Consider the following 57,479-nt stretch of genomic DNA (forward strand, 5'->3'; position numbering starts at 1 on the left):
GATGTTTCTAAATTATCCTAACAACCCAACTGGCGCGACAGCCGACGCGCGCTTTTTTGCCGATACGGTCGCTGTTGCCCGTTCGCACTGTATTCCGGTCATTCATGACTTTGCTTACGGTGCAATCGGGTTTAATGGCACGCCATGCAGCTTTTTGCAGCAAGAGGGGGCAAAGGATGTAGGCGTAGAGCTTTTTACTATGTCGAAATTGTACAATATGGCAGGCTGGCGTGTCGGTTTCGTGCTTGGCAATAAGGAAATCGTTGCGATGCTAGAAGAGTTGCAAGATCATTACCATTGTAGTCTCTTCGGCGGCCTTCAAGCAGCTTCTGCTTGCGCGTTGCAATCCGATCAATCCAGTGTACACGAGCTGGTTGGTCTGTACAAAGAACGGAGCGAAGCCCTTTGGGAGGCAGCCCAGGAAATTGGCTGGCAAGTTGAACAACCATCAGGTTCGTTTTTTGCCTGGCTCCCTGTACCAAAAGGCTATACGTCCGAGGAATTTAGTGAACTGCTTCTTGACAAAGCCCATCTCGTCGTCGCTCCAGGAAACGGGTTTGGCCAGTATGGAGAAGGATATGTGCGTATCGGGCTCCTCGCTGACAAAACGACATTGCGTGAGGCGATCGCACGAGTGGGCAACTTAAATCTGTTTTAATAAGACAATGAAACCGTGTCGTCCGTGTAATGACACAGAGGGGGATGGAATGGAGGAAATTGCGAGCATTTATTGCATTGGCCGTAACTATGCCAACCATGCAAAAGAATTAGGAAACGAAGTGCCGACAGAACCGTTGTTATTTGGCAAACCTAAAAGCGCAGCTGTGTTGGCTGACGGAAGGACGCTTCTTTATCCAAGTGACAAAGGGGCCATCCATTATGAAGCCGAGATTGTATTGAAAATTGCCAAAGACATGGAGGATGGAGATACACTTGATGATGTCGTCACGGAGATGGCCATAGGTGTTGATTTAACGTTGCGAGATTTGCAAAGCAAGCTAAAGCAAAAAGGGCATCCTTGGCTCCGCGCCAAAGGGTTTCGCAACTCTGCCATCCTAACGCCATTTTTCCCGTTTCCAGGTGAACAAGAAAGCAAAAGCCTCAACTTTTCTCTCGAACGAAATGGCGAGGTCGTCCAGCTAGGCAATACGGAGAATATGTTGTTTTCGTTTAATGAAATTGTCCAAGAATGCCATCTTGCTTTTGGTTTAAAAAAGGGCGATTTGCTTTTTACAGGCACGCCAGAAGGTGTCGGGGCAATCGCTGATGGTGATCAATTTAACCTTGCATGTCAAGGAGAAACAAAGGGGACTTTTTTTGTAAGAATGGAAAGTAAAGAATAAACACCTCCCTTTGTTTTTAAAACAAACCTTTGAAGAACGTAAACGGAAAGGAGGTGCATGGATGAAAACGTTGATTTATGCCCACCGTGGTGCGTCTGGATCTTATCCGGAAAACACGCTGAAGGCTTTTGAGCAAGCGGCAAAAGCAGGGGCAGACGGCATCGAATTCGATGTTCAATTAACGAAAGATGATGTGCCGGTTGTGATTCACGACCGCACGGTCAACCGAACAACCAATGGGCAAGGCCCTGTTTGCCAATATATGGCCAATGAGTTGAAACAATTGAATGCAGCTGCCAAGCAAACGTACCAAAAACAAGAAAGCATCCCTTTCCTGTCTGAACTGCTCGACTGGGCAGCGAGTTATCCGTCGCTCCATTTAAACCTAGAAATAAAAGGATATGGCCAGCCGCATGAGCGCGTCATTGATGCGATTTTGCCGCTCATTCACGATAACCGGTTTAAAGAGCGTCTTGTTGTTTCTTCATTTGACCATATGTTGCTAGCAAAGTTGCAAGCCCATTTACCTTTCATTGAAACGGCCGCACTTGTAAAAGGGCCTTTATTTAAAGCAACCAGCTATCTGAAGCAGTTAGGGGCAAAAGGCTACCATTTAGACAGTATGTACGTATCAAAAGAATTGATCGAAGAAATGAAACAGGCAAATATTGCGGTTCGGGCTTTTACTGTCAATGACACCACAACTTTGAAAAAGTTATTTTCTTGGGGCTGTCCAGCCGTCTTTACAGATTTTCCGACACGAGCGCTCCATCTTCGTGAAGAGTTTATGTAAGAGGGCAACAAACAAACGGGCAGTTGCTTAAAACTGATTCGTGCTTCTTTACGAAAAGAATGCTTTTTCAATTACCCTATTGCTCATTCAATAGCTATGCATTTTTATCTATTTTTTTTAATATGCCCCGTTTCCGGCTTGTGAATGGCTCCTGGTGATAGTTTATCGCTTTTTACCAACTGGAAATGGGGATCACACCATGTGAACGCTCCGACTACTAAATCCCCCAACCCGTTAGCCGGCAACCAATTTGTATGCAAATGTGTGGCCAGACCTTTGCCAAAGCCTTGGCTCCATTCGTTCCAGTTAAGTGTAATTACAGCAATAATTAAAGTTAAGACTGATGATTCGATAGTCTATTTTTAATAGGGATATTGTTTATGTAGCACCTCTATATATTCCGTTTATTGGTTATACTTACAATTTATAATTATTTTATGCCAAAAGATAGCGAATCAATCCCAATATGGCGAAACAAAATAGAACGGTGCCAGATCCAATGCCAGTGATTGCACTGCTGGCAACTCCCCATCTTTTGGACAGCCGTGGTGATATAACGGCAATAATTATCATAAGCACCGCTAAAATATACAAACCAGAATCGTCAAAGACGTTTACTAGCCAGAAAAAATGAACACCTACTAGAAAAGCAATCCACGGAGCAACGTAATCCTTTTTTTTCTTTCGAGTCAATAAGAAAGCTCCAAGACCTCCGATGATTAATTGGGCATAGAAAACAATGATATAAGTAGTTAAAGCATTCATTTCTGACAAAGCAGTAGCTTCCTCCCAGTTCGTCACACTCAAGTACACGCCAATCAAGCATACTAGCAACGCAATTCCAGAAGCAATTCCCATATACTTACGCCAGTTTTTTCTGGGATTCTCCTGTGCCCACCCGAACCAAATAAAACTAAACATGCCGAAAATTGCTGTGTACATCACATAATCTCTTATATACTCCAGCTCCATCATCCATCCTCTCCCCGTTCAAAAATTTTCCTGATTGATGAGTATGACTTCTCTTCATCTACCCTGCTTGTTAGCTAAAGAAGGAACATTGTCTATTTTGTGATTTAGGCAAACTAAGTGTAACATAGTGTTTCGTATGTTGTATTAGATCTCCTGTACTAATCTAGTCAATCCTTACTTCATTTCTCTGATTTTGGATACTGTTAAACTTAAAACCACGTTAGATAAATCTTCCAACATTGGGTTTACAATCACATTAATCGTTGTATCCATCTTTGTAAGCCTTCTGTGGCAATGAAGGGGCATTTGTCCAATTTAATAATGGCGAAGCACTGAAAGAGGAATTAAAAAAGTATAACGAGAGAAATACCAAAAATGACTTAGCATTCATCATTTCAATTGGTCGTTGGAAACGAAATGCTAAACCTTTCAAAAAGGTGAATTTGTTGCTATCGTGATCTTGGAAAAACCAATTTATTCATTTACCGAAGCACTCGCTATTACCGTGTAATTGCCTTGTTTACTTGAACGGGGAAAAACACTATTCAAACAGCTGAAAAAGAGGTAAACTACGGAATGATTGACATGTTCAAATGAGAAAGGTGTGAACAGCATGAAAGAAATTGATGTGTCTAGGTTTGAAAAAAAAATCATTCTTCGCCATATCGAAGAAAAGGATTTTAACGATATTATAAATTTGTCAAAACTATGCTTTCCAAATATGGAGCCGTGGCGCCGTGAAGAATTAAAGAGCCATATTTCCATATTTCCAGAGGGCCAATTTTGCGTCGAATACGATGGGCAAATCATTGGCTCATGTTCTAGTTTGATTATCAATTTTGATGAATACGACGACCAGCACACTTGGGATGAAATTACCGACCAAGGCTATATTACCAACCATGATCCTGATGGCTACAATTTATACGGCATTGAAGTCATGGTGCACCCTGATTTTCGCCGCATGAAAATTGGCCGCCGTTTATATGAAGCGCGGAAAGATTTGTGCCGGGAAAAAAATTTAAAAAGCATTATTATTGGTGGGCGCATCCCAAACTACTACAAGTATGCGGACAAAATTTCCCCACGGGAATATGTAGACCAAGTAACCATGCATAATATTTATGACCCGGTTTTGACGTTCCAAGTGATTAATGGCTTTTCCCTTAAACGAGTTAATGCCAATTACTTGACTGACGACAAAGCGAGTATGAAGTATGCGACATTGATGGAATGGAATAACATTGACTACCAGCCATCTACGCCGAAAAGGCGTTTCAAAACGTCTTTCCCTGTGCGGATTACGACGATCCAATACGAGATGAAAAAAATTGCTTCATTTGATGATTTTGCTGTCCAATGTGAGTACTATGCAGATGTAGCAGCTAGTTACCAATCCGATTTCGCTGTTTTTCCTGAAATTTTTACGCTTCAGCTATTATCTTTTCTTCCCGAGAAAAGTCCAAGCCAGGCGATTCGTCGTTTAACGGAATTTACAGAGGAATATATTGCGCTGTTTACGACGCTTGCTGTTCGCTACAACGTTAATATAATAGGTGGGTCCCATTATGTAGAAGAAGAAGGGAAGATTTATAATATCAGCTATTTATTCCGCCGTGATGGAACGATTGAAAAACAATATAAACTCCATATTACCCCAAACGAACGACTTTTTTGGGGGATTAGCGGCGGCGATGAAGTAAAAGTATTTGACACAGACTGCGGCAAAATTGCCATTCAAATTTGTTATGACATTGAGTTTCCAGAATTGGCCCGTATTGCAACCGACAAAGGGGCGAACATCATCTTTTCGCCATTTTGTACAGATGACCGCCAAGGCTATTTGCGTGTCCGCTACTGTTCCCAGGCACGAGCGATTGAAAACCAAATTTACACCGTCATTTCTGGCACAGTCGGCAATCTTTCTGATGTGGCCAATATGGATATTCAGTATGCCCAGTCTGGCATTTTCACGCCGTCTGATTTCACGTTCCCACGGGACGGCATCGTAGGGGAGTGCAGCCCTAATATTGAAACAGTCGTAGTAGGAGACGTGGATTTGGAAATTTTGCGGCGCCACCGCCGTTCTGGCAGCGTCAATCAATTACGTGACCGCCGTGATGACATTTATCATGTTGTTTATAAACAATAAGTGAAAGCAGACTGAGCAGACAGATCGAATGTGTCTTAAATAGAAAGGAAGAATCACCATGCGCTTGCCGCCATTAACGAAAATGCAGTTCGTTCATCGCCCCAATCGTTTTGTTGTCGAGTTAAAGCGGACTGATACAGAGGAGAACGTCCTGGCCCATTTGCCTGATCCAGGACGTTTGCGTGAATTGTTAGTAGAAGGCGCCATCATTTGGGCGGAGCCTGCTGTTGACCCGTTGCGAAAAACGGCGTGGACAGCTGTTCTATGTGAGACGCCTGGCGGTGACCTTGTTTCATTAAAAACGACTTTTGCCAACCAACTAGTAGAAGAAGCGCTAGCCTCCCAATCGCTTGAAGCATTTAGTGGCTGGCAGTTAGAAAAACGAGAAGCAACAATAGGCCAATCGCGCTTTGATTTTTTGCTCTCGAAAAACGGACGCACGCTGGTGCTTGAAGTAAAGAGTGTAACGCTTGCTCGGGGCAGCAAAGGGTTTTTTCCAGATGCGGTCACAAAAAGGGGCGCAAAACATGTCCGGGAATTGACTGCTTTGAATTTGTTGCCCGAGTATGAGAGTGCGGTTCTGTTTGTCTCTCAACATAGCAACATTAGCACAGTGGAAATGGAAAGCAGCATAGACGCTGATTTTGCCAAAGCGATTAAGGAGGCAAACGATAAAGGTGTGTTCATTAGCGCTGTAAGCACTGAACTATCCAAACAGAACATTTGTTTAAAAAATCGGATTCCGGTTGTCGTCTGACTTCTCTGTTATTGTGAAAAAATGCTATGATAAGGAAAGTGAGCAAACAGATTGGGGAGTTGTAGATGGTTCATTCTTTTTCAAGTGAATTGCGGGGTGAGTATATACAGCAGCTGGAAGGGGATGTCTTCGATCTACTAGTAATCGGTGGCGGGGTTGCAGGAGCGGGCATCGCCCTTGATGCAGTAGTCAGGGGAATGAAGACTGTTTTAATTGAACGAGCCGATTTTGCTTCAGGTTCTTCAGGTGCCTGGTCAACCCTTTTTCATAATGAGAGTAGGCAGGCCCACCAGCTTGACATGAAATGGCACGGAGAATATGTCAAAGAGCGCTTGATTTTGCATGAAAATGCTCCGCATTTAATGAAACAGCTTCCTTTGCTGCTTCCTGCTTTTAAAGTCGGCATGTTTGGCAGGCATTCTTTTGGTTCAAAGGTAGTTGAACGTATATCAGACTTAGCAAGAAAGGAAAAGCGCAAACATTTATCAAAAAAAGAACTGAATCGCCTTGCGCCTTTGCTTTCTGACAAATCGATCAAAGGCGCTGTTCTCTACCAAGAATTTTGGCGGGACGATGCACGGCTCGTATTTGACTTATTAAAAGAAGCAACTAGAAGGGGAGCAATGGCACTCAATTATATGAAAGCAGAGACATTTCTCTATGAAAATGGGAAAGCTGTCGGTGTGGTTGCGATCGATCAGTTGACTGGCGAAGCTTATAAAGTGTTCGCTAAAAAGATTATTAATGCGACAGGGATTGAGGCAGATACTCTACGGGAGCAAGACCGGTCTATGTCGGCCAAGACGATTGGCTATATGACTGATGTTTATATGGTCATTCCAAAAGAGCTGCTTGCGATTGACCAAGTTGTTTATTTGGAATTGGACGACAAAAAGCTGATTAGTCTGGCGCCAAGGGGCAAGAAAGTCGTATTGTCTTTGACGGACAGCGATGAAAAGGACAAAAACGAACGAGAGGTCATGTTGGCGAAAATCAATCAGACGTTTCAGGAAGTACAGATTACACCTGATGATATTGAAGCCTCATGGCATGTTAAACGGCCAATTGTGATTGAAACAAATAAAAAAAAGCATGAAGCGATCAGGAAAAATGACTGGTTTGAATCCGCTTCTGGCCTTGTAACAGTCGTATGTGGACACACCACTGGTTATCGTTTATTGGCCCAGCAAATTCTTGACCGTATCGCCAAAAAAGCAGGCCCTTTTTCTCCGTGCGAAACGGATACAGTCACCCTTTCTGGCGGCTATGCAGGCAGCGTTGACCAATTTGACAATTATAAAGAAAAGCGCCTCGCTGAAGGGGTGCAGTATGGAATCAGCCAAGAAAAGGCACAAGAATTAGTCGATATGTATGGTTCGAATGTAGGGGCCATTTATGCACGCTTTTGGTCTTATAAAAAACAAGCACGTCTATTTGGGTTGCCGCCGGTTATTTTTGCACAGCTGCTGTTTTCGATTGAAGAAGAAATGGCGGTTACGCCCGCAGACTTTTTAGTCAGGCGCACGGCGATGTTCTACTTTAATAAAACAGAAGCGTTACATGTCCAGGAAGCGGTTTTTCGCTACATGCGTGATCGCTTTAATTGGAGCGAAGAGCAGGAAGCGCAATACCGAGTGGAATTGGATGCCTTGATCAAGCCTGCAAGCAGGTAAGCCGTTTTTTGCTGGCAAACCAGTGGAATGCTGTGTAAAATGATAGCGTAGAGCAGTTTTTATGGGAGGGACTCTTTTGAATATTGTGGAGAAAGTGGAACGCTGGAACCAATTTGCACAATTAGAACCAGATGTGCGTCAACAATTGGACGCCATTTTGGATAATGATAAGGCGCTTGAAGATTGTTTTTACCGGGAACTTGCCTTTGGGACAGGAGGCATGCGAGGGGAAATTGGGCCAGGACCAAACCGGATGAATACATATACTGTTCGAAAAGCAGCCGAAGGACTGGCCCGCTTTATTGAAAAACGAGGCGAGACGGCGAAAAGCAAAGGAGTGGCGATCGCTTTTGATTCCCGCCATAAGTCGGCAAAGTTTGCCCATGAAGCAGCAATCACGTTAGGCGCTCATGGCATTAAAGCGTACGTTTTCGAAAGTTTGCGGCCAACGCCAGAATTGTCGTTTGCCGTCCGTTATCTCGGGGCTGAAGCGGGCATTGTCATTACCGCTTCTCATAACCCGCCTGAATATAATGGATTTAAAGTATACGGCTCAGATGGCTGCCAATTCCCGCCTGCCCCTGCAGAAGAGCTTGTTGCTTGTGTGCAATCAATCGAAGATGAATTGGCTATTGAAGTTGGCGATGAAGAGGAATTGAAAGCAGCACAGTTATACGAGCTCATCTCCACTGAAATTGACGATGCTTATAACGAACAATTGAAGACGATTTTGCTTCAGCCTGAAATGGACAAGCAGTATGGCGATGAGTTGGCCATTGTGTTTACACCGCTCCATGGCACAGCGAATGTTGCGGTTAGGCGCGCCTTAAAAGAAAGCGGGTTTACAAACGTTACAGTGGTGGCTGAACAAGAGCAACCTGATCCTGATTTTTCAACTGTTTCTTCACCCAACCCAGAGGAACATGCAGCTTTTACATTGGCGATGGACTATGGGGAGCGCCAAGAGGCAGATCTTTTGCTTGCTACAGACCCGGATGCAGACCGAGTAGGGCTTGCAGTGAAAGATGACGAGGGAAACTACGTTGTCTTGACTGGAAACCAAACTGGCGCGCTCTTGCTTGACTATCTTCTCGAAACACGCCAGCAAAAGGGGACGCTTCCGCAAAATGGCATAGTGCTCAAGACGATTGTCACGTCTGAACTAGGCCGAGCAGTTGCTGATGCTTACGGGCTGACAACCATCGATACATTAACAGGCTTCAAGTTTATCGGCGAAAAGATGGGCGAATATGAACGTTCTGGTGAACATACATTTTTGTTCGGCTATGAAGAAAGCTATGGCTATTTAATAGGTGATTTCGTCCGCGATAAAGATGCTATACAAGCTTGCCTGTTTGCTGCTGAGTTGGCACTCCATTATAAGCGTAAAGGCATGACGGTTTATGAAGCAATGCAGCAAGTTTATCGCAAGTACGGCTATTACCGTGAAGGGTTGCAATCATTAACGTTAAAAGGAAAAGAAGGGGCAGAAAAAATTGCTTCTATTCTTGCCTCTCTCCGTCAAGAAGCGCCTACACATATGGCTAGCAAGCTCATTACAACAGTCGAAGATTTTGAATCGAGACAAGCGCTTGCCACAGCAACCGGAGAACGGACAGCGATTGAGTTGCCAGCATCGAATGTACTGAAGTACACACTTGAGGACGGTTCGTGGTTCTGTGTGCGTCCTTCTGGAACAGAACCTAAAGTGAAGTTTTATTTTGGTGTTGTCGGCTCTAGCAATGAAGAGAGCGAACAAAAACTGACTCAGTTGCAACAAGCGGTCATGTCTTATATGGAAGCTTTTATTTCTTAACATTGCCCTTGCGTACAGGCTTGCTGTACGCCAAGGGTTTTTTCTTCGTTCATGTTCCCCCGCTGCTGTTCATAGAATAGGAAGACAACGAAGGAGGGAGCGCGTTGTCTGACAATCGGAAAGAACTGCAGTATGCGATTGAAGAAATTACTGAAATTGCTAAAGGATTTGGCCTTGATTTTTATGAAATGCGCTATGAAATTTGCCCAGCGGATATCATTTACACATTTGGTGCTTATGGGATGCCAACACGGTATAACCATTGGTCGTTTGGCAAGCAATACCACAAAATGAAACTTCAGTATGATTTAGGGTTAAGCAAAATTTATGAGCTCGTGATTAATTCTGATCCATGCTATGCCTTTTTGTTAGACAGCAATAGTTTGATCCAAAACAAGCTTATTGTGGCCCATGTGTTGGCCCATTGTGACTTTTTTAAAAACAACATTCGCTTTTCCAATACACGGCGCGATATGGTAGAGAGCATGAGCGCAACCGCCGAACGGGTTGCCCACTATGAACATATTCATGGCAAAGAGCAAGTTGAAAATTTTCTTGATGCTGTTTTGGCGATTCAAGAGCATATTGATCCTGGGCTTGTCAAGCCAGTGGAGAGCAGCGAATTGACATTTGAAAAGCCACGAGCTTCTGAATACGAGGATTTGTGGAATTTAGAAGAGCAACCGAAAAAGGAAGCGGCTCCAAAAAAGAAACGTTTTCCTGAAAGCCCTGAAAAAGATGTGCTTCGTTTTATCGAACACCATAGCAGGGAATTGGAACCTTGGCAACGTGATATTTTGACAATGATGCGCGAAGAGATGCTTTATTTTTGGCCACAATTGGAAACGAAAATCATGAATGAAGGCTGGGCCTCTTTTTGGCATGCACGGATCATTAGAGAAATGGATTTAACGAGCGAAGAGGCCGTTGAATTTGCGAAGTTGAACGCTGCTGTTGTCCAGCCATCGAAAACGTCCATTAATCCTTATTACTTAGGGTTGAAAATTTTTGAGGATATTGAACAACGCTACAACGAGCCAACAGAGGAAATGCAGCGCAAACAAGGGATTAAGCCAGGGAGCGGGCGAGAGAAAATCTTTGAAGTCCGTGAAATTGAATCGGATACGTCCTTTATCCGCAACTATTTAACAAAAGAGCTCGTCCACCGGGAAGACATGTACTTATTCCAAAAACAAGGTTCCGACTATAAGGTTGTCGACAAAGCTTGGGAAGGTGTACGTGACCACATTACTAAATCGCGGGTCAATGGCGGCTTTCCGTACCTGGTAGTAACGGATGGCGATTACTTAAAAAATGGGGAGCTGTATATTACCCATCGTTTTGAAGGAATTGAACTTGATGTTGGCCATTTAGAGAGAGTCCTTCCTTATCTTTATCAACTATGGGGCCGCACCGTTCATTTGGAAACAGAAATTAATGAAAAACAGATTGTTTTTATTTACGACGGCGGCAAAATGCACCGCAAGTATTTATAGGGGCAGCAGATAGCCCTTTTTTTGTGCAACGTGAGCGAATGTCTTTACGTTACATAGGCATACAAAAAAATTTCAAAATGATCGATATATTAATTGACGGTCGTTTCGTTTCAGAGTAAGATAGATTTTACGACTCTACGGTATTTCGTAATTCTAAGCATTGACTTTAAGAGGTGGTGTAACGGTGGAGACTTTTAGGCGTCTGGCAACGTTTTATCTTCCAGATAAAAGGTTTTTTGTGTTTTCTTTGATCGCATTGTTTTTTGTGACAGCAATTACGGTTGTTTATCCGGTTGTTTTGCAAATCGCCATTGATGTTGGTATTAGCGGCGGAGAATACGGCATTATCCCTTACTTGGCGATCGGTTTAATTTTAATCATGGCAGTAAAAGGAATTGCCACGTACATCAACCAATATTTTGGTGATTTATTTGGCGTACGGGCTGTTTATCGTCTTCGGAAAGCGCTTTATAAAAAACTGCAATTCCTTCCATTTACTTATTACGACAATGCTAAAACCGGCGATTTGATGTCAAGGCTAACAGCGGACGTGGAAGCATTCCGCTTTTTTCTTTCGTTTGGCTGCGCTCAGCTTGTCAACTTTGTCCTGCTTGTCGGCTTTTCGCTGATCGTTATGTTTTACTATTCGGTGCCTTTAACAATTGTGACAATGGTGACATTGCCGTTTTTAAGTGTCGTTGTTTACAAGTTTGATAAACGGGTACATCCGGGATTTCGGCGTGTCCGTAAATCACTAGCTTCGCTCAACACAAAAGTGCAAGAGAATGTAAGCGGCATGCATACGGTCAAAGCCCTTGCCCAGGAAGACACAGAAAAAAACCGTTTCCATAAACAAAATGACGATTATCGTGCAAAAAACGTAGAAGTCGCTAATGTATGGGGAACGTATTTTCCGTTAATGGAATTCATCGGCAACACGTCTGCTGTGCTTCTTCTTGGTTTTGGCGGTTATTTAGCGGTACAAGGCCAATTGACGGCCGGCGAATTAACGGCTTTCTTTAGCCTTGTATGGTTCATAATTGGTCCCATTATGAACCTTGGATTTATTATCAACACGTTTTCACAGTCAAAAGCGTCAGGTGAACGTTTGCTTGAAATATTGGATGAAGAGGAGCGGAAAAACGGAGTAGAGCAAACAAGCTCATATACGAAGCTTGAGGGCGATGTGGTTTTTAAAAACGTCGAGTTACGCTATAACAACAAAGCCAAAAATGCGCTCACCGATATCTCTTTCCATGCACCTAAAGGGTCGACAATCGGGCTTGTCGGTGCAACAGGCTCAGGAAAATCAAGCATTATCCAGCTTATCATGCGCTTTTATGAAAAAACAGCGGGTGACATTTTCATTGATGGCAAACCGGTAGAAGAATATGATGTGAAGGAACTGAGGAGCAATATCGGCCTCGTGCTTCAACAAACGTTTTTGTTCTCTTCTTCTATCCGTGACAACCTTGCCTATGGAAACCCTGATGTTCCGATGGAAGAAATCGTAGCGGCGGCTAAGCGTGCCGATGCACATGACTTTATCAGCTCGCTTCCAGACGGATACGACACGATTCTCGGCGAACGGGGCCTCGGTCTTTCTGGAGGGCAAAAGCAGCGAATTGCCATTGCCAGGGCGATGATTTTAAACCCGAGCATTCTTATTCTAGACGATGCGACAAGCGCTGTTGATATGCAAACAGAAATGAAAATCCAGCAAGCGCTAAAAGAAATAATGGAGGGGCGAACAACGTTTGTCATTGCCCATCGGATATCATCTGTAAAGCATTGTGACAAGATTCTCGTTCTTGAAGACGGGAGCATTGTTCAAGACGGAGACCACGAAAGCCTTCTACAGGAAGAAGGGCTATACAGACGGATTTACGATATCCAAAACCAAGATCAACAATATGTGCTGCAACAAGCGTAAGGATGTGACCAGGCATGGAACAGGCAAGAAGGAAAACTCGTTTTCACTATTCAACTGAGGAAATTATTGAAAAGCCCTTTAACTGGAAACAAATGACGCGTCTATTTTCGTTTTTGGCGCCTTACGCAAAAAGCCTGTTGCCAAAAACGATTTTTGTTATGCTCCTGGCGACGGCAGTGCGGCTGATTATCCCAATATTTATCGGTGTATTCGCTGTCGACAGGCTGGAAAAAGGGTTAGCGACCACCGCCGATATGGTGCTTTATGCAGGCATTGTTTTAGGCTTGTATCTATTCGCCTATGTGGCCAATTTATTCCGCATCCGCTGGACGAACCAGCTTGGCCAGCACGTTATTTTTGACATTCGCAAAAAGCTGTTTGACCATATCCAGCATTTGTCCCATCGATTTTATGACCAGCGTTCAGCTGGCTCGATTCTTGTAAGAGTAATCAATGATGTGAATTCTCTCCAAGATTTGTTTACAAACGGCGTTATTAATTTATTGATGGATGCGGTCATGCTTGTTGGGATTGTGGTGATTTTATTCTCGCTCAGCCCAGAACTTGCGGTTGTCATTCTCATCGTTTTGCCGATTATGTTTTTTATTTCAACGAAACTGCGCCGGCAAATTCGCCGTGCTTGGCAAACCGTGCGTTTGCGCCAATCTAGGCTGAATTCCCATTTGAATGAGAGCATTCAAGGTATTCGCGTGACACAAGCCTATGCCCAAGAACATGAAAACATGGATTTCTTTGACGAAGTGAACAGCCAAAACTACGAGAGCTGGCGCCAGGCTACACGGATGAACGCATTGTTCCGACCATTTGTTGAAATGGCAAGTGCACTTGGAGGAGCGATATTAATTTGGTATGGCGCGTTTTTAATCCAAAGTGATGCGAGTACATTAGAATTAGGCGTGTTTGTATCTTTTGCTTTTTACATCGGCATGTTTTGGGAACCAATTTCCCGTTTAGGGCAAGTGTACAACCAGCTTCTTGTCGGCATGGCTTCGAGCGAGCGGATTTTTGAATTTCTCGATGAAAAGCCGAATGTGGAAGATAAGCCAGATGCACAGCCGCTTACAGACATAAAAGGAGAAATCGTCTTTAAAGAAGTGGAGTTTTCTTACGACGGCAAACGTCGGGCATTAAACGGCGTTGATCTTACCTTTCATGCTGGCACGACAGTGGCTCTTGTCGGCCATACTGGTTCTGGCAAGTCAACGATTGTCAACTTGATGAGCCGTTTTTATGATCCAACTTCCGGGGAGATTCACTTAGATGGCGTTGATTTAAAAGACATTCGCCTTGCCGATCTGCGCAAACATGTCAGTTATGTCCTCCAAGACACGTTTATTTTCGCAGGCACAATCATGGATAACATTCGTTTTGGCAATCCTTCAGCCACAGACGAAGAAATCATAGCAGCAGCTCAAGCAATCGGAGCCCATTCCTTTATCGAAAAGTTGGAACAAGGCTACCAAACTGAAGTCGAAGAACAAGGGAATGTGCTATCTGTAGGGGAACGGCAACTTCTTTCCTTTGCCCGGGCGTTAATTGCCGATCCGCGTATTTTAATTTTGGATGAGGCTACCGCCAGCATCGATACAGAAACCGAAGTGAAAATCCAAAACGGGCTTAAAAAGCTGTTGGCAGGTAGAACGGCGATCATGATTGCCCATCGCCTTTCAACGATTCGCGATGCCGACAACATCATTGTCCTTGAACATGGCAATGTGATTGAACAAGGTACCCATGACCAACTGATGGAAAAGAAAGGGACCTATTTTGGCCTCGTCAAGTCGCAATATGCTGCAATCAAGGATTAAAAAAGAAGCTTTCCTTCTTTGCCGGAGGAAAGCTTTTTTTCAACGGATAAATTGATTGACTTTTTCGTCAAAAGAGGAGTAGAATAGAAGTCATTCAATTAATCAGATTTTTTGGTGAGTGGACGAAAAAAAGAGAAAAAGATTAAGAGATACCGGGGTGTTAGAGATGAAATATGCATTTGCACAAAGGGTTCGCCATTTGAAGTCATCAGCTGTACGAGACATATTAAAAGTGGTGAACCGGGGGGACGTCATTTCCTTTGCAGGAGGCTTGCCAGATGATGGCTTATTTCCGCTAAAGGCGATTGAAGAAGCATTTAGCCGCGTGTTTGCAAGTGGAAATAAGGCATTGCAATACGGAGAAACAGAGGGGTATCTGCCTTTGCGCGAAGTCATTCTCGAACGGATGGAGAAAAAAGGCATAACAGGCTTAACCGCTGATGAGATGTTATTAACGACTGGTTCGCAGCAGGCAATCGATTTATTTTCCCGCGTGATGATCGGACCAGGGGACGTCATTTTTACGGAAGAGCCAACTTATTTAGCTGCATTGCAAGTTTTTCAGTCGTACGAAGCGACAATTATTCCTGTTAAATGTGATGCAGACGGAATGATGATGGACGATTTAGTTCGAAAAATAAAAGAATATAAGCCTAAAGTCATTTATGTGGTTCCAACATTTTCAAACCCGACAGGCCGTGTTTGGACGCTTGAGCGGCGCAAAGAACTAGTGGGCTTAGCGCGTAAGCACCATGTTCTTATTTTTGAAGACGATCCATACGGCGACATCCAATTTACTCCAGGAGGCTATACGCCAATTGCGGCTCTTGATGATGGCTCCCATGTGTTGTATACGAGTACGTTTTCCAAAACGGCCGTTCCTGCTTTGCGGACGGGTTGGATAACGGGCCCATACCAAATTATCCGCATGATGGCGCAAGCGAAACAAGCCAATGACTTGCACTCCAACTCGATTGGCCATCAGGCACTTTACCATCTATGCCGCGACTTCGATTTTGATGGTCATATTCATAACATTAGTGAGTTGTACGGACACCGGAAGAATGTCATGGTTGATTGTTTGAAAGAGGCGAAAGAGCGCGGCTCGATTCAGTTTATCGAACCAGAAGGCGGCATGTTCCTATGGGTAGAGGCAGAACCGCACATTAATACAGAAGCTTTGCTGCCACGCGCTGTAGAAAAGGGAATGGCCTATGTACCAGGACGGCCATTTTATGCAGGAGCCCCGCAATTAAATACACTGCGCCTTAACTTCACTCATGCAACTGATGCAGAAATTGAAAAAGGTATGGGCATTATGCTCGGCATTTTTGAAGAAGCGAAAGAGCAGTCATTGCTATTGAACTAACTAATCGCTTAGCAAAAGACAGCCTCGTCTTAGACGAGGCTGTCTTTCTTTTGGTAAATGCTCGCATCCTTCGTTGTTCATTTCGGCTGACAAGCGTTTTCTATCAATCTGAAGATCGTTCACATATTCCGCAATCGTTTTATCCGTTCTTCTGGCGGCGGATGGGTTGAAAATAACGAAGCGGCTTTCTTTTTTAACGGGTCCGCAAAGTATAGCGATGCGGTTGAAGACGATGCTTCTTCCACAGGAATACGCGTATTCGTAATAGTTTCCAGTGCGCTTGCTAACGCTACAGGGTTGCGGGTCAACTCAACTGCACTCGCATCAGCCAAATACTCGCGGTTGCGGGAAATGGCAAGCTGCATCATCGTGGCCACAAGCGGCGAAAGCAAGACGAGGAAAATCGCAATGATGAGAATAAGCGGATGCTTGTTGTCTTTATTACGTCCTCCAGAAAATACGAAAAAACGCATGCCGAGATCGCTCAATATGGCGATTGCCGATACGAGAGCGACGGCAATGGTAGATAAGCGTATATCATAATTGCGAATATGGGCCACTTCATGAGCAAGCACACCTTCAATTTCTTCGCGGGAGAGGCGCTCCATCAATCCGGAAGTGACGGCTACAGCGCCTGATTTTGGCGAAATCCCTGTTGCAAAGGCATTCGGGCTTTTGTCTTGAATAATAAAAATTCGCGGCATCGGGATCCGCGCTGCAATGGCTAATCCCTCGACGGTGTGCCATAAAAACGGCTGTTCCGTTGATGAAGTGATCTCACGGGCGTGGTTCATGCGCATGACAACATTGGTGCTTGTGGAAATCATAAAAATCGTATAGCCTCCGGCGATGACCGCGGCAAAAATAGCGCCGCTTACGTAATCGCCGGCACGCACGTACGTAATAGCGGCGCCGATCAAGAGAACAAAAACAATAAAGAGGGCGACCAAAAAAACCGTCTTTCGTTTATTGCGGGCAATCTGGATATGAAACAATGGCTCCCCTCCTTAAAATTGCACTTTTACCGGTTCTTTTTCCTCATCAGGAATGTCAAGGAGTTCCATGCGCATAAAAGAATGAATATTAGCAATCAGATTGGATGGAAACGACTCCAGCTTAGTATTATAGCGCATCACAGTTGAATTATAAGCTTGACGGGCGTACGCAATTTTATTTTCTGTTCCAGCAAGCTCTTCCTGAAGCTGCAAAAAGTTTTTGTTCGCTTTTAAATCGGGATACGATTCCCCAAGGGCAAATAATTGCCTAAGCATGCCGTTTAGCTCAGCATTTTGCTCGACACGTTCGTGGCGGCTCGCATTCGGCTGGGCAATGACGTTTCGTTTTTCAATGACGCCAGTCAACGTTTCCTGTTCATGTTTGGCGTAGCCTTTTACGGTTTCAACGAGATTTGGAATTAAATCATAGCGTCGCTTTAACTGCACATCAATTTGTGCCCACGATTCCTCGGCCCAATTTCGGTGCTTGACGAGTGAGTTGTAGCTAGCAATCCAAGCAAGCCCAATAACAGCAATGATGACAATGATAAGAATAATCATCTCTATGTACCACCTTTCTTTTAATACCATTTACGGACAGCAAAAGTCGAAGTTTCGTTTTTCATAAAAAAAGTCTAGCATGGATGGCGTGAAAAGAACAGCATAGCCACTGGATGGGGCAAATAGGATAAACAGAAAGGATTTGACTTACGAAAAAGAGTACGTTACGATTTTGGTAACGCTTTCATTTCTAAAAGTTGGCTTTTCCTGAACGGTCGCTCAGATTATGAAAAGAAGGAGAGCATGCCATGACAGTCAGACTGACAAAAGACCAAGAAATGATTAAAGACATGGTTAGGCAATTTGCCCGCAAGGAAATTGCCCCACTGGCGCGAGAGCTAGATCGAGATTCGCGTTTTCCAGAGACGATTTTTAAAAAGATGGGGCAGCTTGGCTTGCTCGGTTTGCCGTTCCCCGAAAAATACGGCGGGTCAGGAGGAGATACGGTCTCTTATGCACTTGCTGTCGAAGAAATCGGCTACGCATGCGGCGGTACCGGCTTGAGTTATGCTGCAGCGGTATCTCTTGGTGCAAGTCCGATTTTCTACTACGGCACAGAAGAACAAAAGCAAACCTATTTAGTTCCACTTGCAAAAGGCGAATCCCTTGGTGCATTCGGGTTAACAGAACCAAATGCTGGTTCTGACGCGGGTGGGACGCAGACAAAAGCTGTCTTTGAAAACGGCGACTATATTCTTAATGGTGAGAAATGTTGGATCACGAATGCGATGTACGCGCAAACCGTTATCATTACTGCCGTTACCGGAACGCAATCAAACGGCAAAAAACGGATTTCAGCGTTTATTGTACCAACAGATACACCTGGTTTTACGATTACGGCTCCTTACGACAAAATGGGTGTCCGCGCTTCAAACACATGTGAACTTGTCCTTGAAGATGTCCGTGTCCCTGAAAGCAATTTGCTCGGCGATCCTGGAAAAGGCTTCAGTCAATTCCTTTACACGTTGGATGGTGGGCGAATTTCAATTGCAGCCCTTGCAGTCGGCATTGCCCAAGCGGCCTTTGACCGGGCGTTAGCCTATGCGAAAGAACGAAAACAATTTTCGAAGCCGATCGGCTCATTCCAAGCGATTCAATTTAAGCTAGCCGATATGGCGATGGAAATTGAACTTGCTCGTAATATGGTGCACAAGGCAGCTGCTTTAAAGGATGCAGGAGCACCGTTTGGCAAAGAAGCGGCCTATGCCAAACTGTTCGCTTCTGAAATGGCAACACGCACATGCAACCAGGCCTTGCAAATTCATGGCGGCTATGGCTATATGCGCGAATATGAAGTAGAACGGATGCTCCGTGATGCCAAGCTATTGGAAATTGGCGAAGGCACTTCGGAAATCCAACGCCTTGTCATTGCTAGGCATTTAGGGTTAGCAGCTTTACAGCAAAAGGAGGCGAAACGGTGATCAATACAGTATTAATTGCCAACCGTGGCGAAATTGCCTCGCGCATTATCCGTACATGCAAAAAGCTTGGCGTAAAGACTATCGCTGTTTATTCAGAAGCTGATTGCAATGCAGAACACGTCACGCTTGCCGACGAGGCCTACTGCATTGGCGGTTCACGTGTCCAGGAGAGCTATTTAAACCAAGAACAGATTTTGGCTGTTGCCAAACAAGCAAAAGCTGATGCCATTCATCCCGGTTACGGGCTGTTGTCCGAGCAAGCTTCATTTGCGACCGCCTGTAAGGACAATGGGCTAACCTTTATTGGCCCTTCAGCAACGGCAATTGCGCTGATGGGCGATAAATTGCAAGCTAGAAAGACGATGGAGGCAGCGGGCATCCCTGTTATTCCAGGAAGTAGCGCTCTTGCCTCAGCAGCAGAAGCAAAGACGAAAGCAAGGGAAATTGGCTTTCCGGTTATGGTCAAAGCCGCTTCAGGTGGCGGCGGCATCGGCATTGACGTGTGCCGGAATGAAGAGGAAATCGAAGCAGCTTTTGCCCGAAACGAAAAGAAAGCACGTATGTTTTTTGGCGACAGCTCTCTTTATTTGGAGAAGTTGCTTGAGCGGCCGCGTCACATTGAAATTCAAGTGCTCGCTGACAGCGATGGCCATATCCTCGCATTTGGGGAGCGGGAATGTTCCATTCAAAGGAGACATCAAAAAGTTGTTGAAGAAGCGCCATCTCCTTTTTTAGACCAAACGACTCGTGAGGCGATGGAGGAAATGGCGAAAAAAGCAGCTGCCGCCATTGGTTATGAAAATGCTGGTACAATTGAATGTTTGCTAGACAGCGACGGAAATTATTACTTTTTGGAAATGAATACACGGCTGCAAGTCGAACATCCAGTGACAGAGGAAGTCTTTGGCATTGATCTTGTGGAATGGCAATTGCGGATAGCAAATGGCGATGTGCTGCCGTGGCAGCAGCATGAGCTCAGAGGCAGCGGCCATGCGATCGAAGTCCGCATTTATGCAGAAGACCCAATACGCTTTTTCCCTTCGCCTGGGATGATAAAGGACATCTCTCTTCCGAAACAACCTTTTATCCGCCATGAATGTCCGGTGAAAGCAGGAAGCGTGATTACCCCGTTTTATGATCCGATGATCGCTAAGCTCATTGTTAAAGGGGGCACGCGCATTGAAGCGATTACTCGATTAAAGGAAGCGCTCAATGACTATGACATAACAGGGGTAAAAACCAATCTGCCTCTTTTGCGGGCAATATGCGATCACCAAGCTTTTATTGAAGGCAACACGCCTACATCTTTTATAAATGATTATAAAGAAGAACTTTTCATAAAGGAGAGAGAAGCATGAACCATATTACAGCGACAATGGCAGGGAACGTTTGGAAAGTTACTGTAAAAGAAGGCGACGAAGTGAAGGCTGGAGATGAAGTCGCCATTTTAGAATCAATGAAAATGGAGATTCCAATTGAGGCAGAACGCGCAGGGAAAGTCAAGGCGATCGTCAAGCCAGAAGGGGAGTTTGTCAACGAAGGGGACGTTTTGATTGAGCTCGAGTAAAACGCTTGTGCAGACAGCAGCTCACGATGGAATTGCCCGTATTACGTTAAACCGTCCACAAGCAGCCAATGCGCTCTCGCTTGCGCTTTTAGATGAGCTCGAAGCGGCTTGCGACTGGGTTGCACAAGAGCACAACATCCGTGTTGTTATTTTAGCTGGCGCAGGCGAAAAAGCGTTTTGTGCCGGCGCTGACTTAAAAGAACGGGCAAACATGACAGAAAGCGAGGCCATTTATGCGGTCAAGCGGATAGGTGAGGTGATTGCACGGGTGGAAAAGCTTCCACAGCCCGTCATTGCCGACGTAGGGGGCAGTGCCTTTGGCGGTGGGTTGGAACTGTGTCTTGCTTGCGATGTCCGCATTTTTGCCGAAGACAGTTTTTATGGTTTGACCGAAACCAAATTGGCGATTATTCCAGGAGCTGGGGGGACGCAGCGGCTGCCTCGTTTAATTGGCCCAGGAAAGGCAAAGGAACTCATTTTCACGGCAAGGCGTTTAACTGGAACAGAAGCCCGTAAATACGGTTTGTGCGAATGGGCACTGCCTCGAGAAAAAACATCCGCAGCTGCTTCACAGTTGGCGGTCGAGATGGCGAGCAACGGCCCGATTGCGTTGCAAGCAGCAAAAAAGGCAATCAACGAAGGGGCAGCCCTTCCTCTTGAAGCCGCTTTGGCTGTGGAACGCGAAGCATATTTGCAGACATTGCAAACCGAAGATCGTTTAGAAGGGCTTGCTTCATTCAAAGAAAAGCGCCCTCCCGTTTACAAAGGCAAATAGGAGTTGAGAGCGAGATGACATTTGAGCAAACCAAATTGGCGAAGGAAACGGAAATTTTTAAAGGCGGCCATACGAAATACCATCAACAAAATGCGAAGAAAGGCAAATTGTTTGCCAGGGAGCGTTTGCAGTTGTTGCTTGATGACGGCTTGACTACTGAAGACGGCTTGTTTGCTAACTGTGAAGCGGACGGTCTGCCAGCAGACGGAGTCATTTGCGGAATGGGTACGATAGACGGCAAGCCTGTTTGTGTGATGGCGAATGATTCGACCGTTAAGGCAGGTTCTTGGGGAGCGCGGACGGTTGAGAAAATCATCCGTATTCAAGAAACGGCAGAAAAATTGTCCGTGCCGTTGTTGTATTTGGTTGACTCAGCTGGTGCAAGAATTACTGACCAAGTTGAGATGTTTCCAGGGCGGCGAGGGGCAGGCCGTATTTTTAGCAATCAAGTAAAACTGTCAGGAAGAATTCCGCAAGTTTGTATTCTTTTTGGTCCTTCAGCTGCGGGCGGCGCGTACATTCCTGCATTTTGCGATGTTGTTATTATGGTGGACGGAAATGCTTCCATGTATTTAGGTTCGCCGCGGATGGCACAAATGGTTATTGGCGAGGATGTCACACTTGAAGAAATGGGCGGCGCCAGCATGCACTGCAGTGTGTCAGGCTGTGGCGATATTCTAGCCAAAAACGAGGAAGACGCGATTTCCCAGGCGCGTGCTTATTTAAGTTATTTGCCGCCAAGCTATAAAGAGAAGCCGCCTAGTAAAGAGGCGCGGCCGCCGAAAGATGTGCCAAAAACAATCGAGGATTTGATCCCGCAAAATCAAAATGCACCTTTTAATATGTATGACTTGCTCGAGCGCCTTGTCGACAACGACAGTTTTTTTGAAATCAAGCGAAACTTTGCTCCAGAACTCATCACTGGCTTTGCCCGGTTAAACGGGCAGGCAATCGGCATTGTCGCCAATCAACCAAAGGCAAAAGGCGGAGTATTGTTTCCAGACTCAGCTGACAAAGCCGCTCGCTTCATTACTCTTTGTGATGCTTTTCATCTGCCGCTTTTGTTTTTAGCGGACATTCCAGGTTTTATGATCGGCACCAAAGTCGAACGTGCTGGCATTATTCGCCATGGTGCAAAAATGATTGCCGCTATGGCTGAAGCGACTGTACCGAAAATTTCCGTCATCGTTCGAAAAGCATACGGGGCCGGACTGTATGCAATGGCCGGGCCTGCTTTTGACCCAGATTGTTGCCTTGCCCTTCCGCAAGCACAAATTGCGGTGATGGGGCCAGAAGCTGCGGTCAACGCCGTATATGCAAACAAAATTGCTGAACTTGGGGAACAGGAGCGGAAAGCATTTATAGAGGAAAAACGTGAAGCATATAAACGAGATATCGATGTTTATCGCCTTGCTTCAGAGCTAGTTATCGACGGGGTTGTCAACGGCAATGACTTACGACAAGAATTGGGGCAGCGCTTTGCTTTTTATGAAAGCAAGCGGATGGTGTTTAGCGAACGAAAACATCCTGTTTATCCCGTTTAAGACAGAGCGCTTGAACAATAATAAATCCCCTTGTGCCCGATAAGGCCAGTGACGGTCTTATGGGCCTTTTTCGTATGGATAGATGATCACGAAACAATCGCTTCTTCTCGTATACGGACAGAGGTATTTAGAGGACGGGCACGTTACAGCAGTAGGCGTCATTTCGTCTCTTTTACTCGTTCAATTAAAGGTGGTGCCAATAACGCGTTTTGATCGCTTCTAAGTGCTTTTCAATGTTTTCGTCATGGATAAACGCTTCCAGTTCGGCTTGTGAATAGTCTAAGTGCTTGCGCTTTTTAATGGTAATCGTGAAAAAAAGGAATGAAAATGTCATTGTTTTTGCGGCCTCCTTTCTAGTAACGGTATGCGTTTCCTTCCTTTTCGTCGTTGCCAGCTATTTTCACTTGGTTTTTCCAGGCTTGCTTTTCATGACGAATCCGATTGAACGTTTCTCCGCACAAAAGGCTCTCACTTGTGTAACACGTGGGTGAAACGAACCCCTGCTTCTTTTAAATAAAGAGTGCAGGGGAGGGGGCTGCTTGCCTAGGCTTGTGAATTAAAAGCCTATCGATTTTACCTTGTTTTAAAGGGTAAGTTCTCCAATGTTTCCCATTCGATTTTTCGCACTTTGATTGGATTGGTCAACGAGGATTCCTTCAGGTGTCCGCAGTTTGCTTTGCAGCAATGCTTTTTGGGCAGCGTCAGCTGTGTAGACTGAGCCAAATAAATCAAGTGTGCCAATTTTTTTGTTTAGAACGTTCTCGGCTATTTTTTCTGTAATGGTTAATGTGTCGTCGACAACAATCGTCGTATTTGCTTCCAACCACTCAACGTCTTCTTGTTGCCAGTTCTCTTTTTCAATGAAACGAAAGGCACCAGAATAGGAAAGAACGTCTGTTTCAAATCGATCCAAGCGTTCGTACACTAAGTCTTCAATTTCCTCATGGCAGACAATGTAGGAAGTTGAGTGAATAGCGGTGAAAGCTGCCTGCAATTGTTCTCTGGAAATGCCCTTTTGTAACAGCAACGGCTTGGTGGTGTAAAGCGAGCTGCCCCTAAACCGTTTGATCGAATGTTCATCTAAGCGCAGTGTCCCCGTCGTTACTTGAAAACCAGAGGGAACAATCGCCACTTTGCCCACAATAGAAGCCTTCTCATAAAAACCCTGTTCTTGTGTGGCATACAGAAGCGCCTTTCCGTTAATGGTGAGACGTGCAATTCTGTCTGAAAACAAGGCCATGTCAAGATCAGGCGCCAATTCGAGCTTGCCATTGACGATAAGAAGTTGGCCAGGTGGAAGTGCCTTTAGGTAGCTATTGGTCAATTGAATGCTAGTGGTTTCAATTTGAGGCAAGTGGTCTGTGTACGTTTCAACGGAACCAGAGACCGTTTTTAACAGAAGGTTGACGGCCCCTTTTAGAGCGGGAGGAGCATAAACGCTACCGTGCACAACGATTTGGCAGACTGCCTGTTTGAGCTGCTCGACCGTCACATCCTTTGCGACTATAACCAGGCCGTTCACTAGAAAGGTACATGGTTCGAGCATCGCCTCCAAAAAGGCGGAATCAATGAGCAAACGACCGTTGACGATGCGTGCTTGATAACTAGTTTCCAATGTCTGGCCGATGTTGTTGATAGTTAATTTTGAAAGGAGAGGCGCTGTCTCTTTTGCGTAGATTACAAGTCCGACATTTTCGATTTTTTCAATATCGCGAATGCTCTCTTCGGTAGCATTCACCATGTTTAACAATCCGACATTTCCAATCGTCATTCCCATTTCATTCATCCTCCTCTAATTGTTTGCGCAGCGTCTTGATTGCTTGCGCTAAATGGTAGCGTACGGTTGATGCCGTTAACGCGGTTTGTTCGCTAATTTCGTTGCTGGAAAGCCCGATCCAATAGCGTTTGAAAACAATATCACTTTGAATAGGGGAGAGGGAGCGAAGCAAGTCCGCTGTTTCAATCGCTGTTAGGCCAGCAGCTTGAAAGGCTGGTTCGTTTGCTTCTTCCCACTCCGTTTCTCGTTGGAGCTTGCGGCGCTGGTCAATTAGCTCGTTTTTCATCACTCGATAAAACCATGCCTTTTGTTTATGGCGCGGCCACTGTTCAAGTTCGCTGTGTACCAGTGCTTTCTCGAACGCGTCTTGAAGCAAGTCATTGGCTTCGTGTTCATGGCGGGCAATTGAATAAGCGAAGCGCCGTAAATCTCCATGTAAATCTTCAAATGTCGCCAATATGTCACCTACCTATTCTGCATCTGTCCTCCGTTCATTGTACATTCAATCGAGATTCAATGTTTCCCTTTCATAAAGAGAACGTTTCAATGAACGAAACTGTTGGTCATTGATAAAAAAGTTTTAAGCAATGGGACGGCCTTCAAGAAAAGAGGATTTATAGTGGAAGCGAGCATGCTTGAAGGGAAGCAGTCATTATGTAGCAAAAAGAGGCCTTCCCCTGTTACGTACAGAGGCAAGGCCGCTTAGTGACTTTTTATCATGAGAAGTGAAACGTTTTAGCGAATGCGTTGTTCGTTTTCTGGGTTAAAGAAGTGTGCTTTATTCATATTAAAAGCAAGCTCAATCGTATCGCCGCTTTTCGCTGTTGTCCGTGAATCAACACGAGCGACGAATTCTTGGCCGTCAATCGATGAGTAAAGCACCATTTCAGCACCAGTCAATTCCGCTACATCGATCAACGCATTGATTTTCGTGTCTGGTGAGGAAGAAATGAATACGGGCTCATCATGAATATCCTCAGGGCGTATGCCGAGAATCAGTTCTTTATCTTGAAAGCCTTGTTCCCGTAAGATAGACATTTTCCCTTCTGGGACGCGTATGCGCTGCTCTTTGACTACGAAATCGCTTCCATCTAAATGGCCTGAAATAAAGTTCATAGATGGAGAGCCGATAAAACCGCCGACGAAAATATTTTCCGGATTGTCGTACACATCTTTCGGTGTGCCGATTTGTTGGATAAAGCCATCTTTCATGATAACGATCCGTGTCGCCATCGTCATCGCTTCTGTTTGGTCATGGGTTACATAAATGGTCGTTGTTTGTAAGCGCTTATGCAATTTTGTAATCTCAGCACGCATTTGCACACGAAGCTTCGCGTCCAAGTTGGACAGTGGTTCGTCCATTAAAAACACTTGCGGATCACGGACGATCGCCCGTCCAAGAGCAACACGTTGACGTTGCCCGCCGGACATTGCTTTTGGTTTCCGGTCAAGCATTTCTTCAAGTCCAAGGATTTTCGCCGCATTATGTACGCGGGTTTTAATTTCTTCTTTTTTAAATTTGCGCAGTTTAAGCCCGAATGCCATATTATCATATACGTTCATATGTGGATACAATGCGTAGTTTTGGAAAACCATCGCAATATCCCGGTCTTTTGGAGCGACATCATTCATTCGTTTATCGCCAATGATAAGGTCGCCTTGGGAAATCTCTTCAAGCCCAGCGATCATTCGCAATGTAGTGGATTTACCACAGCCTGATGGGCCGACGAAAACAATAAACTCCTTGTCTTCAATGTCTAAGTTGAAGTCTGTAACAGCCGTAACATCCCCATCATATACTTTATACACATTTTTTAATTGAATCGAAGCCATTTGTCGTTTCCCCTCCTTAGTTATTGTTTGTATTGTAACCCCTTTCATAATGATGGCGCTATGGAAAAAGTGCACAAAAAATAACGGTCAACCTGTGCAGCATGCCGCGGGTTATGGAAGCAGCAAAGCAACAAAGGCGGCGTTTGGAAAAGTGCGTATATCAATTCCAGTGACGGCAACAAACTTGTCGATTCTGTATTGCAAGCTATTGCGGTGCAAATGGAGGGTTTTAGCCGCTTTTGTGCTATTCATATTTTCCAGTAAGTATACGCGTACCGTTCTTACCAGCTCTTTGTCGTCAACAATTTCCTGAGGAAGAAAATGGGCGCGCAGCTTTTCGAGCTCGAACGAAGGGGTTTGCTTTAGTAAGTAAGCTAAACCAGCTTCCGCTGCTTGCAATACGTGGCGCTTCTTTTTGGTTTGATCGTCTTTACAGAAAGCAAACAACTCGCTTTCAAATCGCCATGCCGCCTTTGCTTTTGGTCCTTCCACTGGTGTGCCGACCATGAACGAGATGCCGATGTAAAAGTCTGTTTCAATCAATTCGACAACTGCATCTAAATCAACATCCTCTGCGGCCGAAGGGAACAACAACATGCCGGACATGCTGTTTTGCCATACGAAACAAGTATAGGGAGGAAATGTATTAAGAACCGCTTCACGAAAAGCGGCAAAGTCTTCAAGAGGCTTTTCCAATTGAAAATGAACAGCGCAAATGGTTTCTTCTGTTGGCGGCTGTTGCCCGTCGCCGAACAAATAAGCGTGCCATGCGTTTTCTTCTTTTGTTTGTGGAGCAGGAGGAGACAGAGGTTCACTTAAAAGCAAAGACAACAATAGCTGCTCTCTGTCTGTTAGCTTTTGGCGGTTAAAAGAAACCGTATCACGGCTTTCTGATTGCAGCGCCCAACGATCCGACAGGTTGTCCCCTGGTTTCCATAAGGCATGGGCAAATTGTGTTTTTAGTTCAGTGATCATCGTTCACGTACCTTTCCAGGTCTTTTTAGGCTAGTATAACAAAAAAGAAGCCTCTCGGAGGCTTCTTTTCACGCTTCTAAACGTCTCTTCCCTTACCGCCAGCGCTGCTGGCTGCGGTTTGTGTTTGTTGGACTAGAAAAAACTAAGAGCGCTTGCTTTGTTTTTCTTGGGGGACATCTTCTTCAATCCGTCCGCCTGAGCGGGGGTTAACGGTTCCTCCATGTAAACCTTCATTCACATATCGGTCCACGTCCAGTTCAAATTTTGCCCGCGCCTCAGAGTCCCGTTTTTCTTTGTTTGGCATCATCATCCCTCCTGGTATTAACATGCACCAAAAGAGTCAAAATGATTAAATATGCTGTTCTGCTTCATACACATGGTAAAGCATTAAATCATGGATCGATTTTTCTAATTGCAACTGTTTATTTATGTCATGAGGGGCGTTTTGCCACAAAATTGAGCCGTCATAGTGGTACGTGCCAGCGACAAAGCGCCCTTCAAAATAGCAAGAAAAACTCCATTTTTGTTTACGGCCGTGGACAGAAAGAGGCTTGTATTGGAAATGGACAAGCACAGAAAACACCTCCATTTTTATGTAAGGGCTTACATAGAGTGTACCATAGGTGGCATTTCATGATCAAAAAAAATCAGCTATAATAGAACAATGGATTTAGGTCCGCATTCCTGGAAAAAGGAGGAAGCCTGCTGGCTTTAGAAAGCAGGCATATGACTGTGCACTGGATATGGTTAGTACTTTTACTCGCCGTCGTCGGCGCTATTGTAGGTGCGGCGACAAACGCCCTTGCAATCCGCATGTTATTCCGCCCCCATCGGGCATACTCAATTGGCAAATGGCAACTTCCCTTTACACCTGGCTTACTGCCTCGGCGACAAAAAGAACTTGCCGTCCAGCTTGGCAATATTGTCGCCAATCATTTGCTTACAGCTGAGGGGCTCGGCAAAAAATTTGGCAGTACCGCTTTTGCAGCTGAACTAACCAACTGGCTAAAAAAACAGCTTGCGAGCTGGCTTAGGAGCGAACGAACCGTTGAGTCGATTTTAAAGCCGCTGTTTCAGGCAGATATTGGCCGTGAACAGCTTGTCGTCCAATCCAAATCATGGCTGAAGGACCGCCTCAAACGCTATTTACAAAAAAACAAGGAAGTGCCTATTAAAAGCGTCGTCCCACAAGAATTGCAGGATCGTTTGACGGACTGGCTTCCAGAGGCGTCAGCCTTGTTGTTAAAACGGGCAACCGCTTATATTGACAGCGAAGAAGGCGAGCAGCGGATTGGTGCAATGGTGAGACAGTTTTTGACGACAAAAGGAAAAGTCGGCAGCATGGTATCCATGTTTTTTTCTGCTGATAAGTTGACGGAATATGTGTTGCCTGAAATTAAAAAATTCCTTCATGATGAACAGACAAAGGAAACGGTGCAAAGCTTGCTTCAAACGGAGTGGCACCGTATGCTCAACAGACCGCTTGCTTCTTTTCAGGCAGAGAACTATGTCGATCAGTTTGTTGATAAAGCTGCAGAAGAGCTTGAAGGAAAGATACCTGTTTTAAATTGGTATAACGCGCCTTTAAGTACATGGACAACGCCATATGCAGAACCACTCGTTGAACGGGGTGTCCCTGTCATTGTCGGCATGGTAACGGTTTACATGGAACAACATATTGCCGATATCCTTAGCAAGCTCCGTCTGGAGGAAGTAATTGAAGAGCAAGTAGCCTCGTTCTCAATGGCGCATTTAGAAAAATTAATAATGAACATTACGAGACGGGAATTGCATATGATTACCCTTCTCGGCGGCTTGATTGGCGGAATCGTCGGCCTCATTCAAGCCGTTATCGTACATTTTTTCTATTAATTGGCCCATATGGCGTGATTTACGGTCGACTTCATGTTATAGTCGGTGAGACTAGCCTTTAGGAGTGATAATGAATGAGCAATGCGTATGATAAAGCGCACGAGCTAAAAGAAGCGTTAGCAGAAACGCAAGAATTTAAGTCGCTTTACGACTTGCATCGGCAAATTGATGCGGACGACATCGCTAAAAAAATGCTTGAAAATTTCCGGAAGCTTCAGCTCGATTTGCAGCAAAAGCAAATGCAAGGCGTGCAAATTAGCGAAGAAGAAGCGCAACAAGCACAGCAGCAATTTGAACTCGTTTCCCAGCATGAATTGATTTCAAAATTGATGGATGCGGAGCAACGGTTAAGTGTGATTATTACAGACTTGAACAAAATCATTACCGAGCCACTTGAGCGCATTTATGGCGAACCGCCACAAGAGCAATAAGTTTTTTACGATCTGCCGAACAAGGCAGGTCGTTTTTTTATGGCCGGTCCGCAAGCGGCAAACAGCCAGTTCTACTTTTTTCCTCGTCATCATAATACTAGTACAGAATGAGGCAAGTTCACAGTACATCAAGAGAATTGAAGGGGGAATGGATGTGAAGGCCTATAAACTGCTGGCGGTCAATATTGATGGAGCCATTTTTGGCAAAGATTCGAAGATAAGCAGGAGGACGAAAGAGGCGATCAATTATTTAAAGTATAAAGGGATCACAGTTGTCCTGACGACATCACAGCCTTTTTCACGGGCACAAAAGGCTGCAAAAGCATTAAAGCTTGATGGCATGGTAATCGCTCATGGAGGAGCGCTTGTGGCAGATACAGATAGAAATGAATGGTTTAATCGCCAGCTCGAAATGGATACAACACTTGATTTCTGCCATATCCTTGAACGTTTCGACTGTGATGCCCGCCTATTATATGGCGACCACGCTGTGGCGACTCGGCCCTTGCAAAAACAAAACTTGCTTGCACGAATGTCATTCAGTTCTCCTGGTGAACAGTTAATGTACCCGACCACTTATGTAGATTCCCTTTATGAGCAAGTTCTGAAAGAAGGGAGCGGGCCGCTTAATATCTCCGTAAAATGTGAAAACAGTACAGACTTGGACCATATTTGCGAAGTGTTACAGAAAGAGATCCAAAGCATTGAAATGAGCCGCATAAACAGGAAAGAGTGCATATTTGTTGGTGCTGGTGCTGGAAAAGCACGGGCATTGCAATGGCTTACGAAACAGCGAGGCATGGAGATGGAAGATGTTGTAGCGATTGGCATTGGTGAGGAGGATATTGACATGATAGAAATGGCAGGCCTCGGGGTAGCGATGGGCAATGCCAGTGGAAAACTAAAAGAAAAAGCCTCCTGGGTCACACGGAATGTTGACCAAGACGGCTTTGCCTTTATGGTCCATGAACTGTTCCGAAAGCAACTACGGCTACAAGTGGATTAGGGTCCATCTCTGTCGTAGGGTAAAGACGATAGAAATCGCTCAACAGGCATTGTTATTTTTTGCGCAGATGCTCATCGATTCGCTCTTCACTGTCTGGAATAGGGCAACATTCCGTAGCCGCTCTTTTAAGAAAAGGGCGGTATTTTCTATCGGCAGAATAACAGCAGCTTGCCGCTTCTCGTCAACCGATGGGTGAGCTTTTCCGCCTGCGCTTCTTTTAACCGTAATGTGGCTGTTCGGATCGCTTCATCGTCCGTTGCTGCTTCAAACCGTTCATTTAACACTTCTGAACTGTCTTTTTGAAAAGCAGTCAAATAGTAAACCATTGGTTCGCCTCCTTTTGTTTGATAGCGTTTCCATTAGTATAGCATGAAAAAAAGTGTGCATTCACCTATTTTCCATGAGTGAATACAATATCGGCAAAGGGGGAATAGTGGATGTCAGTAGAAACAATTAAGTCATTATGCCAGCGGTACACCAATTATCCCGTCAAATTGACGGCACATGACGGCGTCGAACTTGAAGCCATTATTGAATATGTTGACAATGAGAATGCCCATGTCCTTTATCCAGTTGACGAGAATGAAAAACCAATACGCTTGTCCCAATTAGAAGGATTTTCTAGCGCAATGGAAATGCGCTATCCGTATAGCTATCCATACTATGGCTACCCGCCTTACGGCTTTGGTGTCAGGCCATTTGGCTGGCGTCGCTGGGTGCTACCGCTTGCAGCCCTTGCTGCTATTGCTCTGTTATAGGCATGCTCCAGCTAAGGGCATGCCTTTACATATTTCTTGAGAGTGAGGAAGATTACGTAAATTCAGCGGAAAGTTCGCGATTTAAAACGAAATTATGTAAAATAAAGCTATACCACTTGAAGGTGTCGATAAATGGTTAGGGATTTCCTGTTTATGGGCAGGTAACTGAAAGTGAAAACCTAAAGAGGACAAGCTTTTAGACACAATTGTAGATGAAATTGACTGGAGCTGTTAGGAGGATTGCAGATGGAAACATATAATATTTACCTAGTAGAAGATGAAGCGAATTTATCAGAGGTATTAAAGGCTTATTTGCAAAAGGAAGGATGGAACGTCACCGTTTTTCTCGACGGCAATGCTGCTATTGAGGCGGTCCCGGATAAACCGCATTTGTGGGTATTGGATATTATGTTGCCTGGGACCGACGGCTACCAAGTTTTGAAAGCTATTAAAGAGCAAGAAGACACGCCAGTTATTTTCATTTCTGCACGTGACCAAGACTTAGATCGTGTGCTTGGTCTTGAGATGGGCAGCGATGATTATTTGGCAAAGCCGTTTTTGCCACAGGAACTGATTATCCGTGTAAAAAAGCTGCTTAATCGTGTTTACGGTACGTCGTCAGCAGAATCGCAAAAAATTGAGCTGAACAACTACAGCATTGACCCAATCGGCCGCACGATTGTCGATCTAGAGGCCAATAATGACACGGTTGATTTAACGACAAAAGAAATGGATTTAATGTTGCTGTTGTCTGCTGATATTGGCAAGGCGTTTTCTCGGGAAAAAATCATTGAGCATGTTTGGGGCGAAAATTATTTTGGTTCAGAACGGGCAGTGGACGATGTAGTCCGCCGCGTCCGTAAAAAAATGCCGCGTATCCACTTAGAAACGCTCTATGGTTACGGATACCGCATTTTGTCTTCATGATTAAAATCAACTTGACGAAACGAATATGGCTAGCATTCGTTTCGTTAATTGTGCTTGTTGTCCTTTCGATTACCATTGTTTACCCACTTTCGATCAGAGGAACGCTTACCGAGGAAACGTACCGTTTAATTGAAAACGATGTTAGGCAGCTTCTTTCTGGGGAGAATGACTACTTTCCGTTCCAGCCAGGGTTTTACCAGGCCAGGGAGCAACGTTCAACGGTTTCTTATTCATTTCGTTTATCTGAAGCTGGTGTAAGCTATATTGACCCACGGTTAGTTCCCCCTTACGAAGTGAATAATGAAATAGTCCAGAATGCTTTAGAACAAAAGGGACAGCATGGCCGTTATGAAACCACAATTGATGAACAAACGCTATTTTATGTAATCACCAAAATCTCGGACAGTCAATTCCTTGTCACGTATATGTGGGACACATACCGTGACGAGATGGTAAACCGTTTATGGGAGCGGCTGCTATACTTATTGTTGTTAGCAAGTGCCTTAAGTTTGTTCCCGGCGATTTGGCTAAAGCATTATTTGCGCCAGCCTCTTGCCGTGCTTGAGAACCATCTTGAGCAAATTGCCAACCGTAATTGGCAAGAACCATTGCGATGGGAGGGAGATAAGGATTTCGAACGCCTATCTTACCAATTTGAACGGATGCGGCAAAACTTAAATAGCTATGACCGAGCGCAAAAGACATTCATCCAACATGCATCCCACGAGCTCAAAACGCCAATTATGGTCATTAAAAGCTACTCCCAGTCTGTGAAAGATGGGATTTTGCCAAAAGAAAATTTGGAGCAAACGATGGACGTCATCACGGAAGAGGCAAACCGGATGGAACGCCGCGTAATTGACATGCTTTATTACACAAAGCTCGACCAAATGAAGAAAGATCAGCTTAACGTTGGGCCATTCCCGTTCGGAAAGCTAGCATACCAGATTGAAGAACGGTTCCGCTACCAGCGCGATGATGTAACCATTTCCGTTGAAGGGGCAGAAGTCATTGTCGAAGCTGACATTGAACAATGCGAAGTGTTGTTGGAAAACCTCGTTGAAAACGGGTTGCGTTATGCGAAGCATCGCTTGTATATTCGCGCTGAACAAGATGAGAGGAACTGTTATCTCATTGTCGAAAATGAAGGAGAACCGATTGACGCTGATTTGACTAAGCTATTTAACCCTTTTTATAAAGGCAATAAAGGCAAATTTGGACTCGGGCTGGCAATCGTCAAGCAAATAGCGGAGCTTCATCGGGGAAGTGCACGAGTGGAAAATATCGATGATGGCGTCCGATTCACCATAACGTTGCCGAAGACAATCAAGCCTAAGCCTATTGAACCAAAACGGAAAGAACGGCGAAAAGAAGCAAAAGCTGACAAAAAAGAGCGCTAGCCTATGGGTGCGCTCTTTTTGTTTTCAACCCCTTTAAAGCGAATCGTATGCTATACTGAAAGGAAGATTAGAAGCTTAAGAGGTGAGACGATGGCAAAAGGCATTAGACATCATCGAGTGGGGGAAGCGGTAGATGGTTATTTATTAATTAAAACCGCCACAAAACAAATCGCTAGCAACTCAAAGCCTTTTTTGACGTTGATTCTTGGCGACCATACCGGTGAAATTGAGGCTAAACTTTGGGGGATTTCCCCAGAAGATGAAGCGACCTTTGTCAATAAAACAATTGTCCATATCCAAGGAGACGTGATTGACTATCGGGGGCGGCTTCAGCTTAAAATTGCCAGCATCCGCCCGACATCAGCGATGGATGGCGTTCACTTAAATGATTTTGTCCGATCAGCTCCCTTGGCGCCAAATGATATGCTCGATGAAGTCAATCAATACATTTTTGAAATCCATAATCCCCATATCCAACGGATTACACGCTTTCTCCTAAAAAAACACCAACAGGCATTTTTAGAATCGCCAGCGGCTACAAAAAACCATCATGAGTTTATGTCCGGCTTGGCATTCCATGTTGTATCGATGCTACGGATTGGCAAAAGCTTAATAGAGCTTTATCCAACTCTTGACAAAGACTTGCTTTACGCAGGCATCATTTTGCACGATTTAGGCAAAGTTCGTGAGCTATCTGGCGCGATTGATACTACCTATACGTTAGAAGGGAAGCTTCTTGGCCATATTTCCATCATGTCCAATGAAATTGCTCAAGCTGCCAAAGAGCTAGAAATTGACGGGGAAGAGGTTCTTATTCTTCAGCATCTTATTTTAAGTCACCATGGGAAAGGGGAATGGGGCAGTCCAAAAACCCCTGTAGTGAGGGAGGCGGAAGTTCTCCATTTAATTGATAATATTGATGCGAAGATTAATATGATGGATCGGGCGCTTGAACGGGTACAGCCAGGAGAGTTTTCGGAACGGGTTATGGCTCTTGATAATCGCAGTTTTTATAAACCGAGCTTTCATAAAAAGCCAATAGAGTTATAGGTTCCAACGGTTAAACCTAATACCCTCGTTCCCATGCTTGGAATCCCGTCATTCATGAACGCTATTCTCGGTTTCACACGGATTGGGACATCGGCAGACAAGCGTTTTCTATCAGTCTCGATGGTTTTGTCGACTTTGATCCTCTCTACAGTTCTATTCTATTTTTCCCATGCATACGTTTTACTAGAAAGCCAAAACGGATGTGGAAGGATGGACGATACGATGAAACCTAAAAAGACAAGCCAGTTCATTGCTCTGGGAGCTGTTGCCGTCTTAGCGATTGTCTTCATTGTGACTCAAACTTCACTACTATCAGTCATAACAAGCAGCCCCTGGTGGATGTATGGTTTGATTATCGGCATTTTGTTTAGCGGATATATGTGGGTAAAAACAATGAAGGAAGAAAACGAGGCTGACCAGGAGTGGATCGAGCAAGAGGGAAATGTTTACATGGCCCGCTTGGAGGCCGCCAAAGCTCGCAGGGAAGCACAACAGAAATAAGAGCAAGCGACAGCATTGCGCTGTTGCTTGCTCTTTCTTTATTATTCTTCAGTATCTTCGCTGTTGTTTTCGTTAGAGGTATCTGCTTCTGTATCTTCAGCAGACTCATCTTCCTCTGTGTTTTCCTCGTCAGCAGGTTCTTCTCCGTTCTCTCCGTCAGCAGGTTCTTCCTCAACGGCAGGCTCTTCGATTGGCGTTGTGTACTGGGTGACAATGGCATCGAATTCCTCGTCGTTAATTTTCACATTGTATTTGTCAATCAGCTCTCCTAAAACAGTAGTAAAATCTTTCCCTTGCTCGGAGATGATTTGGTCGTAGACAAAGTCACGGTTGTCTTCAAAAGTATCGAGTTTATCTGTTACTTCAATGATGTGGAAGCCAAACTGCGATTCGACAGGATCACTAATGTCATTCACGTCCAAACTGAAGGCAACCTCTGAAAATTCAGGCACCATTTGTTCTCGGTCAAAGGTACCAAGGTCGCCGCCATTGGCAGCCGATTGCGTGTCCGTAGAATATTCTTCGGCCAACTCAGCAAAGTCTTCGCCATCGTTTAAGCGGTCTTTGACTTCATTTGCTGTTTCTTCATCTTCTACAAGAATATGGCGCGCTGTAATCTGTTCAAATTGTTCTTGGTTTTCTTCAAAATAAGTTTGAAGGGTTTCGTCTGATGTGTCTACGCCTTCTGCGCTAAGTTGCTTCATGGCGATTTCAGGCACAATGAGTTCTTCTTTTAATTGATCAATATTATCAAGCGGATAGCCGGAATTCGTAAAGAAGTTGACTAAGTCTTCATCAGACTCCACATTATAATCGGATTTTAAATCTTCGATCATTTCATTTATTTCATCATCGCTAATGTCCATATCCTCACTAGCACGTGTTAGCAATGCTGTACTCATTTGGTTGACAAACTGCTGTTGGGCTTGCTGCGTCTCTTTAAAAGAATCATATAGATCATCTTTTGTGAGAGCTGTTTCCCCATCAATTTCCACTACTGCGTTTTCGCTGTCATCGCTACAACCAGCAAAGACGGTTAAGCTGACAGCACCTACTGCTGCTAATACCAACTTTTTCATTCAGGCACACTCCTCGGTGATCACGAATTTTCTTTTTCAAACTGCTTGTCCGTAGGCAAACAGCTAGTTTATCAAGGTTCACAAACCATACTATACCATAAATACGTGCTGCCAACAATCGCCGGATAAGGAATGAAATTGGGCAAATTGCCCAGTACCCATAATTTGTTTTTGCATAGGATATGGTAACAAAGCATAGAGGAGCTGTTTGAAAGCCAAGCAAAAAGCGAAATTGCGCCATTTATCGTATGGTTTTTCAAAAATTACAGGTCAAACAGTGCGCTTGGTCCCAATCAGGCGGCATCCCTCTAATATGCTTTTATCAAATATCTTGTGAAATTATCAAAGGAGGAAATGTACATGAGTTATGCAGGCGGAGGATACGGGTACCACGGCGGATTCGCCTTAATTGTTGTGCTTTTCATTTTGCTAGTTATTATTGGTGCATCTTGGATTTGCTAGTCCGCTCATGCCATCCGGCTCTCCCCCGGATGGCTTTTCCATGAAAAAGGGACTATTCAAAACGGGTAAAAAAGGGTATAACGGTAAACAGATGCTTTTTCTTGTGGACAAGCTAATGAAAGGTGTGTAGGGGATGCAGCAAAAAAGAGTGACGCAGACAGACCGATTCTACAAAGTCGGCTTTTTTGTTGCGGCTAGCCTGTTTGTATTGCTAACAACGGCAATTATTGTGTTTTTCATCTATTTATTCGCAGGCTCTGAGGAGGCGCGTTTGCCGGCAACTGAACAACAGGGGACAAGCGGCGACATGTTGTCCATTCAGCTTAACCGTGACCAAATGAATATGCTGCTAGCAGATTTGACAAAGTCTGGAGAAGACGTGCCGTTTGCTTTTCACTTAGCGGAAGACGGTGTTTATTTGACAGGAGAAGTAAATGTTTTCATTGGAGACGTTGATTTATCGATGAGATTTGCGCCTGAAGTGCGTGAGGATGGATCGCTTTTATTAAAAGCTGAACATTTAAACGCAGGTGCGCTTCAAATTTCTCCAGCCTATGCATTACGGATTTTTTCCCAACTCGCTGATTTGCCTGAGTGGGTGACAATTTACCCTGCAGAAGAAAGTGTGCTGTTACATCCAAGCGAAATAAAAGAGACATTGCCATATGGCTTGCGGTTCAACAATGTTGATTTAGCTCATGATGAAATTGAGTTAGGTTTGGTGCGCTCTAACAGTACGGCGGATAATTAATTATCCGCCGTTTTTTTATTTTGCAGGTTGCAAGGGGAAGAGGTTGGCAGAAGCCAGTTTTAAATGGCCGTCTTTTTCTTCAACATCATTTTGGAAATCAGTTAGACAAGCATCAAACTGCTCAATAAACTCCGTGCCATAAATATGGCGGACAATACAAATAAGCTCAGAGAATTCCGGAAATTTCCCATAAAGTTCTTTCATCGGCACCGCTCCTTGGTAGACATGGTACGTATGCTCATTAAAGGCTCTCATCGTCTCAAGGAACAGTTGTCGGCCAGAGTCTGTTAGACAAATGTACGTATTCCGTTTGTCGTCTTTTTTCTTTGAAAATGAAAGCAATCCCCTTGCTTCAAGTTTTTTTGAAAAATTAAAGGCGGTGGAGACATGCATAACACCGTGTGAAGCGATGTCTGAAATAGTGGCGCCATTAAGCTGATAGGCAATCCAAAGAATATGGTGTTCGTTTAAATTAAGGTGGAATGGTTTAATCCATGCTTGCCAATCTTTTTCAACAGATTTCCAGAGGGCTTTGCTTAACAACGCCATTTTATGGCTAAAGACAATCGATTCTTTTAATGGGTGGTTCAAATCCATCTCCTCCATTCCGAAAACTTGTTAAACAAATGTTATCTTTATATATTTTCTTATATTATGCCGAAAAATCGACAATAAATAAAGAGCCAATTTTCAGGAAAAAAGCATCCCCGTGCTTAAACGCATGTTTAGGCACGGGATTTGTCTTTATTTAACTGGCTAATGGATGCTTGCGCTTCATTGATGTGGCGTTGTAATGCTTCGGTTGCCGGTTTCGTTTCTGTCTTCCATTGCTCAATCGATTGGCTAAGTTCGGAAGCAGTTTGTTTACCGACAGATTTAGCTAAATCGACGACTGTTGCCGTGTGGCTGGCGACTTGTTTCGCTTGCAAGGAAATGGTTTGAAGACAATCTTTGCTAGAGTTGTATGTTTGTTGCAAACATGCCCGCGTTTCCCCGCCACTGCGTGGAGCTGACAGCAAAGTAGCAAGACCAGCAGAGACAAAGCCTATAGCGATTCCGGCTACCAAGGAACATTTTTTCATACGGTGGCTCCTTTCTCGGCATGTTTATTTTTAAATTGTTTCATAAAATCAACAAGCGCTTCACAAGAGGCGTAAGGCACAGCATTATAAATGGAAGCCCTTAGCCCTCCAACTGAACGGTGACCATTAAGACCGACAAACCCTGCTTCTTTCGCTTCCTGTAAGAACACAGAAGTCAACGCATCATTTGCTAATGTAAACGTGACGTTCATGTTTGAGCGTGAATCTTGGGCGGCGTGGCCAATGTAAAAACCGTCGCTTTCATCTATCGCCTCATATAAAAGTTGCGCTTTTGCTTTATTCCTGTTTTCGATTTCCGTTAAACCACCAGATTCTTCTAGCCAGTCGAGGACTAGACCGAGCATATAAATCGAAAACACAGGAGGTGTATTGTAAAGGGAATTTGATTTAACAAACGTATCATAAGACAACATTGCAGGAAGACCGCTTTTAGCTCGCTGCAAAAACGCATCTTGGATCAATACTAGCGTTACCCCTGAAGGGCCTAAGTTTTTTTGGGCTCCGGCATAAATTAGGCCAAATTGGTTTACGGGGATGCGGCGCGAGAAGATGTCGCTTGACATATCACACACGAGTGGCGCTTTCGTATTGGGAAAGGCATGCCACTGGGTTCCATATATCGTATTATTTGATGTCATGTGGACATACGAATCTTGCGCATGTTCGCTAATCTGGTTTAAAGCAGGAATTTGTTTATAATTGCCGTCTTTTCCCGATGCGCCAATGACTGTTTTGCCGAAATGTTTGGCTTCTGCGAGCGCTTTTTCTGACCATGCTCCTGTCAGTATATAAGTTGCTTGCGAATCAAGAAAATTCATCGGCACCATTGGGAATTGTAAGCTGGCGCCCCCTTGCAAAAACAGGATGTGGTAGTCATCAGGAACTTCCAACAATTTTCTTATTTTCTTAATCGCATGAGTATGGATGCGGTCATACGTGTCGCCGCGGTGGCTCAGTTCCATGACCGACATGCCTGTCCCGTCAAAATTGACCAGTTCTTTTTGCGCTCTTTCTAAAGCTTGTTTTGGAAGAGCTGCAGGGCCTGCGTTAAAGTTATGCACATCGTTCAAGGCTGACCACTCCTAGTATCTTTATTGCTTTAAAGTGTGTTATTATCAGAATCATACCACAGTTTGGCGTCATCATGTGCATTTTTCCAAAAAAGTTTTATGAAAAAATGACTTTCTCCCACCAAGCCAAGCTTTAAAAGCTTAGTTTTATAGCGTATGTTGCTGCAGCGTTTTTTCGAACGTGATCGGCTGTCGACAAAGTCAATCAGGCTGTTCGAAAACGCTTGTCGAACACGACGGTTGGCGCGTTTGTCTACAGCCTGACACCTTTTAAGACTCTTCATTTAAAAATTCATTTTTATCTTTTCAGCGGACGCTTGCAATGATTCCATATCCGGTGTTCCTACAGTAGCTTCTTTCCATAATGAGCCATATAAACCTGTCTCGCCATACCGAGGGAGGAGATGGAGATGGTAATGAAAGACGGTTTGCCCGGCAGCCTCGCCATTGTTATTTAAGATGTTCATCCCGGCAGGAGCGAACTCTGCTTTTAAGGCTGAAGCCAGCTTTGGCACTGCCGCAAACAACGTTGCTGCTGTTTTCTCAGGCAGGCTAAAAATATCGGCATGGTGTGCTTTAGGGATAACTAATGCGTGTCCTTTTGTCACTTGCGAAATGTCAAAAAAGGCAACAATCTCGTCGTCTTCATAGAGTTTGACGGCAGGAATTTCTCCTTGGACAATTTTACAAAATACGCAATTACCGGACATACTATCACCTCATCATTTAATATACAGCCAGTTTACCTGCAATAAAAAGGAGAAGCAACGTCTTTTCAATAAAGGAATACAGGACGACGGTGTGGAAAGGGGTATGGCTGTCCATAGAAAGTGCGCGATGTAAAAAAATTTGCTACACTTACTTCAAGGAGTGATTAGGACGTGCTGACAATTGAACATTTGACCGGCGGTTATTCGCCGAAAAAACCGGTTTTGCATGATGTGTCTTTTACTGTAAACAAGCAAGAAATTGTCGGCTTGATCGGGTTAAATGGTGCTGGGAAAAGCACCACCATCAAACATGTCTTAGGATTAATGGACCCGATGAGTGGGGACGTGAGAATAAATGGACTTGCTTTTGCCGATGATGCCGACACATATAGACGCTCTTTTGCCTACATACCTGAAACGCCGCTCCTGTATGATGAGTTAACATTGTGGGAGCACTTGCGTTTAACGAGTGTCGCTTATGGAATCGATGACAGCGTTTTTGAAGAAAGGGCTGAAAGGCTGTTAAACGAATTTAATATGGCGAAAATGAAAAAATGGTATCCGAACCATTTTTCAAAAGGAATGCGCCAAAAAGTGATGATTATGAGCGCTTTTTTGACAGAGCCGTCTCTTTATGTTGTCGATGAGCCCATTGTGGGTCTTGATCCGGTAGGGATTACATCGTTTTTAAATTGGATTTCGAAAATGAAGGACAGGGGCGCTGCTGTGTTAATGTCTACCCATATTCTTGCTACAGCAGAACGCTATTGCGACCGCTTTGTCATTTTACACCAAGGACAAGTTGTTTTGGCTGGTACGCTTGCCGACATGCGCGAAGCAATCGGCAAACCAGACGCAACGCTTGATGACATTTATATTGAAATGACGAAGGAAGAGCGCCATGATTGACGGCAAATCATTGTGGGCAGACCGCTGCCACAACTACTGGAGGGAAGCGCAAGGCTATTTAAAGCTAATTTTAAACAGCGGCTTTGTCGGTTCGGTTTTCTTTTTGTTTTTGTTTTTAACGGTCTACTACCAGCAATTTCTTGAAACAATGCCGGCCGATTTTCCTGTAGCAGAGCTGCTTACCGTACTATTTGCCTGGAGGCTGACAGCTGGCCATATCCGCACGTTTGTCAAGCCCGCCGATATTGTCTTTTTGTTGCCGTATGAAGAGCGGCTTCGTCCTTATTTTGCCCGTTCCATTGCTTATTCGATTGCTTGGCAATCAAGCTATATTGTGTTGTTGTTTATGGCAAGCGGGCCAATGTTTACAGCAAGAGGCGGAAGCGGAACTGTTTTTTGGGTAACGCTTGTCTTGCTGTTAGCAGTCAAAGCATGGAATATGTTAGCGGTGTGGTATGAACAACGTCTAACATCCAGAGGAGAACGAGCTTCGCATATCGTTTTAAGGCTATTGTTGAACACGGCTGTTGCGTACTTGCTGTTTGATCAAGCGCCTTACTGGCTCACGCTTGCATTGCTTTTGTTGATGGCGTTATTGTACGTCTTTTATTTCCGGATGCTCAAAACAAAGCATGTACTAAAATGGGATCGTTTAATTGAAATCGAAAGCGGAATGGTTTTGTTTTTTTACCGGATTGCCAATGCCTTTACAGATGTGCCTCAACTTCGGAAAAAAGTACGGGCAAGGACCTATATGCAATGGGCAATTCCTCTGCTTGGCGGCGACAAGCGTGCTGTTTACCAGTACTTATATGCCCGGTCGTTTATTCGTGCCAATGATTATCTTGGAACGTATGTCCGTTTATTGCTAGTAGGTTCCCTTATCCTTTACATTCTTCCTTCGGGCTGGATGCAAGTTGGGGTTGCTTTCTTGTTTACCCATATGACGATGATGCAGCTTTCGACGTTGTCTTTTCATCATGCTACAAGTACGTGGGTCGATTTGTACCCGATTCGGCCAGGGGAGCAAAAAACGGCTATGTCGCAGTTAGTATTGCGATTGTTGGCCGTGCTTGTGCTTGTATTTGCCCTCATTGTCTTGGTCTCTACTTCAGTCATTTTCGGCTTGCTTACACTTGTTGCTACTGGTGTATTGGCATTTTACGGCAGCCAGACGCTCATTCATCGCAAAAGAGGAAAATACCGGCGTATTCGGTAATATACATGAAATAAGGAGTGATTTCATGTATGAAAAAGAAGTGGAAGAGGAGCTAAGGCGCTGGCAGCGTAAAATGAAAAAGCGGCCATCACGTCTTTCATCTAAAACAAAGGAATGGCAAAATAAAATCAACGACAGGCTTCCCGGCGTTTACCACCAGACAGCAACGATTTGCGTCCAAAAAACGATTGAAGCTGTGCTTGCAGGGAATACGTTCGTGACAAAAGAGCCTGAGGAAAAGCCAATGACGTTAAAAGAGTGCGACGACGAAGTGCGTCGCCTTTTCCAACTATACCGGAGAACTGCTGTTTTTGAAGGGATTGGCACTGGAGCGGGGGGCGTGCTTTTAGGCTTAAGTGATTTTCCATTATTGCTTTCCATTAAATTTAAAGCACTGTTTGCAACGGCCGCGGCATATGGATATTCGCCTAAGGAAGAGTCGGAACGTCAACTGATTTTGCTCATTTTTCAACTCGCTTATTCGTCTGGCGACGATAGAGCCGAATTGTTGGAGGCGATAAGCGACCATTTAGAACAACGTCTCCTAGCGACTGATTGGCAAGCACTGCAGTTGCGCTATCGCGATTATATCGATGTGCCAAAAATGTTTCAGCTTATTCCTGGATTCGGGGCTGTTGTTGGTGGAGCAGTCAACCATACATTGCTCGAAAAGCTAGAAGAAACAGCAATGAACGTCTATCGCATGCGCTGGCTCAATCGCTTAAATATGCAATAATGATACGGTAAAACAACAAAGGGAGCGCCACGTGGCGCTCCCTTTCGGTTGTAGTCAAACGCTCGATTCTTCGTTGTTCGTCTCGCTTGTCAAGCGTTTTCTATCAGTCTGAGTGATTTTGTCGGCTTTGCCCCTCTATATGGTATGGTGTTACCCGAGCCATGACGGGGTATAACGGGACATAATAGCAGCAAGGGCGGAAAATTGGCCGGTAAACAACAGAAGGCCGAGGACAATCATCATGTATCCGCTCACTTTCTGGATCGTTGGCAAATACTTGTTCAGTCGCTTCATTTTATGTAAGGAGCGGGACCAAAGAAGGGCAATCAACAAAAAAGGAATGCCAAGCCCTGCTGAATAAACAAACAACAGGAATGTGCCGTCCCAGAGCTTGCCTGTTGTCGAAGCAAGTGCCAAAATCGCTGACAGAACCAAACCAACGCAAGGCGTCCATCCTGCTGCAAATAAGAAGCCTAGCAACAGCGATTTTGAAAAGCTTGCCGCCGACTTTGGTTTTGCCTGCAAGCGTTTGTCTGTAAACAAAGCACGGATTGACAAAAGCCCGGCCATTTGCAACCCGAATAAAATAATAATAATGCCACCGATTCGCTCAAGCAAAAAACGGTTGCCCATAAACAATTGGCCGATTGCCGTGCTTGTTAGGCCGAACAACATAAAGACAATAGTAAATCCAGCGATAAAGCCAAGGCTTCGCGATAGGATGACACGGCGGGGGGCAGAAACCGCACCGGCAGAAACCGCTGATCCAGTCAATTGAGATAAATAGGCAGGCAGCAACGGGAATATGCAGGGTGAAAAAAAAGAAACGAGTCCTGCTAGAAATGCAACGCTTACAGTGACTTCCATTATGAACATGACACTCCTTCTTGCCTTAAACTCGTCTATCCATATAATATGCTAGCTCAAGTGTAACATGCTTAGGAAGAAGCGCGAAGGGTTTTGTCAAAAAATCACGAATGGGCTCAATGAAAACAAGCGTAATAGGGGGAAGTTATGAAGTTTGCGTGGATAATTGCGAAATAAGTTGTAAAAACACGAATGACTGTGCGCGCTTTTGTATTTTCCGGTATGATAATTGAAGCATTGGCAAGCAACGTTTACGTGCTTGTGCTAAAGGTCAAGCAAATGCCAGTGGCCTAAAGGGGGTCATCGGATGGTCAAAAAACTCGCACTAGCGGCTGGCATCGTAGCAGCAATGATGGTGCTTTCCTTTTTAATCTTTGCCGTCGCCATATTGGCGGGCACGTACCAAATCGATGAAGAAAAGCTAATGATGAATAATTCAAGTGTAATCGTTGATACCGACGGCAACGTCATCACGAACTTATATATGGAAAATCGTGAAGTGATTCCAATTGAACAAGTCCCTGAACTTGTTCAACAAGCATTTGTCGCAATGGAAGATTCCCGCTTTTATGAACACCAGGGCATTGATTTTAAAGCGATTGGCCGTGCCCTTTACCGTGATATTCTAGCAGGTGCCAAAGTAGAGGGGGGCAGCACCCTTACACAGCAACTTGCTAAAAATTTGTTTCTCTCCAACGAAAAAGCATGGCTACGGAAAACAAATGAAGTGCTTATCGCGATGAATTTAGAGCGGCGTTACAGCAAAAGCGAGATATTGGAAAAGTACTTAAATCAAGTTTATTTTGGCCACGGCGCTTATGGGATTGAAGCAGCTGCCCATTTGTATTTTAACAAGCCAGCTTCAGAATTAACCATTTATGAAGGAGCCTCCCTTGTAGCTGTCGTGAATGCACCAAGCGCATTTTCGCCAATTGATGAACCGGAGCGCAACAAAGAGAGACGTGATTTAGTGCTGAAGGTGATGGCGCAACAAGGGTATTTAAGCACTGAGGAAGCTGAGGAAGCGCAGAGCCAACCGCTGGAAACCGACAGACAAGAGCAAACGGTGGATGAGTCGTTGTATACGTACATTGATATGGTCATGGATGAAGCGAGTGAGCGATTCAACATTAGCCACGAAGAGCTGCTAACTGGCGGGTACCGGATTGTGGTTCCAATGAATTTGGAGTTGCAAAAGAAAACATATGAGGCGCTGCAAAACGATCGTTTCTTCCCAGAAGAAAACAAAGACGCCCAAAGCGCTATGATGTTTATGGACTCAGAAACAGGCGGCATTCTCGCTGTCCAAGGGGGCCGTGATTATGTGCGGCGCGGCTTAAACCGCGTGAATGTAAAGCGGGCGCCTGCTTCAACATTTAAGCCGTTAGCGGTGTTTGCTCCGGCATTAGAAAGTGGCATATATCAGCCTTATTCGTTGCTGCGCGATGAATTGCTTCAGTACGATGACGGCTATACACCTAAAAATGTAAATGGCGAATATAGTGGCGAAATGACGATGTATGAAGCACTGACCACATCCTCCAACGCTCCAGCAGTATGGCTTTTAAATGAAATCGGCATTCAGGAGTCTGTGTCAACGCTCAAAAAGTTCGGCTTTCACTTGCCTGATAGGCAGCTCTCCTTGGCACTCGGAGGCTTGCGAGAAGGGGTAACTCCTTATGAGATGGTACGTGCTTACCGAGCATTTGCCCATGAAGGACAAATTATTGAACCTCATGTGATTAGAGACATCTATGACAGCAATGACAAACGTATCGGCGGTGCTAAGCCTGTTGAAACACAAGTCATTAGTGCCCAAACAGCATGGTCGATGACAAGAATGCTGGAAAATGTCATGGCTGCTGGCACAGGTGCAAGTGGACCTGCAACTACGTCTGCGGTTGCGGGTAAAACAGGAACGCAAGGATACGAGGCAGTTGCCGGGGCAAACAGCGATGTGTGGTTTGTTGGCTATACGCCAAAAGTGGTTGGTGCCGTTTGGATGGGGTATGACCAAACAAACGAAAGCCAATACTTCGCCGGGGGAAGTGGCTATCCGACACGGTTGTTCAAAGAAATGGTCAACTCCTTTCCTGCTTCATTGCAGGCAACGGCGTTCGAACAGCCTGAAGGTACTGCTGATTTAGCTTCTCCGCTAGCAATGGAAAAGATTGAAGGTTTCACGGCCCAATACACGATTGGCGGCAAAGGTTTAATAAGTGTTCAGTTAGAATGGGACGCGGTTGAAGATGAGCGTATTGCCTTTAATGTGTATGAAGTCGACGGTGATTCCAAGAAACAAGTTGCTTCCAAATTAACAGAACCTCATTTTACGATTGGAAAAATGAATCCATTCTCTTTGCCGAAATACCAAGTGGTCACCTATGACCTAGAAACGGATACCGAAGGGGCTGCTTCTGAAGCGCTCGAACCTTCGTTTTCATTTTCATTCTAAAGCCGCTCCTGTAGCGGCTTCTTTGTTTTTATAGATGGGGCAAATCTCATAAAACTAGGGAATGAACGAAAGCAACATTCATTTGAGCCGTAAGATCGCGGCTTTTTTTAGAATAGCTCAATTTCGTGACAATCGTCCTATAGGTGTATACAAAAAGCAGTGAGGTTATTATAGTAGTAGAGGAAGAGATCGAGTATAGGCAGATTAATCGAATTTTAAATAGGTTTCGCGTAAAATGGAAAACGATTTGTCACGCCAGATGCATGAAAGGTGGAAAAGATGAACACCAAAACATTTAATGACACGTTCTTGAAAGCGTGCAAAGGGGAAAAGCATGGCCATGTGCCTGTGTGGTATATGAGGCAGGCAGGAAGGTCGCAACCTGAATACCGGAAAATTAAAGAAACGCATTCGTTATTCGATATTACCCATGATCCGGAGCTTTGCGCGTATGTGACAAAGCTGCCAGTTGACCAATACAACAATGATGCGGCTATTTTGTACAAAGACATAATGACACCGCTTCCTTTTATCGGCGTTGAAGTGGACATAAAGTCTGGAATTGGACCAGTGATTGACAATCCAATCCACGGCCTCAGTGATGTTGAGCGCTTAGGGGAAATCGATCCTGAACATGATGTGAAACATGTCCTTGATACGATTAAGCTGTTGCGCACACAGCTTGACGTGCCATTGATTAGCTTTGCCGGTGCACCGTTTACGCTTGCTAGCTATATGATTGAAGGCGGGCCTTCTCGGAATTACCATAAAACAAAAGCATTTATGCATGCAGAACCGGAAGCATGGCAGCGTCTAATGGACAAGCTTGCGAAGATGACAATCGACTACATAAAAGCACAGATACAAGCTGGTGCCCAAGCAATTCAGTTGTTTGATTCCTGGATTGGCGCCGTGAGCGTTGCTGATTATAAACGATTGATTAAACCGGTGATGGTGCGAATTCTGGCTGAAGTTCAGACAGAGGGTGTACCGCTCATTTTACATGGAGTCGGAACCCCTCATTTATTGTCCGAATGGAAAGACATGCCAGTTGATGTGATAGGCATTGATTGGCGTACGACTGTTTCGGAAGCGAGACGCCTTGGCATTAACAAAACATTGCAAGGCAATATGGACCCTTCCCTTTTGCTTGCGCCATGGCCTGTAATTGAGGCGGAAGCCAAAGCTATTCTAGATGAAGGCATGGAGTCAAATCGGTTTATTTTTAATCTTGGACAAGGCGTCTTTCCAGAAGTGAAACCTGAAACATTGAGACGACTCACTGCGTTTGTTCACGAGTACTCATCAGAAAAAAAACAACAGAAAGGATAGGACAATGGAGAAGAAAAAAATTGGATTGCTTGTCATGGCTTATGGCACGCCGCGCAAGAAAGAAGAAATCGAACCGTATTACACACATATTCGCCACGGACGCAAGCCTTCAGAAGAGGCACTTGCTGATTTGCAGGAACGCTATGAAGCAATTGGGGGCACAAGCCCTTTGGCTCGCATTACGGATGAGCAAGCAAACGGGCTTGCTGCTGTTTTAAATGAGCAGCAAGAAGACATCGTTTTTGTGCCTTATTTAGGCCTTAAACACATTGATCCGTTTATTGAAGATGCGGTTCAAAAAATGAAGAACGATGGCATAGAAACGGCTATTTCGATTGTCCTTGCGCCTCATTTTTCTACGTTTAGCGTGCAGTCTTACAATAAGCGCGCTCAGGAAGAAGCGGACCGAATTGGCGGGCCTACAATTTATACAATCGAAAGCTGGTATAAAGAGCCGGGATTTTTGCAGTTTTGGAAAGAGCAAATTGAAAATGAAATGAAGAAGGCCGATTCTATTGATGACCTTTGTGTCATTTTTTCCGCGCATAGCTTACCGGAGAAAATCATTCAAGCAAATGACCCTTATCCAGAGCAATTGCGGGAAACGGCAGACTTGCTTGCGGACATGGCCAATGTACCGAATTATGAAATTGGGTGGCAAAGCGAGGGGAACACCCCTGAGCCATGGCTAGGGCCGGATGTCCAAGACCTAACACGGGAACTATATGCAAAAAAAGGCTACAAAACCTTTATGTACTGTCCAGTCGGCTTTGTGGCAGAGCACTTGGAGGTGCTTTACGACAATGATTATGAATGCAAGTTGGTTACAGACGAACTAGGCGTTCGCTATTTGCGCCCGCCGATGCCAAATGCAGACACTCGTTTCTTAAAGGCGCTCGCCGATGTAGTGACAAAACGCCTGGCCGCTGTGGTGACCAAATGAAGCAAAAGCGTGTTGCCATCGTTGGAGCTGGAGCGACAGGGCTGTCAGCTGCACTCTGGCTCCATGATCATAGCGACTTACAATACGATGTATATGAAGCTTCAAATCAAGTTGGCGGCAAAATTGTTACGTACAAAGACCGTGGTTTTGTAATAGAGGGAGGCGCTGACTCTTATTTAGAGCGAAAAGCGAGCATGACTCATTTCATTCAGCGAGTAGGCCTTGGCGATTCCCTTGTTCGCAATGAAGTGGGGCAATCCTATATTTTAAAGAGCGGTACGCTTTTTCCGACTCCAAAAAATACGGTGTTAGGCATTCCGACAGACATAGATGCGTTTTTGGAAACGAAACTGATTTCGGATGAAGGGAAACGCAATTTATTAAAAGAATATGAGAAGCCGCGATTTGCAAAACCAGGAGAAGACGTCTCAGCAGGTGCTTTTTTTGAATACCGCTTAGGAAAAGAAATGGTCGATTCGCTCATTGAGCCTTTGCTCGGCGGCATCTACGGCGGCAATATTTATGAACTAAGCATGAAAGCGATATTTCCTCATTTCCTTCAATACGAAGCAGAATACGGCAGCCTTTTAAAAGGGGTAGCCGCAACGAAATCAACAAGTAAGCAGGCGAAAAAGCAAGGAATGTTTTTAACAGTCAAATCCGGGTTGGCGTCGGTGCTGGAGGCTGCTGCCGAACAGCTTCGCCCTGGGTCTGTTCATTTAAATGCAGCGGTAGAACGGATTGATGTGCTCGACAACGGGGCTTTTACCGTGTTTGTTAACGGTACCCAAAAACGGTATGATGCTGTGATTGTTACGATTCCGCCACAACAAGCGGCAAAATTGTTTGTAGAGATTAACCCGTTTAGTGATATTGGAAGCATCGAGGCGACTTCATGCGCCACTGTCGCCATGATCTTTCCTGAGGGCGCTGTTGACAATGAGCATGAAGGAACAGGATTTGTTGTCGCCAGAGGAGGCGATGAAACGATTACTGCTTGCACATGGACCGATTTAAAATGGCCTCATACAAGCCCTTCTCGCGAAACGTTGTTGCGCGCTTATGTTGGCCGGCCAGGCGAAGAGGCAATCGTAGAAGCAAATGATCAGACCATTGTAAATGCTGTTTTAGCCGATTTGCAGAACATCATGGCGATCCGTACCCGACCTACTTTTTATCGTGTCACGCGCTGGAAAAAGGCGATGCCTCAATATCAAGTTGGCCATCTTCAGCGGATTGAACGCTTTAAAAAAGCCTGTGCCAAACATCCAGGCTTGTACGTGACGGGTGCTTATTTTGGCGGAGTAGGTGTGCCTGATTGTATTGACCAAGGGCAGGCATGCGCGAAGCAACTAATGAACGAAACGACGTAAGGCAAAGCCCTACGTCGTTTTTCTCATTAATTAAAGGTGATGCAAATAGCGTGTTTTTAGCTGTTCGTATTCCTGCTCCATTTTTTCGGCATGGATAAAAGCTTCTAGTTCGGCGCGGGAATACTCCGGGCGCTTGCGCTTTTTAATGCTTATCGTAAAAAAAATAAATGAAAACGTCATCTACGAAATCGCCTCCTTCCTCTGAAGGTGCAGTCATTAGGTAGAACCTGGCACCTGCTTATTTAAAATCGATTGCTTTGTGTTTTTTCCTAGTTTTTGGAACAAACCATACATTTTTATCCCCCTCTCAATTTTTCCCAGCTTTTGCCCACAAAAAAACCGCAGATGTCTCCCTGCAGTCAAAAAAGCAGGGCTATCACCCTGCGATTGCTTATAAGCTCAAACTGTTGAAGCCAATGCAAAAACGCACATAGTGGGTGAACAAAAAGAACGATGCAGTTGAATGGTTAATGGCATGATTGTTGTCATTTTGTTCATCTCCTTTGCGTTTGATTGAACACCTTTTCTATTATATTCGTTGTTGACAAAACTGTAAAGGCTTTTTTCAGAAAAGCAAATAAATTAGGTACAAGCACGAAAAAAAGACATCCTGATTCCGTTATGAAAACGGCATAACAGTGTGGTACAATTGAAAAGATATGCAGGGAAATTGTGAGTAGAAGGGGACGTATGGAAATGAGGAGCAACGACGAATTGATTCGCATATTGGGATCTATTCGCCATGACTGGCTGAATGTGCTCCAGCTAATAAAAGGGAACTTGGCGATCGGCAATCAGGAGCGGGCTGAGGCTGTTCTTGAGGAGGCGGTTGAACAAACGACAAATGAGAGCCGCCTGTGCAACATGGGGATGCCAAAAACAGCGCTTGTTTTACTTGAGCAAAAATGGCACCAATCAGCTTATGAGATTGCATACGAAGTGGACGGTCCTCTTTTAAACTTGGCAAAATATGATAATGCTTTTTCTACATGTTTTGCCCGCTTTTTTTCACTGCTGTCTGAATGGCCGCAGCTAGATGGGCCTAGTTCCGTTTTTGTTACGTACACGTTTTTTGACCAAAACTGTTTAATCGAACTTGACTATCAAGGGCATATATACAGAAATGACAGTATCTCCAACTGCTTTAGCGAGATGCCTCCTTCAGTCGTCGTCGACGTAACTAGGCAAGAACAAGCAGGTTATACAGTAACGTTTTTACTGGATGCAACAGCTTCCAATTAGGAAATGGAGTGAACGAAGATGTTTGTCGATAAAGTGAAAGTATACGCCAAAGGTGGAGACGGCGGGAACGGCATGGTGGCTTATCGAAGAGAAAAATATGTGCCTGACGGCGGACCAGCCGGAGGAGACGGCGGCCGCGGTGCCAGTGTTATCCTTGAAGTGGATGAAGGCTTGCGGACATTAATGGATTTCCGCTACAACAAACATTTTAAAGGAAAACGGGGCGAGCACGGCATGTCTAAAAACATGCACGGCAAAAAGGCCGAAGACTTAGTTGTGAAAGTTCCTCCTGGTACGATGGTAACCGATGAGGAGACAGGGGCGCTGCTTGCTGACTTGACTACACACGGCCAACGGGCTGTTGTGGCTAAAGGTGGTCGAGGGGGGCGGGGAAATGTCCGTTTTGCAACACCTGCCAACCCTGCTCCAGACCATGCAGAAAATGGCGAGCCAGGGGAAGAACGGAATTTGCTCCTTGAATTAAAAGTGCTTGCCGACGTTGGATTGGTTGGTTTTCCTAGTGTCGGAAAATCGACGCTTCTGTCGATTGTGTCGGCTGCTAAACCAAAGATTGCTGAATACCACTTTACAACGATTACACCAAACCTTGGGGTAGTGGATACACAGGACGGGCGCAGTTTTGTCATGGCAGATTTGCCTGGTTTAATCGAAGGCGCCCATGAAGGCGTTGGGCTCGGTCACCAATTTTTGCGGCATATTGAGCGGACGCGCGTCATTGTCCATATTGTAGATATGTCGGCAATGGAAGGGCGTGATCCTGTGGAAGACTATCACAAAATTAATGAAGAACTATCCCAGTACAATTACCGGTTGACGGAGCGCCCCCAATTAGTGGTTGCTAATAAAATGGACATGCCAGAAGCAAATGAAAACCTTAAGCGATTTAAAGAGGCACTTGGCGAGGAAACGAAAATTTTTCCAGTTTCGGCGATCACGAAAGACGGTGTCCGTGAATTGATGCTAGCGATTGCTGATGAATTGGAGCATGCGCCAGAGTTTCCATTGCATGACAGCGAAGAGCAAGTAGAGGGCAGAGTGCTTTATAAACATGAATTGCCAATTGAGCCGTTTACAATCACCCGTGGAGACGATGGCGTGTTTGAATTATCGGGAGCTGAACTGGAGCGTGCCTTTAAAATGACTGATTTTGCTAGGGAAGAATCTGTACGCCGCTTTGCCCGGAGGATGAGGAAAATGGGCGTTGATGAAGCGTTGCGGAAGCGAGGCGCAAAAGACGGCGACCTAGTCCGGATTATGAAATTTGAATTCGAGTTTGTCGAATGAGTTAGTCGGGCCAGGCAGTCTATGCTGTACTGGCCTTTTTTAAAAGGAGTAAAGCTATATCCAATTGCTTCTGCTACCTTCCCCTAAATGATTTGTTGAAACGAAAGACACACATCTTTTATAATCAAATGTAGCAAGGGCGTTTTACACAGCCCTAAAAACTGCCCGAAGGAGAGGGCGTGCCAATGTCGAAAAAGCAGTTTTATCTGGTCAGGGAAGACATGCTCACAGATGCGATGCAGCGTACGCTTGAAGCCAAGGCGCTTCTTTCTGCGGGGAAGGTCCGCAAAATCAATGAAGCTGTCCATCGTGTCGGTTTAAGCAGGAGTGCATTTTACAAATACAAAGATGGGATTTTTCCGTTCCATGCCATTGCAAAAGAACGAATCATGACGTTCTCTATCAACCTTGCAGATCGATCTGGCACCTTATCGCAATTGTTAAACATTGTTGCCGATACCGGAGCCAATATTTTAACGATTAACCAAACGATCCCCTTGCAAGGCAGAGCAAATATAACCCTATCTGTCGATACAGCCCCGATTGAAATAGACATAAACGAACTGTTTGAACGGATGGAGGCGCTTGAGTCTGTTGAACGGGTGGAACTAGTTGGTTCAGGATCATAGAAAGGAAGCGTTTTTGTGAAAAAAGTCGGTTTTTTAGGCCCGAAAGGCACGTTTACGGAAATGGCAGCATACAGCCTGTTTCCGAAAGAAGAGTTAGTTCCACTGAAAACCATCCCCAAAGTGCTGGATCTCGCATTTGCAAAAGGGATTGACTATGCAGTTGTGCCAATTGAAAATGCGATTGAAGGAACTGTGAATATTACGCTCGATTATTTAATCCACCATAAGCCCATGCCGATCGTAGCAAGCATATCTCTGGAAATCGCGCAACATTTGCTGTTTTCGCCAAACAAAGACCGGGAAACGTTCGTTCCTAAGAAAGTCGTTTCCCATCCACAAGCAATTGCCCAGTGCCATCAATTTCTGCAAAAAAACTATCCTGAAATTGAAATCGAGTATGCCGATTCAACTGGTTCGGCTGCCGCTTGGCTCGCTGAAAACCCCGATGCAGATGCTTGTGTCATTGCCAACGCGCAAGCGGCTTCGACTTATGGATTAGCTGTTGCTCAAGGAGACATCCATGATTTCGAACATAACCGGACGCGCTTTATCGTGCTAACGGCCAAAAAGGAACAAGCTCCTCACATAGTAGGCCCAGAGCATACAGGAGACAAAACAACATTGATGGTAACGCTGCCGTCTGATTTTGCCGGAGCCCTCCATCAAGTGTTGTCCGCTTTTGCTTGGCGAAAGTTGAATTTGTCCAAAATCGAATCACGCCCAACAAAAACCGGCCTCGGAAATTACTTTTTCCTGATTGACATCGACCAGTTAATGGATGACGTCCTAGTGCCAGGAGCGATTGCTGAGCTTACTGCACTTGGCTGTAAAGTTGAAGTCCTTGGCAGCTATGCGACATACAGTTCAAAGGCGACAGCATCGATTAATTAAGAAGAGTAGCGCCTAGCTACTCTTCTAACAAAAACGACTTTTCTCGGAGCGCGGCGATTGCCTTTTCCACTTGTGCTTCGTTTTGTCCTTCTACTAAATGGAGGTGGACGCCTTCTGTCAGTTCAGACAGAAGGCTTGCTTTCGTTTTAGCAAGTGTTGCGCAAAAAGCGTCAACTTCTTGGCGGTTAGAAATATGCATGGCTCCCGTTAATTCACCATAAATGGCATGTTCAATCGAAACGTTGATGACAGTAAGGCCGTGGTCTACAAAAGTGTAAAGTTCTTCCCGTGTATCTTCAGGACGATGCTGTACGGCAATCAAACGCTGGACTTTCTGTTTGGTAGCCGGGGCCAAGTACATGTATCCTTGTGCGGTAGCGAAAATCGGTTCCCCTTTCGCTTTCAAAAGCGACATGTCCTGGACAACGACTTGCCTGCTGACACCTGCCCGCTTGGCGAGATCACTGCCTTTTAACGGGGTGTTTTCCTTTTTTAGCCACTCAACAATCGCAGCCCGCCGCTCTTCTGACTTTAATTTTTTCTCTTTTCTCATCTTTATCTCACCTACATACAATCTTGGTACAGTGTTCAATAAACATACCGACTTCATCTTCCGTCGTCGGTTCTCCTAACGTAACCCTCACATAGCGGTCAGCTTGCTCGTTTGTCAAACCAAGCGCCAAAAGGGAGAGAGGCGGACTGGTTTGGCCAGCTTGGCAAGCTGAACCAGTGGCAATCGCAAACCCAGCCCGGTCGCATTCAAGCATAAATTGCTGCCCGCTCCATCCCTTGACGAGCATGCCAATATGAAAAGGCAGGCGCTCTTTTTTAGAACCGATTAATTGAAAATGCCCTGTTGCAGTCAGCTGGCGAATGATTGTATCCCGTAGTTCCGCTAGCTCAGTCATCCTTGTTTTCCGAATTGAAAGAGCGTGTTCGACTGCAGAGGCAAAGGCAGCAACTGCTGGCGTGTCCACTGTGCCTGGACGAAATCCTGATTCATGACGGGCTTGTTCGTAAAAACCCCGCCAATGGAGACGTTTCGACAAATACACAGCACCTGTCCCTTTCGGAGCATACAATTTATGAGCCGAAAAACTTGCTGCATCAAGCAATGAAAAATCAATTTCGATTTTTCCTAATGCTTGTACACAGTCACTATGAAACAGTATACCACGGGAGCGTAGGACGTTGCTAAGGTGAGCTATGTCTTGGACTGTGCCAATTTCACTGGAAGCGACAGCAATCGAGGCAAGCACGGTGTCAGGACGCAAGCTAGCACGAAGCGCTTCGACTGTTACGTTTCCTTCTTCCGTTACAGGTACATAGGTGATTTCATATCCATGTTTCTCTAAGTAGTGCAATGCTTCAAGGACAGAAGGGTGCTCCGTCTTGGTGGAGACAAGGTGCTGACCTTTATTACGGTAAGCGAATGCTAATGAGACAATCGCTAAAAAATTGCTTTCAGAACCCGACCCAGTAAAATACAGTTCTTCTTCTGTAAGGCGAAGCAATGATGCAAACTTCGTACGCGCCTGTTCAAGGATCGCTCTTGCTTCAAGCCCAAAAGTATGGAGGCTATTTGAATTGGCAAAAGCCAATTGGGCTGTCTTTTGATATACGTCTAAGCAAAAGGGCGAAAGCGGCGTGGTAGCGCTATAGTCTAAATAATACATGGCAATCTCCATTCTTAAAAAAAGGTTGTGTTTTCTATTAGTTTATGTAAATATAGGTGACAAGACAACTGTAAAGTGAGTGAGTCTATGAAAAAGAAATCAGTTATTATTGTTGGCGCCGGTATAGCTGGACTAATGGCTGCCCACAAATTAGCAGATAAAGCAGAAGTATCGCTTTTAATGAAGGCGGGCAGGTTGGACAGCAATTCTTGTATGGCTCAAGGGGGGATTGCGGCGGCAGTAGGCGAAACCGACCATCCGACACTCCATGCGAGAGATACGTTTGTCGCAGGCAGCGGTTTTAATGCGTTTAAGCGTGCGTCTGAGCTCGCTCGGCAGGCTCCAGCAATGATTAAAGAGCTCGATGCTTTAGGGGTGCCGTTTGAAAAAGCAGCTGGCCAATATGTCCTTGGCCATGAAGGAGCCCATAGCAAGCGGCGCATTTTGCATGCTTATCAAGATCAAACAGGCTTAGCAGTTGTCGAAACATTATGGCGGACACTCAGTGAAAACGTGCATGTGTACGAAAACCAATATGTGCTGGAGTTGATTGTGAAAAATCAAACAATCCAAGGCGTTCGCACCGTTAATCACGCTTTTTACGGCGACTGTGTGGTTATAGCAACTGGCGGCTCTGGCCAATTGTATGAAAATAGTTCCAATGAGCAGAGAGCAACGGGAGACGGGTTAATGTTAGCTTATCGGACTGGCGCTGTCCTTAAAGATCTTGAGTTCATGCAATTCCATCCGACGATTTTAAAAGGAAAAGAACCGAGCCTTATTAGCGAAGCAGTCCGCGGTGAAGGTGCTTACTTGGTCAATCGGGCAGGCCATCGGCTAATGGGAAAATGGGCAAAAGGGGAACTTGAAGGGCGGGACGTTGTAGCGGCCACATTACATAAAGCGTTGCAATCTGGCGAGAATGTTTATTTAGATGCTAGGCATTTGCATGATTTTCCAAGTCGGTTTCCTGCGATCTTTAAACGCCTGCAGCGAAATGGCTATGATGTTCGCAAAGACTTAATCCCGATTGAACCAGGCGCCCATTTTTTATGCGGTGGCATTGAGACAGACCGATTTGGGCGCACGTCGGTAAATGGGTTGTACGCGATAGGCGAAGCAGCTTGTACGGGCGTTCATGGCGCAAATCGTTTAGCTAGCAATTCACTCGTCGAAGCACTTGTTTACGGGCAAGCAGTGG

58 protein-coding genes (2 of these 58 cut by a window edge) are annotated in these 57,479 nt (G+C 44.9%); 38 read left to right on the forward strand and 20 right to left on the reverse strand.

Annotation, left to right across the window (positions count from 1 at the left end):
• The 3 genes from BUC05_RS00875 to BUC05_RS00885 form a co-directional block, all read left to right on the forward strand.
• A protein-coding gene (locus BUC05_RS00875; protein WP_082369276.1) for a pyridoxal phosphate-dependent aminotransferase crosses the window boundary here: on the forward strand, positions 1-658 show its 3' portion. Its footprint begins 515 nt before the window's first position; 658 of the gene's 1,173 nt are visible here — the last part of the coding sequence; its start codon lies beyond the left edge, outside the window; the stop codon is at positions 656-658.
• A gap of 49 nt (positions 659-707) precedes the next feature.
• Positions 708-1,343: a fumarylacetoacetate hydrolase family protein gene (locus tag BUC05_RS00880; protein ID WP_035204453.1), complete on the forward strand. Its 636-nt coding sequence runs from the start codon at positions 708-710 to the stop codon at positions 1,341-1,343.
• A gap of 61 nt (positions 1,344-1,404) precedes the next feature.
• Positions 1,405-2,136 (forward strand): glycerophosphodiester phosphodiesterase, encoded by a 732-nt coding sequence (locus tag BUC05_RS00885; RefSeq protein WP_011246338.1) that lies wholly within the window; start codon positions 1,405-1,407, stop codon positions 2,134-2,136.
• A gap of 435 nt (positions 2,137-2,571) precedes the next feature.
• On the opposite strand, the gene BUC05_RS00890 is transcribed toward BUC05_RS00885, so the two are convergent.
• On the reverse strand, positions 2,572-3,111 hold the full coding sequence (locus BUC05_RS00890; RefSeq protein WP_235360740.1) for a hypothetical protein: 540 nt from the start codon (positions 3,109-3,111) through the stop codon (positions 2,572-2,574).
• Between the two features lie 610 nt (positions 3,112-3,721).
• On the opposite strand from BUC05_RS00890, the gene BUC05_RS00895 reads away from it, so the two are divergent.
• The 8 genes from BUC05_RS00895 (at position 3,722) to BUC05_RS00930 (ending at position 16,133) form a co-directional block, all read left to right on the forward strand.
• The gene (locus tag BUC05_RS00895; protein WP_035204454.1) at positions 3,722-5,260 is read left to right on the forward strand and encodes a bifunctional GNAT family N-acetyltransferase/carbon-nitrogen hydrolase family protein; all 1,539 of its coding nucleotides are present in this window, start codon (positions 3,722-3,724) and stop codon (positions 5,258-5,260) included.
• Positions 5,261-5,318: 58 nt separating this feature from the next.
• Positions 5,319-6,017: a DNA/RNA nuclease SfsA gene (sfsA, locus tag BUC05_RS00900; RefSeq protein ID WP_011246341.1), complete on the forward strand. Its 699-nt coding sequence runs from the start codon at positions 5,319-5,321 to the stop codon at positions 6,015-6,017.
• 65 nt (positions 6,018-6,082) lie between these two features.
• Positions 6,083-7,690 carry a glycerol-3-phosphate dehydrogenase/oxidase gene (locus tag BUC05_RS00905; protein ID WP_011246342.1) on the forward strand — a complete coding sequence of 536 codons (1,608 nt, stop codon included), beginning with the start codon at positions 6,083-6,085 and terminating at the stop codon, positions 7,688-7,690.
• 61 nt (positions 7,691-7,751) lie between these two features.
• The gene (locus BUC05_RS00910) at positions 7,752-9,506 is read left to right on the forward strand and encodes a phospho-sugar mutase (protein ID WP_035204457.1); all 1,755 of its coding nucleotides are present in this window, start codon (positions 7,752-7,754) and stop codon (positions 9,504-9,506) included.
• A 104-nt stretch (positions 9,507-9,610) separates the two neighbouring features.
• Positions 9,611-11,002, forward strand: coding sequence for a SpoVR family protein (locus tag BUC05_RS00915; protein ID WP_011246344.1), 1,392 nt, complete (start codon positions 9,611-9,613; stop codon positions 11,000-11,002).
• A 184-nt stretch (positions 11,003-11,186) separates the two neighbouring features.
• Positions 11,187-12,935: an ABC transporter ATP-binding protein gene (locus tag BUC05_RS00920; RefSeq protein WP_035204459.1), complete on the forward strand. Its 1,749-nt coding sequence runs from the start codon at positions 11,187-11,189 to the stop codon at positions 12,933-12,935.
• Between the two features lie 14 nt (positions 12,936-12,949).
• Positions 12,950-14,764 carry an ABC transporter ATP-binding protein gene (locus BUC05_RS00925; protein ID WP_011246346.1) on the forward strand — a complete coding sequence of 605 codons (1,815 nt, stop codon included), beginning with the start codon at positions 12,950-12,952 and terminating at the stop codon, positions 14,762-14,764.
• A gap of 166 nt (positions 14,765-14,930) precedes the next feature.
• Positions 14,931-16,133, forward strand: coding sequence for an aminotransferase-like domain-containing protein (locus BUC05_RS00930; RefSeq protein WP_035204616.1), 1,203 nt, complete (start codon positions 14,931-14,933; stop codon positions 16,131-16,133).
• A 119-nt stretch (positions 16,134-16,252) separates the two neighbouring features.
• On the opposite strand, the gene htpX is transcribed toward BUC05_RS00930, so the two are convergent.
• Complete coding sequence (gene htpX, locus BUC05_RS00935; RefSeq protein WP_011246348.1) at positions 16,253-17,128, reverse strand: zinc metalloprotease HtpX; 876 nt, start codon at positions 17,126-17,128, stop codon at positions 16,253-16,255.
• Positions 17,129-17,140: 12 nt separating this feature from the next.
• Positions 17,141-17,689, reverse strand: a complete 549-nt coding sequence (locus BUC05_RS00940) for a LemA family protein (protein ID WP_011246349.1) — start codon at positions 17,687-17,689, stop codon at positions 17,141-17,143.
• A 248-nt stretch (positions 17,690-17,937) separates the two neighbouring features.
• Here BUC05_RS00940 and BUC05_RS00945 point away from each other — a divergent pair, with 248 nt between their 5' ends.
• The 5 genes from BUC05_RS00945 to BUC05_RS00965 are packed head-to-tail and all read left to right on the forward strand — an operon-like array spanning position 17,938 to position 22,996.
• Entirely contained in the window at positions 17,938-19,110 is a 1,173-nt protein-coding gene (locus BUC05_RS00945; protein WP_011246350.1) for an acyl-CoA dehydrogenase, read from the forward strand.
• Positions 19,107-20,468 carry an acetyl-CoA carboxylase biotin carboxylase subunit gene (locus BUC05_RS00950; RefSeq protein ID WP_035204461.1) on the forward strand — a complete coding sequence of 454 codons (1,362 nt, stop codon included), beginning with the start codon at positions 19,107-19,109 and terminating at the stop codon, positions 20,466-20,468. The genes BUC05_RS00945 and BUC05_RS00950 overlap by 4 nt, the downstream gene beginning before the upstream one ends.
• The gene (locus BUC05_RS00955; protein WP_011246352.1) at positions 20,465-20,677 is read left to right on the forward strand and encodes an acetyl-CoA carboxylase biotin carboxyl carrier protein subunit; all 213 of its coding nucleotides are present in this window, start codon (positions 20,465-20,467) and stop codon (positions 20,675-20,677) included. The genes BUC05_RS00950 and BUC05_RS00955 overlap by 4 nt, the downstream gene beginning before the upstream one ends.
• Entirely contained in the window at positions 20,664-21,452 is a 789-nt protein-coding gene (locus BUC05_RS00960) for an enoyl-CoA hydratase-related protein (protein WP_082369073.1), read from the forward strand. Before BUC05_RS00955 ends, BUC05_RS00960 begins: the two co-directional genes overlap by 14 nt.
• Before the next feature lie 14 nt (positions 21,453-21,466).
• Positions 21,467-22,996, forward strand: coding sequence for an acyl-CoA carboxylase subunit beta (locus BUC05_RS00965; protein WP_011246354.1), 1,530 nt, complete (start codon positions 21,467-21,469; stop codon positions 22,994-22,996).
• 184 nt (positions 22,997-23,180) lie between these two features.
• On the opposite strand, the gene BUC05_RS00970 is transcribed toward BUC05_RS00965, so the two are convergent.
• The 7 genes from BUC05_RS00970 to BUC05_RS00995 all read right to left on the reverse strand — a co-directional run bounded on the left by BUC05_RS00970 (position 23,181) and on the right by BUC05_RS00995 (position 28,155).
• A complete protein-coding gene (locus BUC05_RS00970) occupies positions 23,181-23,330 on the reverse strand; it encodes a YrzI family small protein (protein WP_082111792.1) in 150 nt (49 codons plus the stop codon).
• A 249-nt stretch (positions 23,331-23,579) separates the two neighbouring features.
• Positions 23,580-24,773: a hypothetical protein gene (locus BUC05_RS00975; protein ID WP_073303955.1), complete on the reverse strand. Its 1,194-nt coding sequence runs from the start codon at positions 24,771-24,773 to the stop codon at positions 23,580-23,582.
• A 1-nt stretch (position 24,774) separates the two neighbouring features.
• Positions 24,775-25,230, reverse strand: coding sequence for an RNA polymerase sigma factor (locus BUC05_RS00980; RefSeq protein ID WP_011246357.1), 456 nt, complete (start codon positions 25,228-25,230; stop codon positions 24,775-24,777).
• Positions 25,231-25,508: 278 nt separating this feature from the next.
• Positions 25,509-26,606 (reverse strand): ABC transporter ATP-binding protein, encoded by a 1,098-nt coding sequence (locus BUC05_RS00985; RefSeq protein ID WP_011246358.1) that lies wholly within the window; start codon positions 26,604-26,606, stop codon positions 25,509-25,511.
• Positions 26,607-26,717: 111 nt separating this feature from the next.
• Positions 26,718-27,581: a PucR family transcriptional regulator gene (locus BUC05_RS00990; protein WP_073303957.1), complete on the reverse strand. Its 864-nt coding sequence runs from the start codon at positions 27,579-27,581 to the stop codon at positions 26,718-26,720.
• Positions 27,582-27,723: 142 nt separating this feature from the next.
• A complete protein-coding gene (locus tag BUC05_RS21360; protein WP_011246360.1) occupies positions 27,724-27,885 on the reverse strand; it encodes a hypothetical protein in 162 nt (53 codons plus the stop codon).
• 45 nt (positions 27,886-27,930) lie between these two features.
• Entirely contained in the window at positions 27,931-28,155 is a 225-nt protein-coding gene (locus tag BUC05_RS00995; protein WP_011246361.1) for a YheE family protein, read from the reverse strand.
• Positions 28,156-28,307: 152 nt separating this feature from the next.
• Between BUC05_RS00995 and BUC05_RS01000 the strand changes: the two genes are divergently transcribed.
• From BUC05_RS01000 to BUC05_RS01010, 3 genes are all read left to right on the forward strand, one after another.
• Entirely contained in the window at positions 28,308-29,453 is a 1,146-nt protein-coding gene (locus tag BUC05_RS01000) for a DUF445 domain-containing protein (RefSeq protein ID WP_035204470.1), read from the forward strand.
• A 74-nt stretch (positions 29,454-29,527) separates the two neighbouring features.
• On the forward strand, positions 29,528-29,884 hold the full coding sequence (locus BUC05_RS01005) for a YlbF/YmcA family competence regulator (RefSeq protein WP_011246363.1): 357 nt from the start codon (positions 29,528-29,530) through the stop codon (positions 29,882-29,884).
• A gap of 154 nt (positions 29,885-30,038) precedes the next feature.
• Positions 30,039-30,890, forward strand: coding sequence for an HAD-IIB family hydrolase (locus BUC05_RS01010; RefSeq protein WP_035204474.1), 852 nt, complete (start codon positions 30,039-30,041; stop codon positions 30,888-30,890).
• 146 nt (positions 30,891-31,036) lie between these two features.
• Here BUC05_RS01010 and BUC05_RS01015 read toward each other — a convergent pair whose 3' ends face one another.
• Positions 31,037-31,216: a YhzD family protein gene (locus tag BUC05_RS01015; protein WP_011246365.1), complete on the reverse strand. Its 180-nt coding sequence runs from the start codon at positions 31,214-31,216 to the stop codon at positions 31,037-31,039.
• 111 nt (positions 31,217-31,327) lie between these two features.
• Here BUC05_RS01015 and BUC05_RS01020 point away from each other — a divergent pair, with 111 nt between their 5' ends.
• The 5 genes from BUC05_RS01020 to BUC05_RS21190 all read left to right on the forward strand — a co-directional run bounded on the left by BUC05_RS01020 (position 31,328) and on the right by BUC05_RS21190 (position 35,526).
• Positions 31,328-31,648, forward strand: a complete 321-nt coding sequence (locus BUC05_RS01020; protein ID WP_011246366.1) for a hypothetical protein — start codon at positions 31,328-31,330, stop codon at positions 31,646-31,648.
• A 246-nt stretch (positions 31,649-31,894) separates the two neighbouring features.
• Entirely contained in the window at positions 31,895-32,575 is a 681-nt protein-coding gene (locus BUC05_RS01025; RefSeq protein ID WP_011246367.1) for a response regulator transcription factor, read from the forward strand.
• A complete protein-coding gene (locus BUC05_RS01030; protein ID WP_011246368.1) occupies positions 32,572-33,975 on the forward strand; it encodes a sensor histidine kinase in 1,404 nt (467 codons plus the stop codon). Before BUC05_RS01025 ends, BUC05_RS01030 begins: the two co-directional genes overlap by 4 nt.
• A gap of 90 nt (positions 33,976-34,065) precedes the next feature.
• Entirely contained in the window at positions 34,066-35,025 is a 960-nt protein-coding gene (yhaM, locus tag BUC05_RS01035) for a 3'-5' exoribonuclease YhaM (protein ID WP_011246369.1), read from the forward strand.
• A 222-nt stretch (positions 35,026-35,247) separates the two neighbouring features.
• Positions 35,248-35,526, forward strand: a complete 279-nt coding sequence (locus tag BUC05_RS21190; protein WP_070104799.1) for a sporulation YhaL family protein — start codon at positions 35,248-35,250, stop codon at positions 35,524-35,526.
• A 41-nt stretch (positions 35,527-35,567) separates the two neighbouring features.
• Here BUC05_RS21190 and BUC05_RS01045 read toward each other — a convergent pair whose 3' ends face one another.
• The gene (locus tag BUC05_RS01045; RefSeq protein WP_011246371.1) at positions 35,568-36,605 is read right to left on the reverse strand and encodes a peptidylprolyl isomerase; all 1,038 of its coding nucleotides are present in this window, start codon (positions 36,603-36,605) and stop codon (positions 35,568-35,570) included.
• Positions 36,606-36,965: 360 nt separating this feature from the next.
• Between BUC05_RS01045 and BUC05_RS01050 the strand changes: the two genes are divergently transcribed.
• Together BUC05_RS01050 and BUC05_RS01055 are read left to right on the forward strand one after the other, a co-directional pair.
• Complete coding sequence (locus BUC05_RS01050; protein ID WP_035204477.1) at positions 36,966-37,067, forward strand: YjcZ family sporulation protein; 102 nt, start codon at positions 36,966-36,968, stop codon at positions 37,065-37,067.
• 133 nt (positions 37,068-37,200) lie between these two features.
• On the forward strand, positions 37,201-37,818 hold the full coding sequence (locus BUC05_RS01055; protein WP_073303959.1) for a YpmS family protein: 618 nt from the start codon (positions 37,201-37,203) through the stop codon (positions 37,816-37,818).
• A 15-nt stretch (positions 37,819-37,833) separates the two neighbouring features.
• Here the strand turns inward: BUC05_RS01055 and BUC05_RS01060 are convergent, their stop codons facing one another.
• From BUC05_RS01060 to BUC05_RS01075, 4 genes are all read right to left on the reverse strand, one after another.
• Entirely contained in the window at positions 37,834-38,424 is a 591-nt protein-coding gene (locus BUC05_RS01060; RefSeq protein WP_035204480.1) for an HTH-type transcriptional regulator Hpr, read from the reverse strand.
• A 119-nt stretch (positions 38,425-38,543) separates the two neighbouring features.
• Positions 38,544-38,900 carry a YtxH domain-containing protein gene (locus tag BUC05_RS01065; RefSeq protein WP_073303961.1) on the reverse strand — a complete coding sequence of 119 codons (357 nt, stop codon included), beginning with the start codon at positions 38,898-38,900 and terminating at the stop codon, positions 38,544-38,546.
• On the reverse strand, positions 38,897-39,991 hold the full coding sequence (gene serC / locus BUC05_RS01070; RefSeq protein ID WP_063608307.1) for a 3-phosphoserine/phosphohydroxythreonine transaminase: 1,095 nt from the start codon (positions 39,989-39,991) through the stop codon (positions 38,897-38,899). Before serC ends, BUC05_RS01065 begins: the two co-directional genes overlap by 4 nt.
• A 284-nt stretch (positions 39,992-40,275) precedes the next feature.
• Positions 40,276-40,701 carry an HIT family protein gene (locus tag BUC05_RS01075; protein WP_011246376.1) on the reverse strand — a complete coding sequence of 142 codons (426 nt, stop codon included), beginning with the start codon at positions 40,699-40,701 and terminating at the stop codon, positions 40,276-40,278.
• Positions 40,702-40,872: 171 nt separating this feature from the next.
• On the opposite strand from BUC05_RS01075, the gene BUC05_RS01080 reads away from it, so the two are divergent.
• From BUC05_RS01080 to BUC05_RS01090, 3 genes are read left to right on the forward strand one after another with little or no spacing between them, the layout of a single operon-like run.
• Entirely contained in the window at positions 40,873-41,610 is a 738-nt protein-coding gene (locus BUC05_RS01080; protein ID WP_011246377.1) for an ABC transporter ATP-binding protein, read from the forward strand.
• The gene (locus tag BUC05_RS01085) at positions 41,603-42,829 is read left to right on the forward strand and encodes an ABC transporter permease (RefSeq protein WP_035204486.1); all 1,227 of its coding nucleotides are present in this window, start codon (positions 41,603-41,605) and stop codon (positions 42,827-42,829) included. Before BUC05_RS01080 ends, BUC05_RS01085 begins: the two co-directional genes overlap by 8 nt.
• A 25-nt stretch (positions 42,830-42,854) precedes the next feature.
• Positions 42,855-43,565, forward strand: a complete 711-nt coding sequence (locus BUC05_RS01090) for an EcsC family protein (RefSeq protein ID WP_011246379.1) — start codon at positions 42,855-42,857, stop codon at positions 43,563-43,565.
• Between the two features lie 150 nt (positions 43,566-43,715).
• Here the strand turns inward: BUC05_RS01090 and BUC05_RS01095 are convergent, their stop codons facing one another.
• Entirely contained in the window at positions 43,716-44,441 is a 726-nt protein-coding gene (locus BUC05_RS01095) for a cytochrome c biogenesis CcdA family protein (RefSeq protein ID WP_011246380.1), read from the reverse strand.
• A 298-nt stretch (positions 44,442-44,739) separates the two neighbouring features.
• On the opposite strand from BUC05_RS01095, the gene BUC05_RS01100 reads away from it, so the two are divergent.
• The 4 genes from BUC05_RS01100 (at position 44,740) to hemY (ending at position 50,535) form a co-directional block, all read left to right on the forward strand.
• Entirely contained in the window at positions 44,740-46,887 is a 2,148-nt protein-coding gene (locus tag BUC05_RS01100) for a transglycosylase domain-containing protein (RefSeq protein WP_035204489.1), read from the forward strand.
• 279 nt (positions 46,888-47,166) lie between these two features.
• Complete coding sequence (gene hemE, locus BUC05_RS01105; RefSeq protein ID WP_011246382.1) at positions 47,167-48,219, forward strand: uroporphyrinogen decarboxylase; 1,053 nt, start codon at positions 47,167-47,169, stop codon at positions 48,217-48,219.
• A 4-nt stretch (positions 48,220-48,223) separates the two neighbouring features.
• Complete coding sequence (gene hemH, locus BUC05_RS01110; protein ID WP_035204492.1) at positions 48,224-49,162, forward strand: ferrochelatase; 939 nt, start codon at positions 48,224-48,226, stop codon at positions 49,160-49,162.
• Complete coding sequence (gene hemY / locus BUC05_RS01115) at positions 49,159-50,535, forward strand: protoporphyrinogen oxidase (protein WP_035204494.1); 1,377 nt, start codon at positions 49,159-49,161, stop codon at positions 50,533-50,535. Before hemH ends, hemY begins: the two co-directional genes overlap by 4 nt.
• Positions 50,536-50,565: 30 nt before the next feature.
• On the opposite strand, the gene BUC05_RS01120 is transcribed toward hemY, so the two are convergent.
• Complete coding sequence (locus BUC05_RS01120) at positions 50,566-50,715, reverse strand: YrzI family small protein (protein ID WP_082112011.1); 150 nt, start codon at positions 50,713-50,715, stop codon at positions 50,566-50,568.
• A 516-nt stretch (positions 50,716-51,231) separates the two neighbouring features.
• On the opposite strand from BUC05_RS01120, the gene BUC05_RS01125 reads away from it, so the two are divergent.
• From BUC05_RS01125 to pheA, 4 genes are all read left to right on the forward strand, one after another.
• A complete protein-coding gene (locus tag BUC05_RS01125; RefSeq protein ID WP_160162507.1) occupies positions 51,232-51,777 on the forward strand; it encodes a Spo0B domain-containing protein in 546 nt (181 codons plus the stop codon).
• A gap of 18 nt (positions 51,778-51,795) precedes the next feature.
• Positions 51,796-53,082, forward strand: coding sequence for a GTPase ObgE (gene obgE, locus BUC05_RS01130; protein ID WP_073303963.1), 1,287 nt, complete (start codon positions 51,796-51,798; stop codon positions 53,080-53,082).
• A gap of 185 nt (positions 53,083-53,267) precedes the next feature.
• Positions 53,268-53,711 (forward strand): ACT domain-containing protein, encoded by a 444-nt coding sequence (locus BUC05_RS01135; protein WP_011246387.1) that lies wholly within the window; start codon positions 53,268-53,270, stop codon positions 53,709-53,711.
• Between the two features lie 15 nt (positions 53,712-53,726).
• Entirely contained in the window at positions 53,727-54,602 is an 876-nt protein-coding gene (pheA, locus tag BUC05_RS01140) for a prephenate dehydratase (protein WP_035204497.1), read from the forward strand.
• Positions 54,603-54,618: 16 nt separating this feature from the next.
• Here pheA and BUC05_RS01145 read toward each other — a convergent pair whose 3' ends face one another.
• Positions 54,619-55,155: a transcription repressor NadR gene (locus BUC05_RS01145; protein ID WP_063609908.1), complete on the reverse strand. Its 537-nt coding sequence runs from the start codon at positions 55,153-55,155 to the stop codon at positions 54,619-54,621.
• A 7-nt stretch (positions 55,156-55,162) separates the two neighbouring features.
• Positions 55,163-56,278 carry a cysteine desulfurase family protein gene (locus tag BUC05_RS01150; protein WP_073303965.1) on the reverse strand — a complete coding sequence of 372 codons (1,116 nt, stop codon included), beginning with the start codon at positions 56,276-56,278 and terminating at the stop codon, positions 55,163-55,165.
• Positions 56,279-56,365: 87 nt separating this feature from the next.
• On the opposite strand from BUC05_RS01150, the gene nadB reads away from it, so the two are divergent.
• Positions 56,366-57,479, forward strand: partial view of an L-aspartate oxidase gene (nadB, locus tag BUC05_RS01155; protein ID WP_063609906.1) — the 5' portion only. Its footprint extends 419 nt past the window's final position; 1,114 of the gene's 1,533 nt are visible here — the first part of the coding sequence; its start codon is at positions 56,366-56,368; its stop codon lies off the right edge, out of view.

The sequence above is a fragment of the Shouchella rhizosphaerae genome (assembly GCF_900142675.1).
Taxonomy (GTDB): Bacteria; Bacillota; Bacilli; order Bacillales; family Bacillaceae_D; genus Shouchella; species Shouchella rhizosphaerae.

What these genes read in the sequence shown, in the direction of transcription:
- BUC05_RS00880 (WP_035204453.1), top strand. Translation starts at nt 708, where the DNA reads ATGGAGGAAATTGCGAGCATTTATTGCATTGGCCGTAACTATGCCAAC.
- BUC05_RS00885 (WP_011246338.1), top strand. Translation starts at nt 1,405, where the DNA reads ATGAAAACGTTGATTTATGCCCACCGTGGTGCGTCTGGATCTTATCCG.
- BUC05_RS00890 (WP_235360740.1), bottom strand. Translation starts at nt 3,111, where the DNA reads ATGATGGAGCTGGAGTATATAAGAGATTATGTGATGTACACAGCAATT.
- BUC05_RS00895 (WP_035204454.1), top strand. Translation starts at nt 3,722, where the DNA reads ATGAAAGAAATTGATGTGTCTAGGTTTGAAAAAAAAATCATTCTTCGC.
- sfsA (WP_011246341.1), top strand. Translation starts at nt 5,319, where the DNA reads ATGCGCTTGCCGCCATTAACGAAAATGCAGTTCGTTCATCGCCCCAAT.
- BUC05_RS00905 (WP_011246342.1), top strand. Translation starts at nt 6,083, where the DNA reads ATGGTTCATTCTTTTTCAAGTGAATTGCGGGGTGAGTATATACAGCAG.
- BUC05_RS00910 (WP_035204457.1), top strand. Translation starts at nt 7,752, where the DNA reads ATGGGAGGGACTCTTTTGAATATTGTGGAGAAAGTGGAACGCTGGAAC.
- BUC05_RS00925 (WP_011246346.1), top strand. Translation starts at nt 12,950, where the DNA reads ATGGAACAGGCAAGAAGGAAAACTCGTTTTCACTATTCAACTGAGGAA.
- BUC05_RS00930 (WP_035204616.1), top strand. Translation starts at nt 14,931, where the DNA reads ATGAAATATGCATTTGCACAAAGGGTTCGCCATTTGAAGTCATCAGCT.
- BUC05_RS00940 (WP_011246349.1), bottom strand. Translation starts at nt 17,689, where the DNA reads ATGATTATTCTTATCATTGTCATCATTGCTGTTATTGGGCTTGCTTGG.
- BUC05_RS00945 (WP_011246350.1), top strand. Translation starts at nt 17,938, where the DNA reads ATGACAGTCAGACTGACAAAAGACCAAGAAATGATTAAAGACATGGTT.
- BUC05_RS00955 (WP_011246352.1), top strand. Translation starts at nt 20,465, where the DNA reads ATGAACCATATTACAGCGACAATGGCAGGGAACGTTTGGAAAGTTACT.
- BUC05_RS00965 (WP_011246354.1), top strand. Translation starts at nt 21,467, where the DNA reads ATGACATTTGAGCAAACCAAATTGGCGAAGGAAACGGAAATTTTTAAA.
- BUC05_RS00970 (WP_082111792.1), bottom strand. Translation starts at nt 23,330, where the DNA reads ATGACATTTTCATTCCTTTTTTTCACGATTACCATTAAAAAGCGCAAG.
- BUC05_RS00975 (WP_073303955.1), bottom strand. Translation starts at nt 24,773, where the DNA reads ATGGGAATGACGATTGGAAATGTCGGATTGTTAAACATGGTGAATGCT.
- BUC05_RS00985 (WP_011246358.1), bottom strand. Translation starts at nt 26,606, where the DNA reads ATGGCTTCGATTCAATTAAAAAATGTGTATAAAGTATATGATGGGGAT.
- BUC05_RS00990 (WP_073303957.1), bottom strand. Translation starts at nt 27,581, where the DNA reads ATGATCACTGAACTAAAAACACAATTTGCCCATGCCTTATGGAAACCA.
- BUC05_RS21360 (WP_011246360.1), bottom strand. Translation starts at nt 27,885, where the DNA reads ATGCCAAACAAAGAAAAACGGGACTCTGAGGCGCGGGCAAAATTTGAA.
- BUC05_RS01000 (WP_035204470.1), top strand. Translation starts at nt 28,308, where the DNA reads ATGACTGTGCACTGGATATGGTTAGTACTTTTACTCGCCGTCGTCGGC.
- BUC05_RS01005 (WP_011246363.1), top strand. Translation starts at nt 29,528, where the DNA reads ATGAGCAATGCGTATGATAAAGCGCACGAGCTAAAAGAAGCGTTAGCA.
- BUC05_RS01015 (WP_011246365.1), bottom strand. Translation starts at nt 31,216, where the DNA reads ATGGTTTACTATTTGACTGCTTTTCAAAAAGACAGTTCAGAAGTGTTA.
- BUC05_RS01020 (WP_011246366.1), top strand. Translation starts at nt 31,328, where the DNA reads ATGTCAGTAGAAACAATTAAGTCATTATGCCAGCGGTACACCAATTAT.
- BUC05_RS01025 (WP_011246367.1), top strand. Translation starts at nt 31,895, where the DNA reads ATGGAAACATATAATATTTACCTAGTAGAAGATGAAGCGAATTTATCA.
- BUC05_RS01030 (WP_011246368.1), top strand. Translation starts at nt 32,572, where the DNA reads ATGATTAAAATCAACTTGACGAAACGAATATGGCTAGCATTCGTTTCG.
- yhaM (WP_011246369.1), top strand. Translation starts at nt 34,066, where the DNA reads ATGGCAAAAGGCATTAGACATCATCGAGTGGGGGAAGCGGTAGATGGT.
- BUC05_RS21190 (WP_070104799.1), top strand. Translation starts at nt 35,248, where the DNA reads ATGAAACCTAAAAAGACAAGCCAGTTCATTGCTCTGGGAGCTGTTGCC.
- BUC05_RS01045 (WP_011246371.1), bottom strand. Translation starts at nt 36,605, where the DNA reads ATGAAAAAGTTGGTATTAGCAGCAGTAGGTGCTGTCAGCTTAACCGTC.
- BUC05_RS01050 (WP_035204477.1), top strand. Translation starts at nt 36,966, where the DNA reads ATGAGTTATGCAGGCGGAGGATACGGGTACCACGGCGGATTCGCCTTA.
- BUC05_RS01055 (WP_073303959.1), top strand. Translation starts at nt 37,201, where the DNA reads ATGCAGCAAAAAAGAGTGACGCAGACAGACCGATTCTACAAAGTCGGC.
- BUC05_RS01060 (WP_035204480.1), bottom strand. Translation starts at nt 38,424, where the DNA reads ATGGAGGAGATGGATTTGAACCACCCATTAAAAGAATCGATTGTCTTT.
- BUC05_RS01065 (WP_073303961.1), bottom strand. Translation starts at nt 38,900, where the DNA reads ATGAAAAAATGTTCCTTGGTAGCCGGAATCGCTATAGGCTTTGTCTCT.
- BUC05_RS01075 (WP_011246376.1), bottom strand. Translation starts at nt 40,701, where the DNA reads ATGTCCGGTAATTGCGTATTTTGTAAAATTGTCCAAGGAGAAATTCCT.
- BUC05_RS01085 (WP_035204486.1), top strand. Translation starts at nt 41,603, where the DNA reads ATGATTGACGGCAAATCATTGTGGGCAGACCGCTGCCACAACTACTGG.
- BUC05_RS01090 (WP_011246379.1), top strand. Translation starts at nt 42,855, where the DNA reads ATGTATGAAAAAGAAGTGGAAGAGGAGCTAAGGCGCTGGCAGCGTAAA.
- BUC05_RS01095 (WP_011246380.1), bottom strand. Translation starts at nt 44,441, where the DNA reads ATGTTCATAATGGAAGTCACTGTAAGCGTTGCATTTCTAGCAGGACTC.
- BUC05_RS01100 (WP_035204489.1), top strand. Translation starts at nt 44,740, where the DNA reads ATGGTCAAAAAACTCGCACTAGCGGCTGGCATCGTAGCAGCAATGATG.
- hemE (WP_011246382.1), top strand. Translation starts at nt 47,167, where the DNA reads ATGAACACCAAAACATTTAATGACACGTTCTTGAAAGCGTGCAAAGGG.
- hemH (WP_035204492.1), top strand. Translation starts at nt 48,224, where the DNA reads ATGGAGAAGAAAAAAATTGGATTGCTTGTCATGGCTTATGGCACGCCG.
- hemY (WP_035204494.1), top strand. Translation starts at nt 49,159, where the DNA reads ATGAAGCAAAAGCGTGTTGCCATCGTTGGAGCTGGAGCGACAGGGCTG.
- BUC05_RS01120 (WP_082112011.1), bottom strand. Translation starts at nt 50,715, where the DNA reads ATGACGTTTTCATTTATTTTTTTTACGATAAGCATTAAAAAGCGCAAG.
- BUC05_RS01125 (WP_160162507.1), top strand. Translation starts at nt 51,232, where the DNA reads ATGAGGAGCAACGACGAATTGATTCGCATATTGGGATCTATTCGCCAT.
- obgE (WP_073303963.1), top strand. Translation starts at nt 51,796, where the DNA reads ATGTTTGTCGATAAAGTGAAAGTATACGCCAAAGGTGGAGACGGCGGG.
- BUC05_RS01135 (WP_011246387.1), top strand. Translation starts at nt 53,268, where the DNA reads ATGTCGAAAAAGCAGTTTTATCTGGTCAGGGAAGACATGCTCACAGAT.
- BUC05_RS01145 (WP_063609908.1), bottom strand. Translation starts at nt 55,155, where the DNA reads ATGAGAAAAGAGAAAAAATTAAAGTCAGAAGAGCGGCGGGCTGCGATT.
- BUC05_RS01150 (WP_073303965.1), bottom strand. Translation starts at nt 56,278, where the DNA reads ATGTATTATTTAGACTATAGCGCTACCACGCCGCTTTCGCCCTTTTGC.